Origin of the sequence: Halorhodospira abdelmalekii, assembly GCF_016583625.1 — a bacterium.
Taxonomy (GTDB): domain Bacteria; phylum Pseudomonadota; class Gammaproteobacteria; order Nitrococcales; family Halorhodospiraceae; genus Halorhodospira; species Halorhodospira abdelmalekii.
Window position 1 is genome coordinate 1 of record NZ_NRRN01000026.1, and the last position, 46,422, is coordinate 46,422.

General features: G+C 65.4%; 39 protein-coding genes and 1 pseudogene. 34 read left to right on the forward strand and 6 right to left on the reverse strand.

Annotated elements, in window-relative coordinates; genetic code table 11:
* Both CKO15_RS07735 and CKO15_RS07740 read left to right on the forward strand, forming a co-directional pair.
* A partial coding sequence (locus tag CKO15_RS07735) for a PUA domain-containing protein (protein WP_338036024.1) occupies window positions 1–251 on the forward strand: 251 nt, incomplete at its 5' end.
* Window positions 238–2,112, forward strand: coding sequence for an ankyrin repeat domain-containing protein (locus tag CKO15_RS07740; protein ID WP_200194594.1), 1,875 nt, complete (start codon window positions 238–240; stop codon window positions 2,110–2,112). The genes CKO15_RS07735 and CKO15_RS07740, both read left to right, overlap by 14 nt.
* A gap of 170 nt (window positions 2,113–2,282) precedes the next feature.
* On the opposite strand, the gene rpsT is transcribed toward CKO15_RS07740, so the two are convergent.
* Both rpsT and murJ read right to left on the reverse strand, forming a co-directional pair.
* Entirely contained in the window at window positions 2,283–2,549 is a 267-nt protein-coding gene (rpsT, locus tag CKO15_RS14110) for a 30S ribosomal protein S20 (RefSeq protein ID WP_200194596.1), read from the reverse strand.
* A 261-nt stretch (window positions 2,550–2,810) separates the two neighbouring features.
* On the reverse strand, window positions 2,811–4,379 hold the full coding sequence (gene murJ, locus CKO15_RS07750) for a murein biosynthesis integral membrane protein MurJ (RefSeq protein WP_200194598.1): 1,569 nt from the start codon (window positions 4,377–4,379) through the stop codon (window positions 2,811–2,813).
* Window positions 4,380–4,696: 317 nt separating this feature from the next.
* Here murJ and ribF point away from each other — a divergent pair, with 317 nt between their 5' ends.
* Genes ribF through ispH form a run of 4 tightly spaced genes read left to right on the forward strand, consistent with a single transcriptional unit; the run spans window position 4,697 to window position 9,948 of the window.
* A complete protein-coding gene (gene ribF / locus CKO15_RS07755) occupies window positions 4,697–5,686 on the forward strand; it encodes a bifunctional riboflavin kinase/FAD synthetase (RefSeq protein WP_200194600.1) in 990 nt (329 codons plus the stop codon).
* The gene (ileS, locus tag CKO15_RS07760; protein ID WP_200194602.1) at window positions 5,683–8,514 is read left to right on the forward strand and encodes an isoleucine--tRNA ligase; all 2,832 of its coding nucleotides are present in this window, start codon (window positions 5,683–5,685) and stop codon (window positions 8,512–8,514) included. Before ribF ends, ileS begins: the two co-directional genes overlap by 4 nt.
* Before the next feature lie 4 nt (window positions 8,515–8,518).
* Entirely contained in the window at window positions 8,519–8,989 is a 471-nt protein-coding gene (lspA, locus tag CKO15_RS07765; RefSeq protein WP_200194604.1) for a signal peptidase II, read from the forward strand.
* Window positions 8,986–9,948: a 4-hydroxy-3-methylbut-2-enyl diphosphate reductase gene (gene ispH, locus CKO15_RS07770; protein ID WP_200194606.1), complete on the forward strand. Its 963-nt coding sequence runs from the start codon at window positions 8,986–8,988 to the stop codon at window positions 9,946–9,948. The genes lspA and ispH overlap by 4 nt, the downstream gene beginning before the upstream one ends.
* Before the next feature lie 23 nt (window positions 9,949–9,971).
* Here ispH and CKO15_RS07775 read toward each other — a convergent pair whose 3' ends face one another.
* On the reverse strand, window positions 9,972–10,169 hold the full coding sequence (locus CKO15_RS07775) for a hypothetical protein (RefSeq protein ID WP_200194608.1): 198 nt from the start codon (window positions 10,167–10,169) through the stop codon (window positions 9,972–9,974).
* 258 nt (window positions 10,170–10,427) lie between these two features.
* Here CKO15_RS07775 and CKO15_RS07780 point away from each other — a divergent pair, with 258 nt between their 5' ends.
* The 14 genes from CKO15_RS07780 to CKO15_RS07845 all read left to right on the forward strand — a co-directional run bounded on the left by CKO15_RS07780 (window position 10,428) and on the right by CKO15_RS07845 (window position 28,478).
* Window positions 10,428–11,789 (forward strand): TrpB-like pyridoxal phosphate-dependent enzyme, encoded by a 1,362-nt coding sequence (locus tag CKO15_RS07780; RefSeq protein ID WP_200194610.1) that lies wholly within the window; start codon window positions 10,428–10,430, stop codon window positions 11,787–11,789.
* A 138-nt stretch (window positions 11,790–11,927) separates the two neighbouring features.
* Window positions 11,928–12,416, forward strand: coding sequence for a hypothetical protein (locus CKO15_RS07785; protein WP_200194612.1), 489 nt, complete (start codon window positions 11,928–11,930; stop codon window positions 12,414–12,416).
* 207 nt (window positions 12,417–12,623) lie between these two features.
* Window positions 12,624–13,163 (forward strand): 2-vinyl bacteriochlorophyllide hydratase, encoded by a 540-nt coding sequence (gene bchF, locus CKO15_RS07790; RefSeq protein ID WP_200194614.1) that lies wholly within the window; start codon window positions 12,624–12,626, stop codon window positions 13,161–13,163.
* The gene (locus CKO15_RS07795; protein ID WP_200194616.1) at window positions 13,160–14,485 is read left to right on the forward strand and encodes a ferredoxin:protochlorophyllide reductase (ATP-dependent) subunit N; all 1,326 of its coding nucleotides are present in this window, start codon (window positions 13,160–13,162) and stop codon (window positions 14,483–14,485) included. The genes bchF and CKO15_RS07795 overlap by 4 nt, the downstream gene beginning before the upstream one ends.
* A gap of 7 nt (window positions 14,486–14,492) precedes the next feature.
* Entirely contained in the window at window positions 14,493–16,136 is a 1,644-nt protein-coding gene (gene bchB / locus CKO15_RS07800; RefSeq protein ID WP_200194618.1) for a ferredoxin:protochlorophyllide reductase (ATP-dependent) subunit B, read from the forward strand.
* Entirely contained in the window at window positions 16,111–19,857 is a 3,747-nt protein-coding gene (locus CKO15_RS07805; RefSeq protein ID WP_200194620.1) for a magnesium chelatase subunit H, read from the forward strand. Before bchB ends, CKO15_RS07805 begins: the two co-directional genes overlap by 26 nt.
* Window positions 19,854–20,762 carry a ferredoxin:protochlorophyllide reductase (ATP-dependent) iron-sulfur ATP-binding protein gene (gene bchL / locus CKO15_RS07810; RefSeq protein WP_200194622.1) on the forward strand — a complete coding sequence of 303 codons (909 nt, stop codon included), beginning with the start codon at window positions 19,854–19,856 and terminating at the stop codon, window positions 20,760–20,762. Before CKO15_RS07805 ends, bchL begins: the two co-directional genes overlap by 4 nt.
* A complete protein-coding gene (gene bchM, locus CKO15_RS07815; RefSeq protein ID WP_200194624.1) occupies window positions 20,762–21,463 on the forward strand; it encodes a magnesium protoporphyrin IX methyltransferase in 702 nt (233 codons plus the stop codon). Before bchL ends, bchM begins: the two co-directional genes overlap by 1 nt.
* On the forward strand, window positions 21,460–22,851 hold the full coding sequence (locus CKO15_RS07820) for a BCD family MFS transporter (RefSeq protein ID WP_200194626.1): 1,392 nt from the start codon (window positions 21,460–21,462) through the stop codon (window positions 22,849–22,851). The genes bchM and CKO15_RS07820 overlap by 4 nt, the downstream gene beginning before the upstream one ends.
* A gap of 79 nt (window positions 22,852–22,930) precedes the next feature.
* Window positions 22,931–23,737 carry a photosynthetic reaction center subunit H gene (gene puhA, locus CKO15_RS07825; protein WP_200194628.1) on the forward strand — a complete coding sequence of 269 codons (807 nt, stop codon included), beginning with the start codon at window positions 22,931–22,933 and terminating at the stop codon, window positions 23,735–23,737.
* On the forward strand, window positions 23,734–24,405 hold the full coding sequence (gene puhB, locus CKO15_RS14375; RefSeq protein ID WP_200194630.1) for a photosynthetic complex putative assembly protein PuhB: 672 nt from the start codon (window positions 23,734–23,736) through the stop codon (window positions 24,403–24,405). Before puhA ends, puhB begins: the two co-directional genes overlap by 4 nt.
* 12 nt (window positions 24,406–24,417) lie before the next feature.
* A complete protein-coding gene (gene puhC / locus CKO15_RS07835; protein WP_200194632.1) occupies window positions 24,418–24,936 on the forward strand; it encodes a photosynthetic complex assembly protein PuhC in 519 nt (172 codons plus the stop codon).
* A gap of 108 nt (window positions 24,937–25,044) precedes the next feature.
* Complete coding sequence (puhE, locus tag CKO15_RS07840; RefSeq protein ID WP_200194634.1) at window positions 25,045–26,817, forward strand: putative photosynthetic complex assembly protein PuhE; 1,773 nt, start codon at window positions 25,045–25,047, stop codon at window positions 26,815–26,817.
* The gene (locus CKO15_RS07845) at window positions 26,814–28,478 is read left to right on the forward strand and encodes an alpha/beta hydrolase (protein WP_200194636.1); all 1,665 of its coding nucleotides are present in this window, start codon (window positions 26,814–26,816) and stop codon (window positions 28,476–28,478) included. The genes puhE and CKO15_RS07845 overlap by 4 nt, the downstream gene beginning before the upstream one ends.
* 141 nt (window positions 28,479–28,619) lie before the next feature.
* On the opposite strand, the gene bchJ is transcribed toward CKO15_RS07845, so the two are convergent.
* Window positions 28,620–29,294: a bacteriochlorophyll 4-vinyl reductase gene (gene bchJ, locus CKO15_RS07850; RefSeq protein ID WP_200194638.1), complete on the reverse strand. Its 675-nt coding sequence runs from the start codon at window positions 29,292–29,294 to the stop codon at window positions 28,620–28,622.
* A 3-nt stretch (window positions 29,295–29,297) separates the two neighbouring features.
* On the reverse strand, window positions 29,298–30,992 hold the full coding sequence (bchE, locus tag CKO15_RS07855; protein WP_200194639.1) for a magnesium-protoporphyrin IX monomethyl ester anaerobic oxidative cyclase: 1,695 nt from the start codon (window positions 30,990–30,992) through the stop codon (window positions 29,298–29,300).
* A gap of 399 nt (window positions 30,993–31,391) precedes the next feature.
* Between bchE and bchI the strand changes: the two genes are divergently transcribed.
* The 5 genes from bchI to CKO15_RS07880 all read left to right on the forward strand — a co-directional run bounded on the left by bchI (window position 31,392) and on the right by CKO15_RS07880 (window position 37,906).
* Window positions 31,392–32,417, forward strand: a complete 1,026-nt coding sequence (gene bchI, locus CKO15_RS07860) for a magnesium chelatase ATPase subunit I (RefSeq protein WP_200194641.1) — start codon at window positions 31,392–31,394, stop codon at window positions 32,415–32,417.
* Entirely contained in the window at window positions 32,414–34,252 is a 1,839-nt protein-coding gene (locus tag CKO15_RS07865) for a magnesium chelatase subunit D (protein ID WP_200194643.1), read from the forward strand. The genes bchI and CKO15_RS07865 overlap by 4 nt, the downstream gene beginning before the upstream one ends.
* Before the next feature lie 127 nt (window positions 34,253–34,379).
* Window positions 34,380–35,303, forward strand: a complete 924-nt coding sequence (bchO, locus tag CKO15_RS07870) for an alpha/beta fold hydrolase BchO (protein WP_200194644.1) — start codon at window positions 34,380–34,382, stop codon at window positions 35,301–35,303.
* Window positions 35,304–35,415: 112 nt separating this feature from the next.
* The gene (locus CKO15_RS07875) at window positions 35,416–36,939 is read left to right on the forward strand and encodes a phytoene desaturase (RefSeq protein ID WP_200194665.1); all 1,524 of its coding nucleotides are present in this window, start codon (window positions 35,416–35,418) and stop codon (window positions 36,937–36,939) included.
* Window positions 36,920–37,906 (forward strand): phytoene/squalene synthase family protein, encoded by a 987-nt coding sequence (locus tag CKO15_RS07880; protein WP_200194647.1) that lies wholly within the window; start codon window positions 36,920–36,922, stop codon window positions 37,904–37,906. Before CKO15_RS07875 ends, CKO15_RS07880 begins: the two co-directional genes overlap by 20 nt.
* A 70-nt stretch (window positions 37,907–37,976) precedes the next feature.
* Here the strand turns inward: CKO15_RS07880 and CKO15_RS07885 are convergent, their stop codons facing one another.
* Window positions 37,977–38,987, reverse strand: coding sequence for a carotenoid 1,2-hydratase (locus tag CKO15_RS07885; RefSeq protein WP_242464652.1), 1,011 nt, complete (start codon window positions 38,985–38,987; stop codon window positions 37,977–37,979).
* 80 nt (window positions 38,988–39,067) lie between these two features.
* Here CKO15_RS07885 and CKO15_RS07890 point away from each other — a divergent pair, with 80 nt between their 5' ends.
* The 9 genes and pseudogenes from CKO15_RS07890 to CKO15_RS14120 form a co-directional block, all read left to right on the forward strand.
* Window positions 39,068–39,943 (forward strand): polyprenyl synthetase family protein, encoded by an 876-nt coding sequence (locus CKO15_RS07890; RefSeq protein ID WP_200194649.1) that lies wholly within the window; start codon window positions 39,068–39,070, stop codon window positions 39,941–39,943.
* A 159-nt stretch (window positions 39,944–40,102) separates the two neighbouring features.
* On the forward strand, window positions 40,103–41,086 hold the full coding sequence (gene bchC / locus CKO15_RS07895; RefSeq protein ID WP_200194651.1) for a chlorophyll synthesis pathway protein BchC: 984 nt from the start codon (window positions 40,103–40,105) through the stop codon (window positions 41,084–41,086).
* Window positions 41,086–42,027, forward strand: coding sequence for a chlorophyllide a reductase iron protein subunit X (locus CKO15_RS07900; RefSeq protein WP_200194653.1), 942 nt, complete (start codon window positions 41,086–41,088; stop codon window positions 42,025–42,027). The genes bchC and CKO15_RS07900 overlap by 1 nt, the downstream gene beginning before the upstream one ends.
* A 39-nt stretch (window positions 42,028–42,066) precedes the next feature.
* Window positions 42,067–43,479 carry a chlorophyllide a reductase subunit Y gene (gene bchY / locus CKO15_RS07905; protein ID WP_200194655.1) on the forward strand — a complete coding sequence of 471 codons (1,413 nt, stop codon included), beginning with the start codon at window positions 42,067–42,069 and terminating at the stop codon, window positions 43,477–43,479.
* Window positions 43,473–45,023 carry a chlorophyllide a reductase subunit Z gene (gene bchZ / locus CKO15_RS07910; protein WP_200194657.1) on the forward strand — a complete coding sequence of 517 codons (1,551 nt, stop codon included), beginning with the start codon at window positions 43,473–43,475 and terminating at the stop codon, window positions 45,021–45,023. The genes bchY and bchZ overlap by 7 nt, the downstream gene beginning before the upstream one ends.
* Before the next feature lie 135 nt (window positions 45,024–45,158).
* Complete coding sequence (locus CKO15_RS07915; RefSeq protein WP_200194659.1) at window positions 45,159–45,386, forward strand: hypothetical protein; 228 nt, start codon at window positions 45,159–45,161, stop codon at window positions 45,384–45,386.
* Between the two features lie 231 nt (window positions 45,387–45,617).
* Window positions 45,618–45,878 carry a hypothetical protein gene (locus tag CKO15_RS07920; RefSeq protein ID WP_200194661.1) on the forward strand — a complete coding sequence of 87 codons (261 nt, stop codon included), beginning with the start codon at window positions 45,618–45,620 and terminating at the stop codon, window positions 45,876–45,878.
* Window positions 45,879–45,897: 19 nt separating this feature from the next.
* Complete coding sequence (gene pufA, locus CKO15_RS07925) at window positions 45,898–46,095, forward strand: light-harvesting antenna LH1, alpha subunit (RefSeq protein WP_200194663.1); 198 nt, start codon at window positions 45,898–45,900, stop codon at window positions 46,093–46,095.
* Between the two features lie 212 nt (window positions 46,096–46,307).
* Window positions 46,308–46,422: pseudogene (locus tag CKO15_RS14120) on the forward strand (photosynthetic reaction center subunit L); the annotation flags it as partial.

Here is a 46,422-nt window from a genome sequence, read left to right on the forward strand (position 1 = left end):
GGGTGGTGGGTGAATTTTCCCGGGGTGATTTGGTGGCGTGTCTCGATGTGCACGGCAGCGAAGTCGCGCGCGGGCTGGTCAGTTATGGCGCCGAAGAGGCCCGGGCGATTGCTGGGCGCTCAAGCAGCGAGATTGAGGGGGCGCTTGGCTATGTCGATGAGCCAGAGCTGATCCACCGCGACAACATGGTGATCACCAAACTGGCGCGAGAACTTCCCGGCTTTAGTCGTGGAGAGGATGTCAAACGGTGAGCGCGTGAGAGGCGTTGGCGCTGGATGCACGTTGGGGCTGCGCTTACTGCTTGGTGGGCTGGTGGCGACACAGCTCAGCTGTGCGCTGCTCTGGGGGGAGCCGCAACGAGCCGCCATCGAGGCGATTCGTGACGACGACCATGCCGCCCTGGTCGAGGCGCTTGACAGCGGTATCGATCCCGCCGCAGCGGATCAACATGAACGCACCTTGCTTCACTATGCCGCGGTCTACGGGCGTGAACGGGCGGTCGCCTTACTGCTTGAGCGCGGGGTGGCGACCGATCCAGTCGATGCGGCAGGGCGTCATCCGCTTCACTACGCCGTCGAGGGTGGACACGAGCGGGCAACCCTGCGCCTGCTGGGTGTTGCGCAGCGCATCGATGTGGCCGATGAGCAGGGGCGCACACCGCTGATGATCGCCGCCTTGCGCGGCGAATCACGACTGCTCGAGGCCTTGCTGGCGGCGGGGGCCGATCCCGATCGGCGCGACGCCGCTGGGGCGACGGCGTTGTCGCTCGCTGCTGCAGCCCGCCATCGGGTTGCGGCAGCGCGGCTGCGCGAGGTCAGTCGGCAGGCTGCGGCAGCGCCGGCGGTGGCCGATGTCGTGCGTGCGCGCGATATTGAGACACTGCGCTGGATGCTGGCGCACGGCCTGAACCCCGAAGCGACCTGGATGGAGCAGGGGCGGCGCGTCAATCTGGCCGATATCGCTGTGGCTGAGAGCGCGCAGATCGCTGCCCTGTTGCAGCGCTACGGTGTCCGACCGCTGACGGCAGGGTCGGCGGCCTTGGCCGCGGCGGTGCTCAGCGGCGATGAGGCGGCTGTCGAGGCGTTGCTGGCGCGCGCTGTCGATGCCGATGCTGCGGTGCCGGGGGGCGAGGTTGGCGGGCGCACAGTGCTGCACGAGGCGGCTCGCTTGGGACGGGTGGCCATCATCGAACAGCTGCTCGAACACGGCGCCGACCCGGCGCGCCCCGATGCCTACGGGGCCGATGCCCTCTGGCATGCAGCCGTGGGCTATGTCGCCTCGGGGGATGCGGTGGCGGGGCTGGAGCGCGCAGCCAGCCGTAGTGAGACGGTACTGGCGCTGTTGGCCGCCGGGGCCACTCCCGGTGGTGGCGATCACTACGGCTTTGCCCCGCTGCACGCCGCGGCTGCTTGGGGCGATGGGGAGAGCGTGGCCGCCCTGCTCAATGCCGGCGCACCGCTGGAGCAGCAGGATCGCAACGGTCGGACGGCTCTGACCTTCGCCGCTCTTTTTGGGAACCACGAGACTGTTGAAGAGCTGCTGAGCCGTGGCGCCGATCCCTCGCCGGTCGATCACTGGGGCGGGACACCGATAACCTATGCCCGGTTAGCGGCTGCTATGGCAGGCGATGCCGCTGCGCGGACCGCGTTGCGTGAGGCTGGTGGGGGCAAGGCTCCAGGGCCGCGGCGCGGAACTCCACCGTTGGCGATCGGCCTGGACGAGCGTCGGCTGATGCAGCTCGATCGTGCGGTGGCCATCTACGACAGCGCTCGCGAGGAAGATGAGCAGCGCGGCCGACTGCTGCCCTATACGACAACTTGCAGCGGTTATAGCTGCATCTATCCGCCCATTGTGGTGCTGCCGCGGGGCACGGTCGTTGAGTTGCTTTACCGTGAGGCTGGCGATGACGGCCGTCTCTACAGTGTCTACCTAGTGCAGGAGGCGGGGTTGCGCGGTCTGCTCTTTGAGGATTCGTTTTTCGGCGAGTGGCCGCCAGCGGGGGCGGCGAGCAGCGAGGTGACCATCGGTCGCATCGCTCACATTCGCAGCATGCGCTGGGTCGAGGCCTTTGATATTGATCTGCGGGCGGTCAGTGGCGGCTTGATCTGGTAGCGATCGACACCAGGCCCGTGCGTGCGTAGGGTGACGCCGCAGCATGGCGGTGGTCGAGTGCTCTTCCCGGGAGCGCCGACGTCCCCGCCGGCAGGGATAAGCAGAATGCCGACGAGGACGCTTGCGCTCCCAGGCTCGCGAGGCGTAACGCGCGCCCCGGTGCCGTTGGGTCAGCTCGCGAGGCTACGAACGCGCGCGTTAAGGCGTGACTTATGGCGCGCGGCCTTGTTTTTGTGAATGATGCCGTACTGGGCGCCGCGATCAAGGATCCGCGATGCCTCACGATAGGCCGTCTGTGCCTGACCGTGGTCCCCACTGGCAACGGCCTGCAAGACTTTCTTGATCGAGGAGCGCATCTCGCTGCGGCGCGACTTGTTGCGCAGTCGACGAACTTCGGCCTGGCGGGCACGCTTCTTGGCGCTGGGGCTATTTGCCACGGTTACACTCCTGCAGTGGTTCGGTTGGCTCGTCTGAGTTGAATGCGTTGAATCGCTTCGCCACCTTGTCGACCGCCGAGCCGACCGGATCCAGTCAAACCGTCTTCCGGATCGGTTGGCCCAGGTTTGGCCCAGGTTGACCCCGTGTCATTGCTTCGGCCATCGCTCGGCTCAGTGCTGAAGCGGCTGACCCCACGATTAAGCAGCGAAGCGGCGGCTACGCGATAGAATCGCGCAATATGCCGATGGCCGCGGGGGTTGTCAAGGGGTACGGTCGGCTGTCGGTTCACGCAACTCGCGTAGACGCAGCCCCAGCGCCAGGATGCCGCCCGTGTAAACTGCGGCGCCGACGCCCACCGCAGCAAAGAGCCAAGCGATGCGGGTCATCACTCCGGCCTCCAGCCACGCCTCCAGCTGCAGGGCCGGATAGAGAAGGACCAAAACCATAGCGCCGGTGGCGATCCCAACCTGCACAAAGAGCCGCCGCCAGCCGCCCTCTGGGCGGTAGACGCCGCGCTGGCGTAAGCCGTAGAAGAGCAGCGCCGAGTTGACCGTTGCCGAGGCAGCGGTCGCCCCGGCGAGGGCGACGTGGCCGTAGGCGGTCTCACGCAGGAGCCAGACCGCCGTGATCGACAGCACCAAATTGACGATCACGGCCACCACCGCGCAGTAGACCGGGGTGCGCATATCTTCGCGTGAGAAGTAGCCCGGAGTGAGCACCTTGACCAGCACGAACCCGAACAGCCCGAGGCTGTAGGCGGCCAGCGAGTGGGCGGAGGCGACGACATCGGAAGGGCTGAAGGCGCCGTACTGAAAGAGCGTAGTCAGAATCGGTCCGGCGAGGACGATCAGGCCAGCGGTGGCTGGGGCGATCACCACCAGGACAAGACGCAGTCCCCAATCGAGGGTGCGTGAGAACTGCTCTGGGGTGGTTGCGGCGTGCTCCGCTGAGAGCCGTGGCAGCAGTACGGTCCCCAGGGCGATGCCGAAGACCCCCAGCGGCAGTTCGACTAAGCGATCGGAGAAGTAGAGCCAGCTGACGCTGCCGGCGATCAAAAAAGAGGCCAGGATGGTATCGACCAACAGGTTGATCTGCATCACCGAAGAGCCAAGGACGGCTGGCCCCATCAGCCGGGCGATGCGGCGCACCCCCGGGTCGCGCCAGGCGGGACGTGGCATCACCAGCAGCCCTTCGCGCGCCAGGAAGGGCAGCTGCAGCAGCAGTTGCAGCACCCCGGCCACCGCCACCCCGATCGCCAGGGCGACGATCGGCTCGCTGAGCAGCGGCGATAGCCACAAGGCTGCGCTGATGAGGGTGGCGTTGAGCAGCACCGGGGCGAAGGCGAAGGAGGCGAAGCGGTTGTAGACGTGCAGGGCGGCCCCAGCGCACGCCACCATCGAGATAAGCAAGATGTAGGGGAAGGTCAGCTGCAACAGCTCGCTGGTCAAGGCGAAGCGCTCGGGGTCGTCGCGAAAGCCGGGGGCGAAGAGGGTGACGAGGGCCGGTGCGGCGACGATGCCGATGATCACCACGACCAACAGTGCCACTGCCAAGGTGCCGGCGGTGCGGGCGATCAGCGCGCGCACCTCAGCGTGGCTGCGATGAGCGCGATAGTCGGCCAAGACCGGCACGAACGCTTGCGAGAAGGCGCCCTCGGCGGTGATCCGGCGCATGAAATTGGGGATCTTGAAGGCGACGATAAAGGCGTCGGTCTGTGGTCCGGAGCCGAAGACGTTGGCGATGATGACATCGCGCCCGAGGCCGAGGATGCGCGATAGGAAGGTCAGCGAGCCGAAGGTCAAGAGGTGGCGGAATAGGCCGGTAACCACAAGTGTGCGCTCCCCGATCTCTCAAATTGCCCCGCTGGTCCCGCTGGCCCTGAAGGGTTCGGTAGCCGCAATGGCTCGCAGCCCAAAGCCCCGGCAGAGCCCCCTGGAAGAGCCTATCCCGGTGGCCACACCGGTGCCCACAACGGCCCAACGGTTTCAACGAGCCCAATGGCCTCAGTGACCTGTGTGCAACCGGTCAGGCGATGGCGCCGGGCATTGTACTGGCAGCGGCAAGCCGGCGCACGCAGCCTCTTGGTGGCAGCGCCCTACCGAGTGCCGCCCCGCTCACGTATACTCCCCCTTTTTGTCGATGATTGATGGAGATCGTTCGCGGAATACACAACGTGCGCGCCCGCCATCGCGGTGCTGCCGTCACCATCGGCAACTTCGATGGGGTGCATCGCGGCCATCAGGCGATGATCGCGCAGCTGCGCCAAGCCGCTGCCGAGCGCGGCTGTGCCGCATACGTCGTCACCTTTGAGCCGCACCCGACCGAGTATCTGACGCCGCATCGGGCACCGGCGCGCCTCACCACTCTGCGCGAGAAGGTGCGACGCCTTGCGGCGACCGGGGTCGACGGGGTCGTCGCGCTGCGCTTCGATCACAGCCTGGCCGGCTTAGGCGCCGAGGATTTCGCCCTAGAGCTGCTTGGTCGACGCCTAGGTGTGCAGTATGTCTTGGTTGGCGATGACTTCCGCTTCGGCGCTGCTCGCGGCGGTGATCTTGCGCTGTTAAGTCGCCTCGGCGCGCGCGCTGGCTTTATCGTGCACGCCATGGAGACGGTCTGCGTAGCCGCCGAGCGGGTGAGCAGCACCCGGGTGCGTGCGGCCGTGGCGGTCGGCCGGTTTGCTGAGGCGGCCGAACTGCTCGGGCAGCCCTTCCAGGTGAGCGGCCGGGTGGTCCACGGCGATGCCATGGGGCGGCAGTTGGGGTGGCCGACGGCCAATCTGCGGGTGCCGGCAGCGCGCCTGCCGCTGCGCGGGATCTACGCCGCCCGTGCCTACGAAGAGCGGCCTAAGCGCGGGCGTGCTGCCGCATCCTCTCAGGTGCTGGACGGGTGGCCGGCAGCGGTGAGTGTCGGTGTTCGCCCGACCATCGACGGGCGGCAGGCCGTCTTCGAGGCCCACCTGATCGACTTCAGCGGCGATCTCTACGGTCGACACTTGCGCATTGAGCCGGTGCAGTGGTTGCGCGGTGAGCGGCAATTCCCTGGGCTTGAGGCCTTGGCTCAGCAAATCGGGCGCGATGTCGAAACTGCACGACGACTTTTACAGGGCGATCTCGATCCAAGCGAGGCGGTGACGTGAGCGATTATAAGCAGACTCTGAATCTTCCCCATACCGAATTTCCCATGCGCGCTCGTTTGGCCGAGCGTGAACCGCAGCGGTTGGCGCGCTGGCACGACGAGGGGCTCTACCAGAGGGTGCGTGAGGCCCGCCGTGGTGCCGAGCGCTTCATCCTGCACGACGGTCCCCCCTACGCCAACGGCGATATCCACATCGGCCACGCCGTCAATAAGATCCTCAAGGACATCATCGTTAAGGCGCGTACCCTCGATGGCTACGACGCCCCTTACGTCCCAGGGTGGGACTGCCACGGCCTACCGATCGAGCACAAGATCGAGGAGAGCGTCGGGAAGCCGGGGCGCGATCTCGACTACGCCGAATTCCGTCAGCACTGCCGTGACTTTGCCAGCGCCCAAGTCGAGCAGCAGCGGCGCGATTTCGAACGCCTCGGGGTGCTTGGGGCGTGGGATCGGCCCTACCGCACCATGGACTACGCCACCGAGGCCGGTATTCTGCGGGCGTTAGCGCGCATCTTCGAAGCCGGACACATCACGCGCGGCTTTAAGCCGGTCTACTGGTGCGCCGATTGCGGCTCGGCCCTCGCCGAGGCCGAGGTCGAGTACGAAGAGCGCACCTCACCGGCCGTCGATGTCCGCTTTCCCCTCGTCGACGCCGCCGACTTAGAGGGTCGTCTCCACTTAGAGGGGGAGGGGGCGCAGGCCGGGCCGGCGGCGGTTGTGATCTGGACGACGACCCCGTGGACGCTGCCAGCGAACCGGGCGGTGGCGCTGCACTGTGATCTGGAGTACGTCGTCGTGGCGGTTGAGCAGCGCGAACGCCTGCTGCTCGCCGCGGAGCTGCTTGAGGCGACGCTGGCGCGTGCCGGTATCGAGCGCTACGAGATCGTCGGACGCTGTCGCGGGGCCGACCTGGAAGACCTGCAACTGCACCACCCCTTCCTGGAGCGCGTTGTACCGGTCGTGCTGGCCGACCACGTCACCGTCGAGGGCGGCACCGGCTGTGTCCACATCGCCCCGGGACACGGTCAGGACGATTATATCGTCGGTAAGCGCTACGGCCTGGAGGTGACCAATCCGGTCGATGGCAACGGCTGCTTCTTCGCCGAGACCGAGCACTTCGGCGGTCTGAACGTCTTCGCCGCCAACCCCGAAGTCATCCGCGTCCTCGAGGCGCGTGGTGCGCTGCTTCACCACGCCCCTTATCAGCACAGCTACCCGCACTGCTGGCGCCATAAGAGCCCAGTGATCTTCCGTGCCACCCCGCAGTGGTTTATCGACCTGGAGCGCGCGGGGCTGCGCGCTCGGGCCTTGGCAGAGATCGCCAAAGTGGAGTGGCTGCCGCAGTGGGGTGAGGCGCGTATTGAGGCCATGGTGCGTGGCCGCCCCGATTGGTGCATCTCGCGGCAGCGCCACTGGGGGGTGCCGATTGCCCTCTTTGTCGATCGACGCAGCGGTGAGCCGCACCCGGAGACACCGGCGATCATGGAAGAGGTGGCCCGGCGCATGGAGCGCGAGGGGCTTGAGGCGTGGTGGCGGCTTGAGCCGGTCGACTTGCTCGGCGATGCCGCGGCGGACTACGAGAAGGTGACCGATATCCTCGATGTCTGGTTCGACTCCGGGGTGACGCACACGACCGTGTTGGAGCGCCATCCCGATCTGCAGCAGCCGGCCGATCTCTACCTGGAAGGCTCCGATCAGCACCGCGGCTGGTTCCAATCGTCGCTGCTCGCCGCGACCGCCATCCACGGTCATGCGCCGTATAAGGCGGTGTTGACGCACGGCTTTACTGTCGATGAGCAGGGCCGGAAGATGTCAAAATCGCGCGGCAACGTCGTCGCCCCGCAAGACGTCATGGACCGGCTCGGCGCCGATATCTTACGGCTGTGGGTGGCCTCGGCCGACTACAGCGGCGAGATCGCCGTCTCTGAAAACATCTTGCAGCGCACCGCCGATGCCTACCGGCGCATGCGCAACACCGCCCGCTTCCTGCTCGGCAACCTCCACGGCTTCGAGCCGCAGCGCGATCGACTGCCGAGTGCGCAGCTGCTGCCGCTCGATCGCTGGGCGGTCGCCCGCACCCTGGAACTGCAGCAGGCCATCGTCGCCGCCTACGATCGCTACGAGATGCACCGCATCTACCACCTGCTGCACAACTTCTGTGTCGTCGATCTGGGTGGCTTCTATCTCGATATCATCAAAGATCGCCTCTATACGACGCCGCCTGAGAGCCGCGCCCGCCGCTCGGCCCAGACGGCGCTCTATCACATCGCCGAAGCCTTGGTGCGCTGGCTGGCGCCGATCCTCTCCTTTACTGCCGATGAGATCTGGGAGCTGCTGCCCGGGGAGCGCGAGTCGACGGTCTTTGCCGCCCACTGGTACGCCGACCTGGAGTCGGCCGATGCGGTCGCCGGGGTGGCGGCGGAGCGCTTTTGGGAGCGGGTCATCGAGGTGCGCACGGTGGTGAGCCGCGAGCTGGAGCGGCTGCGCAACGCCAAGGTCATCGGCGCCAATCTCGATGCCGAGGTCGCCCTCTACGTCCCCGAGGCGCTAGCTGCGGAGTTGGCGCCGCTGGGCGATGAGCTGCGCTTCGTGCTGATCACCTCGGCGGCGACGCTGGCGCCGCTGGCCCAGGCACCGGAGGAGGCCGTAGCGGCAACGCTGGAAGATGGCACCGCGGTGCGTATGGTCGTCACCGCCAGTGCCCATGAGAAGTGCCCACGCTGCTGGCACCGACGGCCCGATATCGGCTCGAGTGTCGAGCACCCGGCGCTCTGCGGGCGCTGTGTCGAGAACGTCAGCGGGGCTGGCGAGCAGCGGCAGGTGGCCTAGTCGGATGGGGTTCTATCGCTGGTTGTGGGTCGCTGCGGCGATCATTGTGCTCGATCAGTTCACCAAGCTGTGGGCCGATGTTGCACTACCGCTGGGGGGGTCGCTGGAGCTGTTGCCGGTGTTGAATCTGACCCTGGGCTACAATACCGGGGCGGCCTTTAGTCTGCTGGGCGAGGGCAGCGGGTGGCAGCGGTGGTTTCTGATCGCGATCGCGGTCGGCGTCAGCGCCTATCTGCTCTACTGGCTGCGGCAAATCGCTGCACACTCGATGCTGCTGGCGAGCGGCTTGACCTTGATCTTGGCCGGGGCGATCGGCAACTTGATCGATCGGGTGCGTTTTGGCTACGTGATCGACTTTATCCACCTCTACTATCAAGATTGGCACTGGCCGATCTTCAATGTCGCCGATATCGCCATTACCCTTGGGGTTGGGTTCGTCCTGCTGGCGCTGTTTCGGGAGAGGAAGCAACCGTGACCAAAATCATCTTGGCCAATCCGCGCGGCTTCTGTGCCGGGGTCGATCGGGCGATCGCGGTCGTCGAGCGGGCGCTGGAGGTGTGTGGCACGCCGGTCTATGTCCGTCACGAAGTGGTGCACAACCGTTATGTGGTCGAGGATCTGCGCAAGCGCGGGGCGGTCTTTGTCGAAGAACTCGATGAAGTGCCCGATGGGGCGACGGTGATCTTCAGTGCTCACGGTGTGCCGCAGCACGTTGTCGACGAGGCGTTGCGCCGTCAGCTGCAGGTCTTCGACGCCACCTGTCCATTGGTCACCAAGGTCCATAAAGAGGTGCGCGCCCACGCCGAGCAAGGCCGCGAGGTGATCTTGATCGGCCACGCCGGCCACCCCGAGGTCGAGGGGACCATGGGGCAGTACATTCCGCCGCCCGGTGAGCGGGGTGGAATCTACCTCGTGCAAAGCGAGCAAGAGGCGCGCGAGTTACAGGTTCGCTATTCAGACGAGCTGGCCTTCGTCACCCAGACCACGCTCTCGGTCGACGACGCAGCGGTTGTAGTCAACGCCCTCAAGGAGCGTTTTCCGAAGATCCGTGGGCCGCGCAAGAACGACATCTGCTACGCCACCCAGAACCGGCAGGATGCGGTACGCAGCCTCGCCGATGAGGTCGAGCTGCTGCTCGTGCTCGGCTCGGTCAACAGTTCGAACTCCAACCGCCTGCGCGAGCTCGCCGCGCGCTGCGGCACCCGTGCTTTCCTGATCGACGGGGCGGCCGACCTGCAACGCGAATGGCTCGACGGTTGTCAGGCGGTTGGCGTTACCGCCGGGGCCTCAGCCCCCGAGAGCACCGTCGTCGAGGTCGTCGAGCAGCTGCAGCTCTGGGGGTGTGAGGCGCCCGAAGAGCGCATCGCCGGCAAACCCGAGCACGTCACCTTCGGCCTGCCCCGCGAGTTGGCGAAGAAGCTGGAGGGCTCCTAGGGCCGTCTGCCTACGCCGCCCCGCTACAAGTAGCCCTTCTCGCGCAAGATCATGTAGGCGATGCCGCTGCCGACGCAGATCGAGGTGATCATCCAGCTCAGCGAGATTAAGCGCGGGCTGAGCGCGGTAGCGACGAAGATCATCAACAGCAGCGTAAAGCCGATGCCGACCCCGGCTGAGACGATCACTTTACCGCTCCAGGTGCTGGTATCCAGGTCCATGTTCTTCAATCCCCTTCGCAATGTCGTTGTCTTTTCAGGTCTTCGCTCGGCGCGCTGCATCCGGCCGACCGCGTATCTTACCGCAAAAGTTAAGGGCTTCGCGCCTGCCTGACAAGTCCGCAGCGAGTGGGCGATAGCTCCACGGCAACTCCACGGGGCCTCTGCGGCCTATTGATAGGCGTCTCTCTTCTTCCCCTGGGCCGCTCCCCCCGCTAACATACCGGCGTTCTGTCACACGACCACCTGGGGAGCCCGCCGATGAGCGAGACGACCAAATACCTGCTCGACGAGGCCCGGTTGCCGCGTACCTGGTACAACATTAACGCCGACCTGCCGCAGCCATTGGCTCCGGTGCTGAACCCGGCTACCAAACAGCCGGTGAGCGCCGACGATTTAGCCCCGCTCTTTCCGCGCGCCGTCATTGAGCAGGAGATGAGCGCCGAACGCGAGATCGAGATCCCCGAGCCGGTGCGCGATGCCTACCGGCAGTGGCGACCCTCACCGCTCTACCGCGCCCGCCGCCTGGAGCAAGCGCTCGATACCCCGGCCCGTATCTTCTACAAGTACGAGGGCGTCAGTCCGGCCGGCAGCCATAAGCCGAATACCGCGATTCCACAGGCCTTCTACAACTACGCCGAAGGGGTGCGACGGATTACCACGGAGACCGGTGCCGGGCAGTGGGGCTCATCACTGGCGCTTGCTGGGGCACTCTTTGATCTCGAGATCGAAGTCTTCATGGTCGCGGTGAGTTACCACCAAAAGCCGTACCGGCGCGCCTTCATGGAGAGCTTTGGGGCCCGCTGTACGGCGAGCCCGAGCGAGCGCACCGAGTACGGCCGCTCCGTGCTGGCGAAAGATCCGCAGAGCACCGGGAGCCTCGGTATCGCCATCGGCGAGGCGGTCGAGATGGCCGTGGCACGTGACGATACGCACTACGCCCTCGGCAGCGTGCTCAACCACGTCATGCTCCACCAAACGGTGATCGGCCTTGAGGCGATGGAGCAGATGGCGATGGCCGACGCCTACCCCGATACGATCATCGCTTGCACCGGTGGTGGCAGCAACTTCGCCGGCCTCGTCTTTCCCTATCTAGGCGCGGCGTTGCGTGGCGGGCCGAGTGTCGAGGCGATTGCCGTCGAGCCGCTGGCCTGTCCGACGTTGACCCAGGGGCGCTTTGCCTACGACTATGGCGACTCAGCGCAGCTGGCACCGTTGACCAAGATGCACACCCTCGGCTCGGGTTTCGTCCCTCGTGGTTTCCACGCTGGCGGTCTGCGTTATCACGGCATGGCACCGCAAGTCAGCCATCTCAAAGAGCTGGGGTACATTGATGCGCGCGCCTACGATCAGCTTGAGTGCTTCGCTGCCGGGCTGCAGTTCGCCCGTGCCGAAGGGATCATCCCGGCGCCGGAGGCCACGCACGCGGTCAAGGCTGTGCTCGATGAGGCCGCCGCCTGCCGCCGCGACGGCACCGCGAAGACGATCCTCTTTAATCTGAGTGGGCACGGCAACTTCGATATGCAGGCCTATACGGACTATTTGGCTGGTAAGCTTACGGACTTAGGCGGCAGTAGCGATGAAGTGGCGACAGCCCTCTCCGGACTGCCGCACGTAGAGTGAGAGTGGGCGAGTGACGCTGGTGGCGTACGGGGACCCTACGCACACCGAGGTTGCAGACACATACGCAGGCACATACGCAGATACATACAATGCGCCGATTCATGCAGATCAAAGACGCATCAAGCTGAGGAGCCCGGCATGACAGAAGATTGGATTCGCAAAGAGCGTAAGCGGCTGGCACAACAGCTGACCGCCTCGACATGGAAAGGTCTAGTGGTCTCGATCCCGCTAGTCACCCTGGTGTCGATCGCTTTCTACTTTTGGGTGGTGACACAGTACGACTTGCTCCCCGGGGCGGAGCATACACTGGCGGCCTTGGTGGCGACGTTTGCTCTGCCGGGTGCGGTCTTCGTCTTTGTCGGGTTGCGGCGGGTCTTCTGGCAGCGGGCGATTCGCGGTGAGCTGAACCGGATGCGCTCGCAGAAGTTTGTCAGCGAGTATGTCGACCAGCTTGGTGGCGAGGCGGCGCTGCACGCCCACCTCTCTGTGGTGGCTAAGGCGCAGATCGACCGCGTCCTCAAGCGTGAGCAAGAGGATGAGCAGGTCAACGACCGCGACTACGCGGCGGCTTTGCGCTATCTGTTGCTGTTGGAGCCCCTGACCGAGGGGAGCAAGAGCAGCGCCTAAGGCGCGCGCGGTGCGGCGCGGGGGTGACGGTGCGGCCGTAGAGTGCTTGGGTGGTTGCCGAGCGCGTGCTTGAGCGTCACTCCGTCAGCCCCGCAGTGGCGCCTGCTGGAGCGCCCTATGGCAAGTTGACACTTTATCGCGGCCGTCAGTAGACTCGCGTCGAAGCCGGCACATCACGGTTGGTTAGGCAACGGGAGATGCAGCGCAATGCAGCATCATGCATCGTGGCTCGGAGATGATTCGCCCCTTTACACGGAAGAGCAGCGGCGGCGGCGGGATTCCACCTGGTGGACGACCGTGCAGGGGGTGCTGGCGCCGGCTCAGTTCGTCGTCTTTTTGGTCAGCCTCGGGTTGGTGATCTGGTACCTGAGAACCGGTGAGTTGCTCGAATGGGCGGCGTGGTCGATTATAATCAAGACCCTTGTCCTCTATACGATCATGGTGACTGGGGCGATCTGGGAGAAGGTCGTCTTCGGTAAGTACCTCTTTGCCCCGGCCTTCTTTTGGGAAGACGTCGTCAGCATGGGGGTGATCCTGCTCCATACCGCCTATCTTGTGGTGTGGTTCGGCGACATCTTCACCCCCGTGCAGCAGATGATGATCGCCCTAGCGGCCTACTTCGCTTACGTGGTCAACGCCGGGCAGTTCGTGCTCAAGCTGCGGGCGGCACGCTTGCAAGAGCGGCGAATGCGGGCCGCTGCTGCTGCCGAGGGCGGCCCCCAGGGGCAGGAGGGAGCGGGGGGATGAGTGATCCACTGCTCGCCGATGCCGCGCCTGCTGAGACCAAGATCGGGGCCGGCTGCTCCTCGGCAGCAGGCCGGCTCTGCCAGGAGCGCGGCCAACGGCAGGTCTTCTGCGGTCTGACCAGCATCGTCTGGCTGCATCGTAAGATGCACGACGCCTTCTTCTTGGTCGTCGGCTCGCGTACCTGTGCCCACCTGCTGCAGGCGGCTGCCGGGGTGATGATCTTCGCCGAGCCGCGCTTTGCCACGGCGGTGCTCGGTGAGCGCGACTTGGCCGGCTTGGCCGATTGCAACGACGAGCTCGATCGCATCGTCCACGAGCTGCTCGCCCGCCGCCCCGAGATTCGCACCCTCTTTCTCGTCGGCTCTTGCCCCTCCGAGGTCATTAAACTCGATTTGGAGACCGCCGCTGAACGGCTCAGTGCCGCCCATCAGGAGCGGGTGCAGGTGCTGAGCTACTCCGGCAGTGGTCTTGAGACGGCCTTTACCCAGGGCGAGGATCAGTGTCTGTTATCCCTCGTCGAGCAGCTGCCGCAAGCCGATGCCAACAGTGATCCGGAGGCGGCCGCAGGCGGCCTGATTGTGCTCGGCACCTTGGCCGATATCGTCGAGGATCAGTTTCGTCGCCTCTTCGACGCATTGGGAATCGCCCCGGTCCACTTTCTGCCGCCGCGCAGCGGTGAGCAGTTGCCGCCGGTCGGACCGCAGACGCGGGTGCTGATGGCGCAGCCCTTCGTCGGCGAGGCGACCCGTGCTCTGATTCGCCGCGGTGCACAGCACCTAGAAGCCCCCTATCCTGTAGGAATTGAGGGTACACTGGGTTGGCTACAGGCAGCGGCAAGCGCCTTTGGGGTCGCCCCGGAGCGTCTCGCCGAGGTGACCGCCGCGCCGATCGCCCGGGCGCGCAGCGCGCTGGCGCGTCAGCGCGAGGTGCTTGAGGGCAAACGGATTACCTTTTTGCCGGACTCGCAGCTTGAGTTGCCGTTGGCGCGTTTTCTGGCGCAGGAGTGCGGGATGCAGCCGGTGGAGGTGGCGACGCCGTATTTCGATCGACAGCTACACGGCCACGAGGCTGAGGCGCTGGGTGAGCAGGTTCGCTTGATCGAGGGGCAGGATCTTGAGCCTCAGTTGGCCCGGCTGCGCAACGACCGCCCCGATCTGACCGTTTGTGGTTTGGGGTTGGCCAACCCGCTGGAGGCCGAGGGGTTGCGCACCAAATGGTCGATCGAGCTGGTATTCTCTCCGATTCAGGGGTTCGATCAAGCGGCCGATCTAGCGGAACTCTTTGCCCGGCCGCTGGTTCGTCACGAGCGACTGCAGGTGTAGGTGCGCGATGCAACTGACGCTTTGGACATACGAAGGTCCGCCGCACGTCGGCGCGCTGCGCATTGCCGCCTCCATGAAGGGGGTGCACTACGTCCTGCACGCCCCGCAGGGCGATACCTACGCCGATCTGCTCTTCACCATGATTGAGCGCCGTCCGGCGCGTCCCCCAGTGACGTATACGACCTTCCACGCCCGCCATCTGGGTGGGGATACGGCCGAGCTGGTGCGTGAGACGGTTCGTCAAGTCTATGAGCGTTACCAGCCGCAGCTGCTGATGGTCGGTGACTCGTGCACTGCCGAGTTGCTCCAGGATCAGCCCGGGACGCTGGCGCAGGGGTGGGCCGAGCAAGCCGGTGTGGAGATCCCCGTGATCGCGCTGGAGACGGCCGCCTTCTCGCGCAAAGAGGGTTTTGGCGCGAGCGAGGCCTTTTACCAACTCGTCCGTGGCGTACTGAGCGATAAAGGCGATGCGGGTGCGGAAGGTGAACAGAGCGATGCGGCGCAGGGTGCTGCGGCGTCGGCGACTGCGGCCGGCCGGGCGCCGCGGGCCAACCTCCTCGGTCCGAGTGCACTCGGGTTCCGCTGCCGCGACGATGTCCAAGAGATCAGCGCCCTGCTGAATCGACTCGGGGTTGAGGTCAACGTTGTCGCCCCGCTCGGCGCGAGTCCCGACGATCTGCGCCGGATTCCCCAGGCCGATTTCAACATCTGCCTCTACCCCGAGGTGGCGCGCACGACCTGTGAGTGGTTGCGGCGAACCTATCGCCAGCCTATGGTCGAAACGGTGCCGCTCGGGCTGGCGGCGACGCGCGACTTTATCCGCGAGGTCGGTGAGGTGGCCGGCCTTGAGGTCGGGTCGCTGCTGGCCGATGCCGATGCCCGAATGGCCCCTTGGGCGGATGCCCGAATGGCATGGTATAGCCGTTCGGTCGACTCGAACTACTTGACCGGCAAGCGGGTCTTCATCTTCGCCGATGCCACGCACGCCGTGGCGGCGGCACGCATTGCGCACGACGAACTCGGTTTCGAAGTCGTCGGCCTCGGCACCTACAGCCGTGAGTTTGCCCGCGAGGTGCGCGCGGCGGCCAAGCGGTACGGCGTTACGCCGCTGATTACCGACGATTACCTGGAAGTGGAGAGACACGTCGCTGAGGCCGCACCGGAACTGGTCCTCGGGACGCAGATGGAGCGTCATATTGCCAAACGCCTGGGGCTGCCCTGTGCAGTCATCTCGGCGCCAGCTCACGTACAGGATTTTCCGGCACGCTACGCCCCGAATATGGGTTTCGAGGGCGCCAATGTTATCTTCGACACGTGGGTACACCCGCTGATGATGGGACTCGAGGAGCACCTGTTGGGGATGTTCCGCGAGGATCCAGAGTTCAGCGTCGAGGCCCCGTCCCACACGCCTGCGGCTGCCGTCGCCGCCGAGGCCGCGGTGGCCGAGGCGAGTGAGCCCGCGGCCGCTGCGGGGGCGCTTTCGGTAGAGGAGGTGCGCTGGACGCCGGAAGCGGAGTCGGAGCTGCGCAAGATCCCCTTCTTCGTGCGCGGCAAGGCGCGGCGCAATACCGAGCACTTTGCCGCCGAGCGGGGTGTTGCGACTATCACAGTGGAGACCATCTACGATGCCAAAGCCCACTTCAGCCGCTGATCCGACGCCGATGCGCGTCACGTTCATCACGCTCGATAACCACATGGCGGGCTCGGTGGAGCGCGCACGCCCGATCCTGAAAAAAGAGATCCCGGGGCTTGAGCTGACCTATCACGCCGCCTCGGACTGGAACAGCAACCCGGCGGCGCTGGAGCGGTGCCGGGAGCGCATCGCCCAAGCCGACATCGTCGTCGTGACTATGCTCTTCATGGAGGAGCACATCGAGCCGGTGCTGCCCGATCTGCAGGCGCGCCAGGGCGACTGCGATGCCATGGTGGTCATCATGTCGGCCGGCGAGGTGATGAAGCTGACCCGCATGGGCAAGTTCACCATGGATGGGACGAGCCGCGGTCCGATGTCGCTGCTCAAAAAGTTGCGTGGCCAGAAGAAGAACAAAAAGGACGACGGGGCGGGGAACTCTGGCGAGAAGCAAGCCGCGATGCTGCGCCGGATTCCGCGGCTGCTGCGCTTTATCCCCGGTTCGGCCCAAGATGTGCGCGCCTACTTCTTAACATGGCTCTACTTTCTGGCGAGCTCTGATGAGAACGTCGCCAACATGGTGCGCTACCTCGTCAACCGCTACGCCGACGGCCCGCGCAAGGCGCTGCGCGGTACGCTGACGGTCCAGGATCCGATTGAGTACCCCGAAGTTGGGCTCTACCACCCGCGCATGGAGGGGCGGGTCAGCGACGATCTGCGCGCTGTGCCGCGCCCTGAGGCGACCGAGGAGCGTGGTGTAGTCGGGTTGCTGCTGATGCGCTCCTATGTGCTCTCGGGCGATGCTGGGCACTACGACGGCGTCATTGAGGCGCTGGAGGCGCGTGGCTATCGCGTGATCCCCGCCTTCGCCAGCGGTCTCGACAATCGCCCGGCGATCGAGCGCTTCTTTATGCGCGATGGCCGCTCGGCGGTCGACGCCGTGGTCTCGCTGACCGGTTTCTCGCTCGTCGGCGGGCCGGCGTACAACAACGCCGATGCCGCCGAGGCGCTGCTGCGCAACCTCGATGTGCCGTACGTCACAGCACAAGCCCTTGAGTTCCAGTCACTCGAGCAGTGGGAGATCTCCGATCGCGGCCTGACTCCGGTCGAGACGACGATGATGGTGGCGATCCCGGAGCTCGACGGCTCGACGGCGCCGATCGTCTTCGGTGGCCGTGCCGCGGTCCCCGGGCCCGATGGCGTCTGCCGCATGGAGCCCCATCCGGAGCGCACGCAGATGCTGGCCAGTCGGCTTGAGCGGCTGATTCAGCTGCGCCGCAGCGCCCGTGCCGATCGTAAGCTGAGCATCGTGCTCTTTAGCTTTCCGCCGCAGGCCGGTTCGTTGGGCACGGCGGCCTATCTGTCGGTCTTCAGCTCCCTCTATCACACCCTGCAGGAGCTCTACGACGCCGGCTATCGGGTCGAGGTGCCGGAGTCGGTCGACGATCTGCGCGAACGCATCATTCACGGCAACGCGCAGCAGTTCGGGGCGCACGCCAACGTCCACCTCCGCGTGCCGGTCGATGACTACGTCGCCCGCGAGCCGCACCTGAAACAGCTCGAAGAGCAGTGGGGGCCGGCGCCGGGTAAGCAGCAGAGCGATGGGCAGTCGATCTTCGTCCTCGGGGTGCAGCTCGGCAACGTCTTTGTCGGCATCCAGCCCGGTTTCGGCTACGAGGGCGATCCGATGCGCTTGCTCTTTGAGCAGGGGCTGACCCCGACCCACGCCATGTGCGCCTTCTACCGCTACATCCGCGAGGACTTCGGCGCTGATGCCGTGCTCCACTTCGGTACCCACGGCGCACTCGAGTTTATGCCGGGCAAACAGTGCGGCATGAGCCCGCACTGCTGGCCCGATCGCCTGATCGGTGATCTGCCGCACTTCTATCTCTACGCTGCCAACAACCCCTCCGAGGGCTCGATCGCCAAGCGCCGGGCGGCGGCGACGCTGATCAGTTACCTGACCCCGCCGGTCGGCCGGGCCGGTCTCTATCGCGGCCTGCTCGAGCTGAAGTCGTCGGTTGAGCGCTACCGCAGTGCACCGCCCGATAACATCGATGAGCGGCTGGAGCTGGCCAAGCTCATCCAGGCGCAGGCGGCCGAGGTTGATCTTGCCGAGCTGGAGCCGGAGTGGAGCGCTGAGGAGGCGCCGGAACGCATCGCTCAACTCAGTGATCAGATCCTCGAGATGGAGTACACCCTCATCCCTGAAGGGCTGCACGTGGTCGGTCAGCCGCCCTCACGCGAGGGGCAAATCGATCAACTCGTCTCGATCGCCGAGACCGCCCACGGGACCCGGGTCGATCCGGCTTGTGTCGCGGCGCTGGTCGACGGCAAGACGCCGAAGCAGGCGTTGGCAGCGGCCGAGAGCGACGATCACGAGACCACGCGTGAGGTGCTTGAGGCGCTCGCCGGGATCGCCGAGAAGCTGGCCGATAACCGCGAACTGGAGGGAATCGTGCGGGCGCTCGATGGGCGTTTCGTCCCGCCGGTCGCCGGTGGCGATATCTTACGCAGCCCCGATATCCTGCCGACCGGGCGCAACATGCACGGCTTCGATCCGTTCCGCATTCCGAGCGCCTTCGCCGTTCAGGACGGGGCGAAGCAGGCCGAGCGGCTGCTCGATAAACACCGCGAGGCCGGCGAGCCGATCCCCGATTCGATCGCCATGGTCTTGTGGGGGACCGATAACCTCAAGAGCGAAGGCGGCCCGATCGGGCAGGCCTTAGCACTGGTCGGTGCCCGCCCGCGCTTCGACACCTACGGCAAGCTCGCTGGGGCCGAGTTGATCCCGCTGGCCGAGCTCGGACGCAAACGGATCGATGTCGTCATTACCCTCTCGGGCATCTTCCGCGATCTGCTGCCGTTGCAGACCCGGGTGCTCGCCGAGGCGGCCTTCCTCGCCGCGAGTGCTGAGGATGAGCCGCTGGAGATGAACCCGATTCGGCGCAACGCCTTGGCCTATCAGCAGAAGCACGAGTGTGACTTCGAGACGGCGGCGCTGCGCGTCTTTAGTAACGCCGATGGCGCCTACGGCTCCAATGTCGGCTCGTTGATTGATCAAGGCTCCTGGGAAGACGAAGACGAGATCGCCGATACCTACACGCGCCGGAAGTGCTACGCCTACGGCTGCAGTGGACAGCCGGTGCGGCAAGAGGCGCTGCTCGGCAGCATGCTCTCCGGCGTCGAGCTGACCTATCAGAATCTCGAGTCGGTCGAGCTCGGTGTGACCACGGTCGATCACTACTTCGATACCCTCGGCGGCATCAGTCGGGCCGTCGCCCGCTCGCGCGGGGGCGAGTCGGTGCCGGTCTATATCGGTGATCAGACCCGCGGCGAGGGCAAGGTGCGTACCCTCTCCGATCAAGTCGCCCTGGAGACGCGGACGCGAATGCTCAATCCGAAGTGGTACGAAGGTCTGTTGGAGCACGGCTATGAGGGTGTGCAGCAGATCGAGGTCCATCTGACCAACACCATGGGGTGGTCGGCGACCACCGGCCAGGTCTCGCCCTGGGTCTATCAGCAGTTCACCCAGACCTTCATGCTCGATGAGAAGATGCGCGAGCGGATGGCGCAGCTCAACCCGGCGGCCTCGGCGAAGCTTGCCAACCGCTTGCTGGAGGCACACGAGCGCAACTACTGGAATCCAGACGAGGAGACGTTAGAGGCGTTGCGTAAGGTCGGTGATGAGCTTGAGGACTACTTCGAAGGGGTTAGCGAGAACGAGGAGGCCGCTGCATGAGCGGAGACAGGGAGCGTGTATGCCGCAACAGCGGTGATGGAGAGGGCAGTGTACAGGTGCATCTGGCACCCGAGGGTCAGACCGAGACCGGACGGCGGGCGAAGATCTTCGCCGTCTACGGCAAGGGCGGGATCGGCAAGAGTACGACTTCGTCGAACCTCTCGGTCGCCTTTAGTAAGCTCGGTAAACGGGTGTTGCAGATTGGCTGCGACCCGAAACACGACTCGACGTTTACCTTAACGAAATGCTTGGTCCCGACCGTCATCGACAGCCTCGAGGAGGTCGATTTTCACGTCGAGGAGTTGCGCCCCGAAGACTACGTCTACGAAGGCTACAACGGCGTGCTCTGTGTCGAGGCTGGAGGGCCGCCGGCCGGGACCGGCTGCGGCGGTTATGTGGTCGGGCAGACGGTCAAGCTCCTTAGGCAGCACCATCTTTTCGAGGAGACCGATGTCGTCCTCTTCGACGTCCTCGGCGATGTCGTCTGTGGCGGCTTCGCCGCGCCGCTACAGTACGCCGATCGGGCACTCATCGTGACGGCCAACGACTTCGACTCGATCTTTGCCATGAACCGGATCGCTGGAGCCATCCAGGCGAAGGCGAAGAACTACCGCGTGCGCCTCGGCGGCGTGGTGGCCAACCGCAGCGAGACGACCGAGCAAATTGAGCGCTTTAACGAGGCGATCGGGCTGCAGATGCTGGCGCATGTGCCCAATTACGACGTAATCCGGCGCAGTCGTCTGCAAAAGGCGACCCTCTTTGAGATGGAGGAGGAGTCCCCAGAGCTGGAGCGCGCGCGTGCTGAGTATCTGGGGTTGGCGCAGGCGCTTTGGGATGGGGTCGATCCACTCATTCCAACGCCCCTGAAGGATCGTGAAGTCTTCGATTTGCTGGGGTTTGACTGATGCCGACCTCTTCTTATCGGCAACGCCGTGGTCGCGTGGAGACCTACTTCGATAAGACGGCGGTCGAGGCGTGGCAGCGCCTGACCTCGGATGCCCCGGTGAGCGGGGTGCGGGCGACGGTGCGTGCCGGGCGCGAGCAGATGCGCCAGACCCTGCTCGACTGGCTGCCGGCCGATCTCAGTGGGATGCGAGTGCTGGATGCCGGCTGCGGACCGGGCATGCTCAGCGTCGAGCTGCTGCGGCGCGGGGCGCGGGTGACCGGGGTCGATGTCTCGACGAAGCTGATCGAGATCGCCTGGGAGCGTTTGCCCGCCGAGATCGATCGCAACGCGGTCGATTTTCAAGTCGGCGATATGCTCGACCCGGCACACGGCGAGTTCGACTACGTCGTCTCAATGGATGTCCTGATCCACTACCCCTGTGCAGACGCTGTAGCGGCCGTGGCTGAACTGGCGAGCCGGACTCGTCGCGGTATCGCCTTTACTTTCGCCCCGCGCACCCCGTTGCTCGCGGCCATGCACGTCATCGGCAAACTCTTTCCGCGCAGCGATCGCTCCCCGGCCATCGAGCCGGTGGCGCACTCGCGTCTGGCCGCGGCACTGCGCGCCGAGCCGCGGCTGGCCGCGTGGTCGGTGGGACGCACGCAGCGTGTTCGGCGCGGTTTTTACATTTCGCAGGCACTGGAGCTGCAACGGACATGAAGCCACAGATCGCTGACCTTTATCGCAATGTCAGCCGAATTATGTTGCCGTTCGCCGATGCGGCGACCGAGCAGCTGCCGATGACACGCATCTTCCGCCTGGCCCTGTTCCAGGTCACGGTCGGCATGATGTACGTCCTGTTTACCGGGACACTCAACCGGGTCATGATTCATGAACTCGGGATTGCCGCGACGCTGCTGGGGATCATGCTGGCGCTGCCGGTGCTGCTCGCGCCGCTGCGGCTGTTGATCGGCCACCGCTCCGATAACCACCCCTCGCACCTGGGGTGGCGGCGCGTGCCCTACCTGTGGATGGGGACGCTCTTTCAGTTCGGCGGTTTGGCCATTATGCCCTTCGCCATCCTGGTGCTCTCCGAGCACGGCGCCGACTATCCGGTCCTCGGGGCGATAGGGGCAGCGTTCGCCTTTCTGCTCGCCGGCATCGGTGTGCACATGACGCAGACCGCCGGACTGGCGTTGACGAACGATTTGGCCCCCTCGGACAAGTTGCCGCAGGTGGTCGGCTTGATGTACGTCATGCTCATGGTGGGGATGGTCATCGCAGCTGCGACATTTTGGTTCTTCCTGAGCGATTACAGCCACTTCCGGCTGATTCAGGTGATCCAAGGAGCGGCTGTGGCGACCTGGGTGCTCAATATAATCGCCCTGTGGAAGCAGGAACCACGCGATCCAAGCAAGACCCGCGTCGATAGGCCGCGACCATCTTTCGCCTCAGCATGGCAAAGTTTCAGTGAGCTGGGCCCGGTGGCGCGTTTGTTGGTCATCATCGGTCTGGGTGCCGCTGGCTTTGGAATGCAGGACATCATCATTGAGCCGTACGGGGCGAGTGTATTGGGCTTGGATGTGGCCGGGACGACCGTACTGACCGGGATGTGGGCGGTTGGCATGCTCGTCGCATTCTCGATCTGCGGCGTTGCGCTCGACCGTAAAGTCAATCCCTACCGTCTTGCTACGGTTGGGGTGCTGATCGGGGTGGCGGCGTTCAGCATGGTGATTGCCTCGGCCCCGCTCGATTCGCCGATGCTCTTTAGGCTCGGCAACTTTGTGATCGGGCTCGGGGCAGGACTGTTCTACGTAGGGACGCTGGTGGCAACGATGGAGATGGCGCCACCGGAGCAGAGCGGGTTCGCCATCGGGGCGTGGGGAGCGGTACAGGCGACGGCGTTGGGCGTGGCTTTAGCGATCGGTGCTGGGTTGAGCGACCTGATTCCTGCACTAGCCCGCGCCGGCCACTTGGGAGAGCTCTTTATGCACCCAGCGGCGGGATATACAGTGGTGTACTCGATTGAAATCGTGCTGTTAGTGGCGATGGTGCTGGCTGCTTGGCCCTTGGCGCGAGTGAGTAGGCGATCAAGTCAGCCGGCGTGATTCATCGTCTCGTTTCGGTCTGGCCGCTAGCGGCTAGGGCCACTAAGTGTGGAGGTGCGTTATGGAAGCATTCTATCCAATGGGAATCGCCAGGTTCGATTGGGGACTCTGGGCGGTGATCTTCTTCTTCGTCTTCCTTGCGAGTCTGGTCGTCTACCTGCGCAAAGAAGACAAGCGGGAGGGGTATCCGCTGATCTCGGATCCGAACGACAAGTACGGTGCGCCTCGGTTGGTCTCCGGTACGTTGCCGCGGGTTCCGATGGCGAAGACCTTCCTGCTCAAGGACGGCCGCACGATCAAAGTGCCGCGTCAAGAGAAGGTCGAGTGGGACCGCAACTACAAGCTTGAGGCGCAGCCGACGGCACCGTGGCCGGGTTCGCCGTTGGAGCCGATCGGCAATCCGATGAAGTCGGCGATTGGTCCTGGCGCTTACGCCAAGCGTGAGGACACGCCGGAGACGACGTGGCACGGCAAGCTGAAGATTGTCCCGATGCGTGTCGCTACCGAGTTTACGGTCTGCGAGGGCGATCCTGATCTGCGTGGTGCCCCGGTCAAGGGCCTGTGCGGTGGTCAGGGTGGTCGTGTCAGCGACATCTGGGTCGATCGCAGCGAGAACCGCATCATGTACTACGAGGTCGAGCTGAGCCCGCACACCTCTGGCAAGAATCGGGTGCTGCTGCCGCAGTGCTTTGCCAAGGAGACCCGCCGTCTCGACGGGGTGTGGGAGATTCGCGTCAACTCGATCACGGCGGAGCAGTTCCGTGATGTGCCGCGTCTGTCGAACGCCGATCAGATCACGCCTCAAGAAGAGGACATGGTCTGCGCCTACTACGGTGGTGGTACCCTCTACGCCTATCCGGGTCGTGAGGAGCCGTTCCTGCCGTGAGGGAGCACGACTTTGAGCCTATCCTCGGCCTCCCCGAGAGGCCGCCGGAAGGCGAAGAAATCCTCTGGCAAGGCAAGCCCGCTTGGTGGTCATTCGCCAAGCGGGCGCTCCATGTTCGCAAGGTCTTTATCTTCTTTTGCCTCATCGGTGCGTGGTACGCTTACCTAGCATGGCAGGAAGGCAACAGCGTAAACTACGTGGTGATGGAACTCGTCGGCCAAGTCGTCATCGGCCTCTTGGCTGCAGGCGGGTTGGCGTTGATCGGCCGCTGGATGGCGAAGAACTCGCTCTATACGGTGACCAACCGTCGTATCGTGATGCGGATCGGTGCATCGTGGCAGGCCTCAATCAACCTGCCGTTTACTCAGATCGAAGCGGTTGATCTGCGTAAACATCGCGATGGCCGCAGCGACATCATGATTCGGATCGATCCGCGTGAGCGTTTGAGTTTTCTCTTCTTCTGGCCGCATGTTCGTCCGTGGCGGTTGCATCGTCCAGAGCCGATGTTGCGCTCCCTGCCCGATGGTGGTGAGGCGGTGCGAATCCTAAGCGATGCCCTACAGCGGCACCTTGCTGAGCAGCAAGGGTCCGGGAAAAGGCGCAAGGATGGCCGTGGGGCGGAGCCGCAGAAGAGCGAGGCCCCCGCCTACGCAAACGACGCGAGGTGAGGAGGTGAGGGAATGAGAGAAGAGCACGAACACCTGCGAGCGGGAGTTATCAGCAACGTGATCTTCCCGGTGACCGCCTTTACGGCGGTCGCCCTTTTTACTGTCTACGTCATCTATAGCGGCCTGGTTCTCGGGTACGGTACGCGGGATAGCGGTGGCACCGACGCACCGGTCGTCTACGAGACCGGGATCTGGTTTGAATCGCTGGAAGACGGTGGGTTGCGGCTCCTCGATGACCAGGGCAACGAACTGTGGAGCATCGCGTACGATGAAGAGGCGTACATCCACAGCACGGCGCAGCGTTTGAAGGAGTACCGCGCGCGCGATAATGTGCGCACACAGCTGCCCTTTATTGTGCGTGGCCATGAGGATGGACACGTCGTCGTGGCCGACCCGATGACCCAGCGGCGGGTGACCGTAAACTCCTTCGGGCGTGATAACGCCTACGCCTTCATCAGGTCGCTGCAGCAGGCCCAAGAGGGGGATTCGGACTGGGATTCAGACCTGGATTCAGACCTGGATTCGGACTGAGCTTCAGGTCGCTTCTCGCAGCGGTCGGGTCCGGTCCCGACTGCTTTCCCGACTGGCATTGATGAGCGGGTCACGGTTACCATAGTGCGCCGTTCGGAGCCCTAGCGGATGTTTGAATACGTGCTTCCCGTGCTGTTCGCACTGTTTCTCTGGTGGTTCAGCACGGGGGTGGTCATCTACCTCGACAACCTGCCCATGCGCACCTTCCGCTGGAGCATGATCGGCGGAACGGTCGCCATGTTCGGTGGCCTCTATCTGATCGCGATCAGCAGCGCCCCCGGCTCGGTCGCCTCGGCCTATCTGGCCTTTACCGGTACCTTGTTGGTCTGGGCCTGGGTCGAGTTGAGTTACTACACCAACTACGTCACCGGTCCCCGACAGACCCCGTGCCCGGAGGGTACGGCAGGGTGGCATCGGTTCCGTCTGGCGCTGCAGAGCAACCTCTACCACGAACTGGCGATCCTGGTCCTCGGCATCGTCATCTTCCTACTCTGCTGGCGCGGGGGACACTACACCGCGCTCTGGGCCTACTTGGTCTTGGCCTGGATGCACGAGAGCGCGCGCTTGAACGTCTTTCTCGGCGTGCGCAACCCGAACGAGGAGTTCGTCCCGGCGCATATGCACTTTGTGCGGAGTTTTATCCGGCGCCGACCGATGAACCTCCTCTTCCCCTTCTCGGTGACGGTCTCGACGGTCGCATTGGTCTTGCTGATCCAGCAGGCCGTTGCCCCCGGGGTCGACCCCTACACCACCGTCGGCCTGATCCTGGTAGCCACCTTGATGGCGCTGGCGATCCTCGAGCACTGGTTTCTGGTCATCCCGTTGCCGACCGCCGTGCTCTGGCACTGGGGGCTGAAGGCACGCGGCAGCACGTCGTGCTTTACTATCGATGTCGTCATGGGGCCGCTCGGGGCTGGCAAGACGACCTTTATCCGTCGGCTGCTGGAGCAGGAGCATGTGGCCGATGAACGGGCGGTGGTGCTGATCAGTGATTTTAGCGATCGCGGCGTCGATGCGGCGGTGCTACGGGCCGAAGGGGCGGAGGTAATCGACTTTGTCGATGCCGGCGGCTACGGCGCCCTGCATAAGGAGTTGGCTGAACAGCTGCGCGAGATCGCGCGCGACTACGCCCCGCAGCGAATTCTCATCGAGCCGAGCGGCAGCCGGGATGCCGTTGCCGTGCTTGAGGCGTTGCAGCAGCCAAGTGTTCAAGGGCTAGTCCGCGGTGTCCGCTGCTTTACCGTCATCGACGCCGAGACCTTCCAGATCGACTATGCGCGCAACCCGGAAGGGGTACGCAGCGAGATCTTGCAGAGCCCGGCGCTGGTGGTGAACAAGATCGATCGGGTGGTCGAAGAGGAGTTGCAGACGGTGATTTCGACGCTGCGCGAGATCAACCCGCAAGCACAGTTTCTTCACGCCCGTTACGGAGCGGTCGATGCGGCGCAGCTCGCCCAGCTGCCGCGCCAACTTCCTCAGCAAGAGGATGAGAATCGCATGGAGGCCGGTGATGCGGCGCGCTTCGAGCCGGTTCCCAAGCACGGCCCCGAGGGGCCGTTGTGGAGCACCACGCTGGAGGGGACGTTCGATGTCACGCGCCTGCGTGAGTTGCTCGAAGAGATCGCTGCGGGGCGCTACGGCGAGCTTAAACGAGTGAAGGGGATCGCGCGGCTCGCCTCCTCCTGGGTGCGTTTCGATGTCGCCGGTGGCCGGGTCGGCATGACCGCCTTTACCCCCGATGAGAGCGAGGTGCCGCGAGTGGTGGCGATCGGCCCGGCGGCGAGTGCCCCGGAGCCGCTCGAAGAGGCCCTGCGCCGCTGCGCGCGCGCCTCAAGGGAACACTCAGCGGCCGCTGAACGGGTGGTGGCACTTTCATCATGAGTGACGGCGCGGGGTGGTTGAACGTGCTGCGGACCACCTCCTCTGGTGGTGGTTCTGCGGGAGGCCCTACCGGCGGTGATGGCTACGCGGCGTGGTGGCGCCGCGGTTCCACGGTCGCGGCACTGCTCTTGTTGCTGCTCGCCTTGGCGCAGCTGCTGGCCGATCGCAGCGGCGTGGAGCGCTGGCAGACCGTAGTGGACGAAACCCCGGTCTCGGTCTACACCCCACAGGAGCTCGCGGAGCCAGCGCCGACGATCCTGATCGCGCACGGCTTCGCCGGCTCGCGGCAGATGATGGAGCGCTTTGCCCTGACCTTCGCCCAAAACGGCTACGTCGCTGTGACCTTCGACTACTTAGGCCATGGCCGCCATCCGCAGCCGCTCTTCGGTGAGCTGCGCGAGTGGGATGGGGCAGCGGCTGAGTTGATGGCGCAGACGGCGACCGTGAAGGCGTTTGCCCGTGATTTGCCGCAGAGCGATGGGCGGGTGGCGGTGCTCGGTCACTCTCTCGGCGCTGGACTGATGGCCCGCTTTGCGCAGCTCTATGAAGGGGTCGACGCCACCGTCAGCATCTCGTTCGTCTCGCCGAAGACGACCCCGGAGACACCGCTGAACCTTCTGACTATCGTCGGCGGTTGGGAGCCGCGCTTCCTGGAGCAGGGGCGCGAGATCGTGGCGATGGCGGCAGAGGTGCCGGCGGAGGCGATCGAGATCGGCCAGACCTACGGTGAGTTCGCCGCTGGCAGTGCCCGCCGCCTCGATGTCATCGCTCGCGTCGAGCACGTCGGCATCCTCTTTAGCGCACGCACCGCCGATGCCGCACGGGCCTGGTTCGACGAGGCCTTTGAGCGCGATGGTGAGCGTGATGGTGACAGCGCCAGCAGTTGGTTGGTGGTCAACGGTGGCTGGTTGGCGCTGCTCTTCGCCAGCCTGCTGCTCTTGGCGCGGCGCCTGATCGCAATCCTGCCGGTCGTCTCGAGCACACCGCGCGGGGCAGGGGCAGGGTGGCCGCGGCTGCTGCTGGTCGCCGGATTGCCCGCGCTGGCCACACCGCTCTTGCTGGCGCCGCTGCCGACCGATTTCCTACCGGTGGTCGTCGGCGACTATTTGGCCCTCCACTTTGCCCTCTACGGCACGCTGATGCTGATCGCGTTGTGGTGGAGTGGTGGCCGTCCGGCGCCGCGGCAGTGGTGGTCGACGGTCGATCTCGCCCCGGGGCGGATGGTGGCGGCAACCCTGCTGCTGCTCTTGGTCTCGTTGGTCGGTCTCGGCTGGGCGCTGGAGCAGTTCGTGCTCTCCTTCTACCCTGTTGCCGAGCGCTTGCCACTGCTGGCCGTGATCCTGCTCGGCACGCTGCCCTTCTTCCTCGCTGATGAGTGGTTGACCCGCGGGCAGGGCGCACGTCGGGGCGCCTACCCGTTAACGAAGCTGCTCTTCCTGATCTCGCTCGGCATCGCCGTGGCGCTCGATTACGAGTCGCTCTCCTTCCTACCGATGATCCTGCCGGTCACGGTCATCTTCTTTATCCTCTACGGCCTCTTTAGCCGCTGGAGCTACCGGCGCACCGGCTGCCCGCTGGTCGCCGGCCTGGTCAACGCGGTCGCCTTCGCCTGGGCGCTGGCTGTGACCTTCCCGCTCTACTCAGGGTTGACGCCGCCGTAAGTAAGGCGCCTCGTCTAAACGCCTAGCTCAGGAGCGGCACTGTGCGCTGCGCAGGAGTCACCGCTATAGCAGTGCTTAGGAGTAGCCAGTATTAGAACGGGAAGCGGGGAATAGAAGCGAAGGCGTAAGGTGGGGGGGGGCTCAGCGATAGGTCAGCACGAACCGACACGCCTCAGCACCGGTCGCACAACACGTCTCCTCGACGACCGTAGCACCGCGCCAAGCCAATTCCTGAAAGAGCGTTTCGAAGACCGCGGCGTGCCAGTGGCAGATCGGCTCGTCAGCTTGCTCGCCGGCGATCACCGGGTTATTGCGCACTTCTAAGTAGGCCGAGCGCGCATCGCGCCGTTGGACGCTGAATGCACCGGAGCCGATAAAGGTCCAGGCGTTGCGCTCCACCGCCCGCAGCAACAGCGGACCGGCGGCAACCGGCGGCAGCAGGCGCAGCAGCAGGCGTGCAAAGGCGGGAATGCGGCGCTGGAGTACGTAGTGCCCGGTGCGCACCCCGGCATCGCTGAGCACCGCTTGCGCTTCGGTCGCGGGGAGCTGAACGCGCACTTGGTGGTGGAGGCGGGCGACAGTCGACTCGGGCACCATCTGGGTCGGCGGCGTCTCCAGCCAATCGCCCTGATCGGCGGCATTGAAGATCGCCCGCACGGTGCCGGCCGAGGTCGCCGCGTACAACGCCGCGGCGACCTGCGTGATGGCGTTCGGGCCGATCCGGGCCTCCTCCTGCATCTCTTGCGCAGGCGGTTGCCCGGGAGCGTTTCCTCCTGGTGGACGCGGAGCGCTCGATGCCACCATGGCCGTAATCACCGGTTACGCCTCGTCCGTCTCAGTGGCCCTTTTCTCTTGCCGATCGGCCTGTGTTTGCCGTCCCTGGACCTTGACCACCTGCTCGGTCGAGGTGCGTTCAACCTCATCGCCGCCCTTATGCGAACGGGCCGCCTTGAGCTGTGCCTTGTCGCCCTTAGCCTGCTTGGCTGCCTCCCAGTCGGCGCGCTGCACATCGGCGATGGTCCGCGACTTATCGAAGTTCTCCTCGATATTCTTGCTGACCTGATCGCGCGTCTGCGGTCCCCAGTACCCGTGTTTACCCAAATCGTAAAACTTACGCTGGAAGCCAGCCTTGAGGAACGCCTTCAAGCAGCCGAGCAGGTACTTACGGCGATCACCACTGCCGGCCCACGGATAGGAGAAGAGCGCCTTTTTCATGTAGAAGCGGCGGTAGTTGCTCATGGTGCGATCGAGTAGCTCACCCCGATCCATGGCATCGGGCTTGATGATTGGGGTCACAAAGTTGTACTTCTCGAAGTCGAAGACCTCGACCGTGTCACTGAGCTCGTGGAAGAGATCGGAGAAGGGCCACGGGGTGTACATCGCCCAGTTGGCCAGGTCGGTGCCCCAATCGCACGCCATCTGGTAGGTCTCTTCCAGCGTCTCGGCGGTCTCGTTCTCCAGGCCGACGATAAACTGCGCCTCGACGACGATACCGGCGTTGCGCAGCAGCTCCACGGCGCGCTTGTTCTGCGCCACGGTGGTCTCTTTGTTGAAGCGGTCGAGCTTGAGCTGGGCGGCCGCCTCGGTGCCGAGCGAGACGTGGATCAGACCGGCCTTGCGGTAGAAATCGAGGATATCCTCATCGCGCAAGACGTCGGTTACCCGGGTGTTGAGCCCCCACAGGATGCCGCGCTCAGGCAGCCCACGGTCGATCAATGCCTGACAAAACTCGATAAACTTCTTGCGGTTGATCGTCGGCTCTTCGTCGGCAAGGATAAAGAACCCGACCCCATGCTCGTTGGCCAAGTGCTCGATCTCGTCGACCACCCGCTCCGGATCGCGCACCCGGTAGTCGCGCCAGAACTTCCACTGCGAGCAGAACGAACAGGTGAAGGGGCAACCGCGCGCCATGTTGGGGATCGCAACGCGCGTATTGAGCGGGATGTAAGTGTACTTCTCCCACTCCAGGATCCCCCAGTCGGGCCAGATCGAGTCGAGATCCTTGATCGTTGGTGCTGCTGGGGTGGCGACGATCTCGTTTTTCTCATCGTCGCGATAGGCGATGCCCTTGATGCTGTCGCGCTCGGCCGGCCAGCGCCCCTCGGAGATGGCGCGTGCGAGGTTGACCATGATCTCCTCGCCTTCGCCGCGGACCACCGCATCGACCCACGGCGCCTCGCTGAGCACCTGCTTAAACATGAAAGTCGGGTGGATGCCGCCGATCAGGGTGACGACATTGGGGTCGACCTCCTTGGCGATCTGCAAGGCGCGCTCGGCAATGTAGATTGCTGGGGTGATCGCCGTTGTCGCGACGATGGCCGGCTTTTCCTTCTCAAGCTCCTGACGAATGTAGTCGTCGGAGAGGTCGTCGGTCATCGCGTCGATGAACCGCAGGTCGTCAAAACCCGCCTGTTTGAGCGCTCCAGCGAGGTAAGCGACCCATGCCGGCGGCCAGTTACCCGCGATCTCTGCGCCGCCCGAAGAGTAATTCGGATGGATGAAGACGATACGCATGGGCCGATCCTCCGCGGTGTTGATTTCTCTAATAAGGTCTAGTAAAGGCTAGAGATTCGAGTAAGCGCGATCCATCTGTTCGGTTGTTCTGCGCGCGTCTCGTTCGGTTGTCGTCCCGCTCAAAGGGCATAAGATGCACGGATAGACGGTCCTTTGTCCAGGCATAATGTTCGCTGAGGTCGGTTCCGAAGCCGATTGGGAGCCAACCGGGAGCCAACCGGGAGCCAACCGGGAGGGCCTTGATCGTTCATTGGTCCACAAGCCCGCCACGTGGTGGAGGGCAGCGGTCGCCGCCGTCGGGGGGGGGCTGTGCCGGGCAGCGCGCTTTGGTAAGCTGCGCCGGGACTCACCAGCAGTGACGCGAACGAAGTTACTTAGCAACCTCGGGACGGGACTTCCATGGCTCCAGCGTTTCCCTTTTCCGCGATAGCCGGACAAGATGAGATGAAGCTTGCGATGACCATCGCTGCGGTCGACAGTTCGATCGGCGGTGTACTCGTATTCGGCGACCGGGGCACCGGCAAGTCGACGGTCGTGCGCGCCCTAGCCGGCCTGCTGCCGACGATCCGCGCCACCGACTGCCCCTATCAGTGCAATCCCGATAAGGAAGACGCCCTGTGTGGGCACTGCCAGGAGCGCCTTGCGACCGGCAAGAGCCTCAAGGTACGGCGGATCAATGTGCCGGTGATTGACTTGCCGCTCGGGGTGACCGAAGACCGCGTCGTCGGCGCTCTCGATCTTGAGCGCGCCCTGAGCAGCGGCGAGAAGGCCTTTGAGCCGGGGCTGTTGGCTCGGGCCAATCGCGGTTTCCTCTACATCGACGAGGTTAACCTGCTCGAAGACCACATCGTCGATCTGCTGCTCGATGTCGCAGCCAGTGGCGAAAACGTCGTTGAGCGCGAAGGGTTGAGTGTCCGCCACCCGGCGAAGTTCGTCTTGATCGGCAGCGGCAACCCGGAGGAGGGGGAGCTGCGCCCGCAGCTGCTCGATCGCTTCGGGCTCTCGGTCGAGGTCTCGACCCCGAACGATCTCCACGTTCGGATGCAGGTCGTGCGCCGGCGCGACGAGTACGAAGCCAACCCGCAAGCCTTTGTCGAGAAGTGGAAACGCAAAGATGGGCAGGTCCGGCGCACCATTGAGCGGGCGCGCGATCAGCTGCCTGAGGTCGAGGTCACCGACGAGGTGCTGGAGCGGACCTCGCAGCTCTGCATGGCGCTCGGCACCGACGGGCTGCGCGGTGAGCTGACCCTGATGCGGGCGGCGCGGGCGGCGGCGGCCCTGGAGTTGGCAGACCGTGTAGAGGTCAAACATCTGCGGCAGGTGGCGAGCGTGGCGCTGCGTCACCGTCTGCGGCGCAACCCGCTCGATGAGTCAGGTTCGACGACGCGGGTACAGCGTGCCGTCGAGGAGCATTTGCCCGCATGAGCGCGGTGCTCGACTACGACACCGCGGCAGCGGCCTGGCAGGACGCCGTCACCGCCGCCGCGTTGCTCGCCGTCGATCCGCCCGGCGTCGGTGGTGTCTGCTTGCGGGCGTTGCCCGGACCGGTGCGCGATCGCTGGATGCAGATCGCTTACGAACTGCAGCCGCCGGGTACGCCGTGGCGCCGTATCCCAATCAACGTCAGTGACAGCCGCCTGCTCGGTGGGCTCGATCTAACGGCGACTCTGCGCGCCGGGCGACCCGTCCTTGAGCGCGGGGTGTTGGCCGAGGCCGACGGCGGCCTGGTTGTTCTGGCGATGGCCGAGCGGATCGCCCTAGCGACCGCCGGTAAGCTTGGGGCGGTGATCGATAACAGCGAGGTCGCCGTCGAGCGCGACGGCCTAGCGGAGCGGCTGCCGACCCGCTTTGGTGTGATTGCCCTCGATGAGGGGGCGAACGACGATGAGCGCCCGGTCGGACCGCTGCGCGATCGCATCGGCTGCCACCTTGAGCTCAACGGCATTCCGGTGAATGTTGCCGGCGGCAGCGAGTACACACCGGAGCAGATCGTGGCGGCGCGGGGCTTGTTGCCGCAGGTCGAGTGCAGCGACTATCTCGCCGAGGCGCTCTGCGCCGGCGGCTTGGCGCTCGGCATCGGTTCGCTGCGCGCGCCGCTGCAGGCTCTGCGGGCGGCGCGGGCGGCGGCCGCCCTCGATGGTCGCTGCGAGGTCGATGAAGACGACGTGCGTTTGGCGACCCGCTTGATCCTCGTCCCGCGGGCGACTCAAGTGCCGCCGGCGCCACCACCGGACGAGGCCGAAGAGCAGCCCGAGGAGCAACCCCAGGAGCAGCCTCCAGAGGAGCCCGAGGAGCCGCCGCCCGAGGAGCCCGAGCCGCCCGATTCCGAGCAAGAGGAAGAGCAGCAGCTCCCGGACGAGATCCCAGCCGAGCTCGTCCTTGAGGCGGCTCGCGCCGTCCTCCCCGATAACCTCTTCGAGCGGCTGAAGATCCGCGAGTTGGCCCAGCGCAGTCAGTCGGCGCCGGGACAGGCCGGAGCGCTGCAGCAAGGCGGCGCCCGCGGTCGTCCGGCCGGGGTTCGGCGCGGTTCGCCGCGCTCCGGGGTGCGCCTGAACGTCGTCGAGACGCTGCGCGCTGCGGCCCCCTGGCAGACGCTGCGCCGGGCGCAGCAGGAGCAGAAGGGGGAAGGCGCGGGGGGCCGTCGCGTCCTGGTGCAGCCGGATGACTTCCGGGTGACTCGCTATAAGCAGCGCACCCAGACCACCACCATCTTTATCGTCGATGCCTCCGGCTCTTCGGCGATGCACCGACTGGCCGAAGCGAAGGGGGCCATCGAACTGCTGCTTGCCGAGTGTTACGTCCGGCGTGACGAGGTCGCCCTGATCGCCTTTCGCGGCACCGGGGCCGATGAACTGCTGCCGCCGACCCGCTCGCTAACGCGGGCGAAGCGCAGCTTGGCCGGCCTCCCCGGTGGTGGTGGCACCCCCATCGCTGCCGGGCTTGATGCCGCGCGCGATCTGATCGAAGAGGTGCAGCGCAAGGGCAATACGCCGGTGCTGATCGTGCTCACCGACGGCCGGGCGAACGTCACCCGGGCCGGCACCGGAGGGCGGGAGAAGGCGCAGCAGGAGGCCAACGAGGCCGCTCAAGTGATTCGGTTGAGTGGTGTTCGCGCGCTGCTCGTCGACACCTCGCCACGGCCACGCCCGCTCGGGCGCGAGTTGGCCGAGGCGATGGGGGGCGAATACCTGCCGCTGCCGCGCGCCGATGCTGCGTCGATCAGCGAGGCGGTGCAGGCGGTCACAGGCGCTAAGAGCTAAGAGCTAAGAGCTAAGAGCTAAGAGCTAAGAGCTAAGAGCTAAGAGCTAAGAGCTAAGAGCTAAGAGCTAAGAGCTAAGAGCGAGCAGGGGCCAGAAGAGTAGGATCGAGCGAGATAGAGAGAGGGGGATGGCGGCACTGGCGTGGGAGCGCAGCGGGGCCGATTGGCCGCAGCGCGCGGCGAGCCGTTTTGTCGCCGTCGATGGGCTCTCGTGGCATGTGCAGGTCTACGGCTCTGGGCCGGTGGCACTGCTGCTCCACGGTACGGCGGCATCGAGTCACTCCTGGCGCGATTTCGGTCCCGCCCTAGCGGAGCGCTGCACTGTGGTGGCGCCCGATCTGCCCGGACACGGCTTCACCGGTGCGAGCAAAGATCGCTTGCCGCGGCTGCACGGCATCGCCCACGCGCTGGCGCGGTTGCTCGCCGAACTGGAGCTAGACGACTGTGCGCTGATTGTCGGTCACTCGGTCGGAGCCGCGATCGGGGCCCGGATGATACTCGATGGTCGGGTGGCACCGCGGCTCCTCGTCGGCTTGAACGGCGCCTTCGAGCCCTTTCCGGGGTTGGCGGGGCAGCTCTTTCCGAGCGCCTTGCGCCTGCTGAGTCTCGACCCCGTCTTGCCGTACTGGATCGCCTTGCGTGCCTATGAGCCCGGTTTCATTCGCCGGGTGATCCGGCATACTGGGTCACAGATCGATGCCCGCGGGGTCGCGCTCTATCGCCGCCTAGCCGGCAGCCCGCGGCACGTTGCTGGGGCGATGGCGCTGATGGCTGGCAGCCACGACGATCTGCACTTGCTGATGGGCGATTTGTCGCAGCTGCGCTGTCCGGTGGTGCTCTTCGCCGCCGAGAATGATGGCGCCGTGCCACCGCGCCAGGCCGCGCGTGTCTGCCGGCGCCTACCGTACTGTCGGCTGCAGTCGCTACCGGGGTTGGGGCACTTGGCGCACGAGGAGCAGCCGCAGGCGGTGGCTGAGCAGGTGTGGGCGGCGTGGCTCAGGGTCACCGCGCAACCACCAAGCGGCGGTGACGATGAGCGCAAGCGGCGGTGACGATGAGCGCAAGCGGCGGTGACGATGAGCCAAGCGATGGTGGCGATGAGCGCGGCGAAGAGAGAGTGACTGACTAACTAATGACCGACGGCTCTGGGAGTGAGGCATGGGAATGAACTCGGCAACGGGAGGGAGCGCCGGCGCAGCGCGCACACGCCCCCACGCCATTGTCATCGGCAGCGGCTTTGGCGGTTTGGCGGCGGCGGTACGACTCGGCGCGCGCGGCTACCGGGTCACGGTCGTAGAGCGCCTCGATGCTCCGGGCGGGCGGGCCTACGTCCATCGTCAGGACGGCTTTACCTTCGATGCCGGCCCGACGATCGTCACTGCTCCCTTCTTGCTGCGTGAGCTATGGGAGCTGGTGGGGCGAAACTTCGACGAGGAGATCGATCTGCGGCTGATGGAGCCCTTCTACCGGGTGCTCTTCGAGGATGGCAGCCGCTTCGACTACAACGGCGATGAGAAGCGCCTGCGCGAAGAGGTCGCGCGCCTCTCACCGCAAGACGTCGCCGGTCTCGAGCACTACAGCGCCATCAGCCGCGAGATCTTCCGCGTCGGCTTCGAGCAGCTGAGCAATCAGCCCTTTAGTCACTTCAGCGACATGGTGCGTGTGCTGCCCGACTTGATTCGGCTGCAGAGCTATCGCAGCGTCCACGGCATGGTCTCTCGTTTCGTGCGCGACCCACGCCTGCAGCAGGTCCTGAGCTTCCATCCGCTGCTCATCGGCGGCAACCCCTTCTCGGTGACCTCCGTCTACTGCCTGATCGAGTACCTTGAGCAGCATTGGGGGGTCCACTACGTCATGGGCGGGACGGGGCGCCTGATCACCGGTCTCGTCGACCTGATTGCCGAGCAGGGTGGCGAGATCCGCTACCACGCCGATGTCACCGGGATTACCGTCGCTGATGGACAGGCGACCGGGGTTGACTTAGCCGATGGCGAACACATCGCCGCCGATATCGTCGTCTCCAACGCCGATGCCGCCTGGACCTACCGTCACCTGGTGCCGGCCGCCGCACGGCGGCGTTGGACCAATCGGCGCCTGGAGCGGGCGCGTTACTCGATGGGGCTCTTCGTCTGGTACTTTGGCACCCATCGCCAATACCCCGATGTCGAGCACCACACCATCTTGATGGGGCCGCGCTACCGCGAGCTGCTTGAGGATATCTTTAAGCGCAAGGTCCTTGCCGACGACTTCAGCCTCTATCTGCATCGGCCGACGGCGACCGATCCGAGTGTCGCCCCAGCTGGTTGCGATACCTTCTACGCCCTATCGCCGGTGCCTCATCTCGATGCCGACGTCGATTGGCAGGAGCGTGCCGAGCCCTACCGCCAGGCGATCGCCGACTACCTCCAGGAGAAGCTGCTGCCGGGGTTGGATACGGCGCAAGCCACCTCCCTGGTGGCAACACCGCTCGACTTCTTCCATCGCCTTAAGGCTTACCGTGGCAGCGGCTTTAGTCTCGAGCCAGTGCTCCATCAGAGTGCTTGGTTTCGGCCGCACAACCGCAGCGAAGAGGTTCGCCACCTCTACCTAGTCGGTGCCGGAACACATCCGGGGGCGGGGCTGCCGGGCGTGCTCTCCTCGGCCCGTATTCTCGACCGGGTGGTGCCCGATGCTGAATTTTTCACCTGACCCGCAGCTGGCCCGACAGACGGCCCTGAGCGCCGAGGATCGTGCCGCCTGTCGGAGGCTGCTGGCGACCGGTTCGCGTACCTTCTTCGCCTCATCGTGGCTGATGCCGCGGCGGCTGCGCGATCCGGCAACCGCCCTCTATGCCTTTTGCCGTCAAGCCGACGATGCCGTCGATGAGGGCGGGGGTGGGGCGGCGGCGCTGCGTGATCTGCACCATCGCCTGGATGCCATTTACGCCGGTGAGCCGCACCCGGAGCCGGCTGACCGCGCCTTCACCTGGGCGGTCCACCGTTACCGGATTCCGCGCTCGCTGCCGGAGGCGCTGATCGAAGGCTTCAGTTGGGATGCACAAGGGCGGGACTACGCCACGCTCGATGAACTCTTCGACTACGCGGTGCGGGTGGCCGGCACCGTGGGGCTGATGATGTCGCTGCTGATGCAGGTCCGCGAGCCGCAGACGTTGGCCCGCGCCTGCGACCTTGGGGTGGCGATGCAGCTGACGAACATCGCCCGCGACGTCGGCGAGGATGCGCGCAGTGGGCGACTCTACTTACCACGGCGCTGGCTCAGCGAAGTCGGCATCGAGCCCGCCGAGCTGTTCGCCGCTCCCGGCTTCACCCCAGAGTTAGGGTGGGTCGTGCAGCGGCTGCTGAAACACGCCGATGCCCTTTACGAGCGCTCCATGGCCGGGGTCCAGCGGCTGCCGTGGGATGCCCGGGGCGGGATCTGTGCGGCCCGACTGCTCTATGCCGAGATCGGCCGCGAGCTTGAGCGCAACGGACTCGATTCAATCAATCGGCGTGCCGTCGTCCCCGGCTGGCGCAAGGGCGTCGTGCTGCTGCGCATCGCCCCAGAGCTGGCGGTGGCGCATCGCGGATTGGGCGTAGCACCGCTGGCCCAGGCGAGTCACTTGCTCGAGAGCATTGAGCCAGCGCCGGGGGGCGCCTTGGCGGAGGGGTTTCGCTAGGCCCAGTCGGCCCAGTCGGCCAGGCCCAGTCCGCCGTGCCCCCCGGCTGGTCGGCCGTTGCCTGATGCCGTTACGCGGTGACCCGCGGCATGCGCCACGGCAGCATCCACTGCACCGCACCGCGGACGAAGCGGCGCATCGACAGGCTCTCATGGACTGCCACTAGTGGCTCGCCGTAGAGCGGACTGGCGACCACCGAGCGGGAGTAAAAGGGCGTATCTTCCAAGGTCTGCTGGACCTTAGCGGTGCCCGGTGTATCGGCGAAGAAGCTGCGTTCAATACCCCACCACGTCTTCGGCAGCGGGGTCGCAGCCGGCAACTCGCTGCAGCGCTGTGGTGCCCCGCTGCGCGGCCAGCGCAACGCCAGGGTAAAGGGCGCTGCGCTGCGCGGGACGACGTCGTAGAAGACGAGCGTGCCGTTCGGCCCGATGGCGCGCGACCACTGCCAGTGGCTAAAGCCCGCCTCCAGCGGCTCGTCACCGGCGTTCGTATCGACGTAGGCGGTGCCGCTCCACGAGAGCTCGGGGCGCTCCAAGGCGACCTCAATGCGGGCCTGCGGGGCCAGGGGTCGCCAGCGGTGGCGGCCGTCGGCGGCGAGGGCGAAGACTTCGCTGTTGCTCAGTTGCGGCTCGACCCGCAGCCGCCCGCGGATCTCGCCCGGCTTCGGGGTGGTGCGTTCGGCGAACTCGGCGATCAGTGCCCCCCCTTCCCAGCGCAACTCACTCGGCCCGATCGCGAGCCGATCAGCGTGCTGGGTCAGGGCGTGGCGATCGCGCTCGGTCATCGCCCAGTGGCCGCGTCGGCTGCCGTAGAGAGCGATGTTGAAGGCGCAGTGATCGCGCGGTTCGGCGGCGCCCCCGCGTGCGCGCCGCGCCTCAACGTAATAGGGCGAGAAGACGCTGCCGATAAAGGCAATCAAAGTGATGCCGTCGCGGCCATCGTCGCTGAGGGCATCGATATACCACCAGGTGTAGCCGCCGGGGGGGACGGTGTAGCCGAAGTCGGGGCGGGCGCCGTCGAGGGCGCCGATGCGCCGACTGAGCGGCCCCGGCATCTGCATTTGCATCGGTAACGTTGACATCAATCGGGTCCCTGTCTAGCGTACATGGTCACTGCATCGATCCACTCTAAAGCGTACACGCCGCCGTCGGGAGGGGCTACATGGAACCGAGTCAACGCATCGAACGCGCACTAGAGGCAGCTGTTGCCCGCGCAGTGGCTGAACCGGCCCCGCCGCTCCTAGCCGAGGCGGTCCGGCACGCCGTCTTTGGCGGCGGCGCTCGGGTGCGGCCACGGCTCTGTCTGACCGTGGCGCTGGCCTGTGGCGACGAGTGCCCGGAGTTGGCCGACGCTGCCGCCGTAGCCATCGAGCTGATGCACTGCGCCTCGTTGGTCCACGACGACTTGCCCTGTTTCGATGATGCGGCGACACGCCGCGGCCAGCCCTCCGTCCACGTCGCTTACGGCGAACGCCTGGCGGTGCTCGCCGGCGACGCCCTGATCGTCCACGCCCTTGAAACCTTAACCCTGCAGATCACCGCAGCCCCCGAGCGGGCCGCCGAGCTGCTGCTGACGGTGAGCCGGGCGACCGGGATGCCGTACGGTATCACCGCCGGGCAGGCGTGGGAGTCGGAGCCGGAGGTGCCGGTGGCCGCCTACCATCAAGCGAAGACCGGCTCGCTCTTCGCTGCCGCGACCGTCGCTGGGGCAATCGCGGCCGGCGATCACAGTCAACTTGAGCGTTGGCGCTTGGTCGGCGAGCGCCTTGGTGAAGCGTACCAGGTGGCCGACGATCTGCGCGATGCCGTCGGCGCCGAAGAAGAGCTCGGCAAACCGACCGGCCAAGATGTCACGCACGGGCTGCCGAGCGCAGTCCGCGAACTCGGCGTGAAGGGCGCTAAAGAGCGTCTCGATCGCTTGGTCGAAGAGGCCGTCGCCGCCGTGCCCGACTGTGCCGGGGCCGAGCAGCTGCGCGCCGGGATTCTCAAGGAGATGGAGCGGGTCCTGCCCAAGCAACTCGGACGCAGCGCCGCCTGAGCGCGCCGCCTGGTCGTGCCCCGTCGCGTTCAGCCGCGTTCAGTCGCCCCCAGTGCGGTGGCGGCGGACGCGGCGCGGTGGTCGTGGTCGGCTGGAGGCGGACCGCAAGGCGCGCACGTCTTCTTGACATCGCCCAGCGAACGGTTAGGCTACCCTGCCATGTCGGACGTCAATACTGCAGGCGAGGGGGATGTGGTGGAGGAGTCAACGGTCATTCAGCAAGCGCGCGCGGTCGTTTTTCAAGCCCCACAACAGCTCGCCGTCGAGCCGGTGACGCTGATCGAGCCCGGTCCCGAGGACGTCGTCGTCGATATCCACTACAGCGGCATCAGCACCGGCACCGAGCGGCTGCTCTGGACCGGCACCATGCCTTACTTCCCGGGGCTCGGTTACCCGTTGGTGCCTGGCTACGAGTCGGTCGGCCGGGTGGTGGCCGCTGGTCCTGAGTCGGGGCGCAGCGTCGGTGATCTGCTCTTCGTCCCTGGGGCGAGCTGCTTTAACGAGGCCCGCGGTGTCTTCGGCGGGGCAGCCTCACGGGTGGTCATCGGCGGTCAGCGCGGGGTGGCAATCCCCGAGTCGCTCGGTGAGCGCGGGGTGTTGCTGGCCTTGGCTGCGACTGCCTGGCACGCCGTAGCGCCGGCGCCGCCACAGCTGATCATCGGGCACGGGGTGCTTGGGCGGTTGATGGCGCGGATCGGCACCCTACTCGGAGAGCCGCCGACGGTCTGGGAGACGAACGAGCAGCGGCGCGGCGGTGCGCTCGGCTACACCGTGGTCGACCCGAGCGAGGACGATCGGCAAGACTACCCGCGGATCTGCGATGTCAGCGGCGATAGTCGGCTGCTCGATACCTTGATCAGCCGCCTCGGGCGCAACGGTGAGGTCGTCCTGGCCGGATTCTACAGTCAGCCGCTGAGCTTCGAGTTTGCCCAAGCCTTCATGCGCGAGGCCTCAATTCGCATCGCCGCCGAGTGGCAGCGGGCCGATCTTGAGGCGGTGATGGCGCGCATCACTTCGGGGGCGCTCGATCTGAGCGGCCTGATTACGCATCGTCACGGGGTCGAGGCCGCCGATGCGGCCTATCGGATCGCCTTTAACGACCCCGAATGTCTGAAAATGATCCTGGATTGGAGAGAAGGCTGATGGGTGCCGAGCAACCGGAGCAACGCGCGGAGAAAGAGACGCAGGTCATCGCGATTTACGGCAAAGGGGGCATCGGCAAGAGTTTCACCCTCTCCAACCTCTCCTACATGATGGCGCAGCAGGGCAAAAAGGTGCTCCTGCTCGGCTGTGACCCGAAAAGCGACACCACCTCGCTGCTCTTCGGCGGGCGTGCCACACCGACCATCATCGAAACCTCGTCGCGCAAAAAGGCTGCAGGCGAGCCGGTGACCATCAGCGACGTCTGCTTCAAGCGCGACGGCGTCTTCGCGATGGAACTCGGCGGCCCGGAGGTCGGTCGTGGCTGCGGCGGCCGCGGGATCATCCACGGCTTTGAGATCCTTGAAGGGCTCGGTTTTCACGAGTGGGACTTCGACTACGTCCTGCTCGACTTCCTCGGCGATGTCGTCTGTGGCGGCTTCGGTCTGCCGATCGCCCGCGATCTCTGCCAAAAGGTGATCCTGGTCGGGGCGAACGACTTACAGTCGCTCTATGTCGCCAACAACGTCTGCTCAGCCGTTGACTACTTCCGCCGCCTCGGCGGTCACGTCGGGGTCGCTGGCTTGGTCATCAACAAAGACGACGGCACCGGCGAGGCGCAAGCCTTTGCCGAGGCGGCACAGATCCCGGTGCTGGCCTCCATCCCCGCCGACGAAGAGATCCGGCGCAAGAGTGCCAACTACGAGATCGTCGGCTATCCGGGCGGCGAGTGGGGCGGGCTCTTCGAGCAGTTGGCGATCAACGTCGATGAGGCCCCCCCAGTGATGCCCAACCCCCTGTCCCACGAAGAGCTCCTGGGACTGTTCAAGAGCGAGGATGTCGGCCGCGATGTCGAGCTGATCCCCGCACAACCTGAGGACATGTGCACGCAGGCGGCGACGGAGAAGCCGTCCCTCGAGATCGTCTACGACGAAGACCGATGACGGTACGGACGGTACGCTGCCTCGCGCCGGAGAATGGAAATGAGCGAGCGAGCGGGAGTCTTTAACCAACCCCAAACGATGTGTCCGGCCTTCGGCTCCCTGCGGGTGGGGCTGCGCATGCGCCGGATGGCCACGGTCGCTGTCGGTTCGGCCTGCTGTGTCTACGGCTTAAGCTTTACCGGCCACTTCTACGGCGCCCGCCGCAGCATCGGCTACGTCCCCTTCGACTCAGAGTCGCTGATCACCGGCGGGCTCTTCGAGGATGTCCATCAGGCCGTCTACGAGCTCGCCGACCCGCGCCACTACGACGCCATCGTCGTCGTCAACCTCTGTGTGCCGAGCGCCTCTGGGGTGCCGCTGCGGCTGCTGCCCGAGGCGATCAACGGCGTGCGCATCCTGCCACTCGATGTGCCGGGCTTCGGCGTCACAACCCACGCCGAGGCCAAAGATCGGCTCGCTGCGGCGATGTTGCGCTACGCCCGCAGCGAGGCTGAGCGCGGGCCGGTGAAGGCGCCGCGCAGTGGACGGGCGCAGGTGCCGGTCGTGACCCTCCTCGGCGAGATGTTCCCCGGCGATGCAGTCAGCATCGGCCGGATGCTTGAGCCGATGGGGTTGGCCGCCGGGCAGGTGGTGCCGACGCGCGAGTGGCGGGAGCTCTACGCCGCGCTCGATTGCCGCGCCGCCGCCGCCATCCACCCCCACTACACCGCCTCGCTGGCCGAGTTTGAGGCGGCCGGGCGGCCGGCGGTGCCCTCGGCGCCAGTCGGACGCGAGGGGACCGAGGCGTGGCTGGAGGCGGTCGGCGAGGTCTGCGGCGTCAGCCGTGAGGCCATCGCCGCGGCGAAAGAGGCGACCCTGCCGGTACTCGAAGAGGCGATCGCTGCGGCGCCGATCCGCGGCAAGGTTACCATCTCCGGCTACGAAGGTTCGGAACTGCTCGTCGCCCGCTTGTTAGTCGAGTGCGGTGCCGAGGTCTGTGCCGTCAACACCGCCCTGCCGCAGACGCCGTGGTCCGATCCCGACCGCAGCTGGCTGGAGGCGCGCGGTATCCCGGTCCGCTTCCGCGCGACCTTGCGCGATGAGAGCGCGGCGGTCGATGCCCACCGCCCCGATCTGGCCATCGGCACCACGCCGCTGGCGCAACGGGCCAAAGAGCGCGCCATTCCGGGTCTCTACTTTACCAACTTGATCTCCGCCCGGCCACTGATGGGGCCTGCCGGACCGGGCTCGCTGGCGCAGGTCATCAACGCCGCGATCGGCTACAAGGAGCGCTGTACCACCATGAACGAGTTCTTTGCTGGGGTCGGCCAGGGGCCGACGGCGGGTATCTGGCACCGTTCACCGCATCAGCTGGCGACGGCCTTGGCTCAAGCGGCCGGCAGTGCGGCGGTCACCGGCAGCGCCGGCGCTGGGCAACGAGCTGGGCAGCACAAGGGAGCGCACGGATGCTGATCCCCGATCTCGATCGTGCGGGTGGGTACTGGGGGGCCGTCTACTGCTTTACTGCCGTGAAGGGGCTGCAGGTCATCATCGACGGTCCGGTCGGCTGCGAGAATCTACCCGTCACCGCCGTGCTTCACTACACTGATGCGCTGCCGCCCGAAGAGCTGCCGGTGGTCGTCACCGGTCTCTCCGAGGAGGAACTGAACCGCGCCGGCACCGAAGAGGCGATGAAGACGGCCTACGAGAGCCTCGATCCGCAGCAGCCGAGCGTGGTAGTGACCGGTTCGATTGCCGAGATGATCGGCGGCGGCGTGACCCCTGAAGGCACCGGCATCCTACGCTTTCTCCCGCGGACTATCGACGAGGATCAGTGGCAGGCAGCCGATCGTGCCTTGCGTTGGCTCTGGGAGCAGTTCGGCCGTCGCCGCGGACGCGACCCCAAACCGCGGCCGCGCCCGGAGGGGGCCGCCCCGCGCGTCAACATCATCGGTCCGGCCTACGGCATGTTCAACATGGCCTCCGATCTGGCCGAGATCAAGCGACTCATTGAAGGGATCGGGGCCGAGATCAACGTCGTCTTTCCGCTCGGCTGCCACGTCGACCACATCGGCCGCCTGATCGACGCCGATCTCAATGTCTGCATGTACCACGAGTACGGGCGTGCCCTCTGTGAGGCACTTGGCCGCCCCTATCTGCAAGCCCCGGTCGGCTTCGAGAACACGACCCGCTTCCTGCGCGCCCTCGGCGAGGCGCTTGGACTCGATCCCGAGCCCTTTATCGAGCAAGAGAAGCACACCACGCTGAAGCCGTTATGGGATCTGTGGCGCTCCGGCACGCTCGACTTCTTCGCCACCGCGAGCTTCGGGGTCGTCGCCGGCCAGACCCATGCGCGCGGGATTCGCCGCCTGCTCAGCGACGATCTCGGGATGCCGTGCAGCTTCTGCTTCGAGCGCCGCCCTGGCGGCAAGACCGACAACAACGCGGTGCGCACCGCGGTTCACACCAAGACGCCGCTGGTCCTCTTCGGCAGCTACAACGAGCGCATGTACGCCGCCGAGATCGGCGGCAGTCCCCGCTACATCCCCGCTTCCTTTCCTGGTGCGGTCATACGCCGCCACACGGGAACCCCGTTCATGGGGTACGGTGGGGCCACTTACATCGTGCAGGAGGTCTGCAACGCGCTCTTCGACGCCCTGTTCCACATCTTGCCGCTCGGCACCGAGATGGATCAGGTCGAGGCGACCCTGGCCCGTTCAGGGCAGGGCGCGGCAGAGGGTGCAGACGGTAAGGCCGCAGCGGAGGCGGCGGCCCTCGCTGGCGGGGCGAGCACCGATGCACTGACCTGGGACGAGGGTGCGCGCGCGGTGCTGGAGCGCTGGGTTGAGAAGCAGCCGATGTTGGTGCGGATCTCAGCGGCTAAGCGCCTGCGCGATGAGGCCGAGCGGCGAGCGCGGACCGCTGGCGCCGATCGGGTCCGCGAGGAGCACGTCAGAAGCTGTAGCGACGTGTTGCCAGGGTTGCGGCACGAGGAAGAGCCGGGAGGCTCGGGCTGAGGCCCAGGCGCGTGACCAGGGAGGTCCCGGAGAGGCGCGGCGAAAGCGCGCTACCCGTTGAAGCCTCGGCCACTTTCGGTAGATGATTGACCCCGAGGCTAAACGCGGAGCGGTGCACCGAAGGAGGCACTTCAGATGAGCGAGGCAATCAAAGCGCGGCCCGGTTCGGGCAGAGCCCGGCGCAACGAAGAGATGCAGTATCGTCTGTTGTTGGCCGTTAGCTTTGTCGTCTTTCTGTTGGGCGCCCTGATCGCTCGTCTCTCGCCGTCGCATTGGCGCTCACGAAAGAGCGAGCGGCGTTCCATCATCGAAGAGGCGCGCGCTGCCGCGCGGACGGCGATCCCATACGCTTTCATGAGCTGACGGTAATGAAAGTGCAGCCGGTGGCTGCTGAGGCGATGCGTCACTAGGCGGTGCAGCGGCGACGATGTTCAGAAAGAGCGGTAACAGAGGCAGCGTTTTCGAATTCATCGATTTTCCAGCCGAGAGCGGGGTTCTCGGCGGGGAAAAAGGCCACCACCAAGGTGGCGACAATCCCTTGCCGCGCGGGGTGTAGCGCGGAGCTGGGTAAAACGCCGAACGGAGGTATGAACTATGTCTGATATTCGCACGGGGCTCACTGACGAAGAGTGCCAAGAGATCCACGAGATGAACATGCTGGGCATGCACGCGTACTGGTCGATCGGCCTGATCGCCAACGCCCTGGCCTACGCGTGGCGTCCGTTCCACCCGGGCAAGGCCGGTAACCGCCTTGAGGACCATGCCCCTGACTACGTCCGCTCCGCTCTGACCTCGGTCCAAGAGCAAGCGAGCTCGGTCACGGCCGCTGTTCAACAATCGCCGATCTTCGGTTAAAGGCTAAGGAGACTAGACCATGTGGAAACTTTGGAAATTTGTTGACTTTCGCATGACGGCGGTGGGCTTCCACCTCTTCTTCGCGCTCCTGGCGTTTGCGGTGCACTTCGCTTGCATCAGCTCCGAGCGTTTCAACTGGCTCGAGGGTGCGCCTGCTGCCGAGTACTACATGGACGAGGATCCCGGCATCTGGGCCCGCACTTCTTACGACGGCTAATAGCCTTCGGCTGAGTAGTGCGGTCGCGGAGGGGGTCTTCGGCCATCGGTTTAAGACCTGGCCTGGTGCGACTAACTTCCTCCGCAGCAGGGCTAAGCACCAAAGCCCCTCGGCCCGATTGGGGGATCGTTTCGGCTGCAATAGAGCGCCCGAGGCGGTCCCCCATCAGGGTCGGGGATCCGAAAAAAGGTGCCGTGTGAGGGACTTCAGCCATGGCGTTGTTAGATTTTGAGCGAAAATACCGAGTAAGAGGGGGCACTCTCCTCGGCGGTGACCTGTTTGATTTCTGGGTCGGGCCGTTTTACGTCGGTTTCTTCGGTGTGACGG

Coding starts and splice junctions, on each gene's coding strand:
- CKO15_RS07740 (WP_200194594.1), top strand. CDS start 238: ATGTCAAACGGTGAGCGCGTGAGAGGCGTTGGCGCTGGATGCACGTTG.
- ribF (WP_200194600.1), top strand. CDS start 4,697: ATGGAGATCGTTCGCGGAATACACAACGTGCGCGCCCGCCATCGCGGT.
- lspA (WP_200194604.1), top strand. CDS start 8,519: ATGGGGTTCTATCGCTGGTTGTGGGTCGCTGCGGCGATCATTGTGCTC.
- CKO15_RS07775 (WP_200194608.1), bottom strand. CDS start 10,169: ATGGACCTGGATACCAGCACCTGGAGCGGTAAAGTGATCGTCTCAGCC.
- CKO15_RS07780 (WP_200194610.1), top strand. CDS start 10,428: ATGAGCGAGACGACCAAATACCTGCTCGACGAGGCCCGGTTGCCGCGT.
- CKO15_RS07785 (WP_200194612.1), top strand. CDS start 11,928: ATGACAGAAGATTGGATTCGCAAAGAGCGTAAGCGGCTGGCACAACAG.
- bchF (WP_200194614.1), top strand. CDS start 12,624: ATGCAGCATCATGCATCGTGGCTCGGAGATGATTCGCCCCTTTACACG.
- CKO15_RS07795 (WP_200194616.1), top strand. CDS start 13,160: ATGAGTGATCCACTGCTCGCCGATGCCGCGCCTGCTGAGACCAAGATC.
- bchB (WP_200194618.1), top strand. CDS start 14,493: ATGCAACTGACGCTTTGGACATACGAAGGTCCGCCGCACGTCGGCGCG.
- CKO15_RS07805 (WP_200194620.1), top strand. CDS start 16,111: ATGCCAAAGCCCACTTCAGCCGCTGATCCGACGCCGATGCGCGTCACG.
- bchL (WP_200194622.1), top strand. CDS start 19,854: ATGAGCGGAGACAGGGAGCGTGTATGCCGCAACAGCGGTGATGGAGAG.
- bchM (WP_200194624.1), top strand. CDS start 20,762: ATGCCGACCTCTTCTTATCGGCAACGCCGTGGTCGCGTGGAGACCTAC.
- CKO15_RS07820 (WP_200194626.1), top strand. CDS start 21,460: ATGAAGCCACAGATCGCTGACCTTTATCGCAATGTCAGCCGAATTATG.
- puhA (WP_200194628.1), top strand. CDS start 22,931: ATGGGAATCGCCAGGTTCGATTGGGGACTCTGGGCGGTGATCTTCTTC.
- puhC (WP_200194632.1), top strand. CDS start 24,418: ATGAGAGAAGAGCACGAACACCTGCGAGCGGGAGTTATCAGCAACGTG.
- puhE (WP_200194634.1), top strand. CDS start 25,045: ATGTTTGAATACGTGCTTCCCGTGCTGTTCGCACTGTTTCTCTGGTGG.
- CKO15_RS07845 (WP_200194636.1), top strand. CDS start 26,814: ATGAGTGACGGCGCGGGGTGGTTGAACGTGCTGCGGACCACCTCCTCT.
- bchE (WP_200194639.1), bottom strand. CDS start 30,992: ATGCGTATCGTCTTCATCCATCCGAATTACTCTTCGGGCGGCGCAGAG.
- bchI (WP_200194641.1), top strand. CDS start 31,392: ATGGCTCCAGCGTTTCCCTTTTCCGCGATAGCCGGACAAGATGAGATG.
- CKO15_RS07865 (WP_200194643.1), top strand. CDS start 32,414: ATGAGCGCGGTGCTCGACTACGACACCGCGGCAGCGGCCTGGCAGGAC.
- bchO (WP_200194644.1), top strand. CDS start 34,380: ATGGCGGCACTGGCGTGGGAGCGCAGCGGGGCCGATTGGCCGCAGCGC.
- CKO15_RS07875 (WP_200194665.1), top strand. CDS start 35,416: ATGAACTCGGCAACGGGAGGGAGCGCCGGCGCAGCGCGCACACGCCCC.
- CKO15_RS07880 (WP_200194647.1), top strand. CDS start 36,920: ATGCTGAATTTTTCACCTGACCCGCAGCTGGCCCGACAGACGGCCCTG.
- CKO15_RS07885 (WP_242464652.1), bottom strand. CDS start 38,987: ATGTCAACGTTACCGATGCAAATGCAGATGCCGGGGCCGCTCAGTCGG.
- CKO15_RS07890 (WP_200194649.1), top strand. CDS start 39,068: ATGGAACCGAGTCAACGCATCGAACGCGCACTAGAGGCAGCTGTTGCC.
- bchC (WP_200194651.1), top strand. CDS start 40,103: ATGTCGGACGTCAATACTGCAGGCGAGGGGGATGTGGTGGAGGAGTCA.
- CKO15_RS07900 (WP_200194653.1), top strand. CDS start 41,086: ATGGGTGCCGAGCAACCGGAGCAACGCGCGGAGAAAGAGACGCAGGTC.
- bchY (WP_200194655.1), top strand. CDS start 42,067: ATGAGCGAGCGAGCGGGAGTCTTTAACCAACCCCAAACGATGTGTCCG.
- bchZ (WP_200194657.1), top strand. CDS start 43,473: ATGCTGATCCCCGATCTCGATCGTGCGGGTGGGTACTGGGGGGCCGTC.
- CKO15_RS07915 (WP_200194659.1), top strand. CDS start 45,159: ATGAGCGAGGCAATCAAAGCGCGGCCCGGTTCGGGCAGAGCCCGGCGC.
- CKO15_RS07920 (WP_200194661.1), top strand. CDS start 45,618: ATGTCTGATATTCGCACGGGGCTCACTGACGAAGAGTGCCAAGAGATC.
- pufA (WP_200194663.1), top strand. CDS start 45,898: ATGTGGAAACTTTGGAAATTTGTTGACTTTCGCATGACGGCGGTGGGC.